This is a genomic window from Curtobacterium phyllosphaerae (assembly GCF_049341865.1).
Classification (GTDB): domain Bacteria; phylum Actinomycetota; class Actinomycetes; order Actinomycetales; family Microbacteriaceae; genus Curtobacterium; species Curtobacterium phyllosphaerae.
Window position 1 is genome coordinate 115,344 of record NZ_JBMPIU010000007.1, and the last position, 57,671, is coordinate 173,014.

At 72.3% G+C, this 57,671-nt stretch carries 50 protein-coding genes (2 of these 50 cut by a window edge); 22 read left to right on the forward strand and 28 right to left on the reverse strand.

The genetic code is table 11. The features are described from left to right. Both ACO0E0_RS13330 and ACO0E0_RS13335 read left to right on the forward strand, forming a co-directional pair. Positions 1–343 carry the 3' portion of a glycosyltransferase family 2 protein gene (locus tag ACO0E0_RS13330; protein WP_422871922.1) on the forward strand. It extends 836 nt beyond the left edge of the window, so only the last 343 of its 1,179 coding nucleotides appear in the window; its start codon lies beyond the left edge, outside the window; the stop codon is at positions 341–343. 10 nt (positions 344–353) lie between these two features. Further along, positions 354–1,298: a hypothetical protein gene (locus tag ACO0E0_RS13335; RefSeq protein ID WP_422871923.1), complete on the forward strand. Its 945-nt coding sequence runs from the start codon at positions 354–356 to the stop codon at positions 1,296–1,298. Between the two features lie 54 nt (positions 1,299–1,352). Here ACO0E0_RS13335 and ACO0E0_RS13340 read toward each other — a convergent pair whose 3' ends face one another. The 7 genes from ACO0E0_RS13340 to ACO0E0_RS13370 all read right to left on the reverse strand — a co-directional run bounded on the left by ACO0E0_RS13340 (position 1,353) and on the right by ACO0E0_RS13370 (position 12,774). Beyond that, positions 1,353–3,395 (reverse strand): cell wall-binding repeat-containing protein, encoded by a 2,043-nt coding sequence (locus ACO0E0_RS13340; RefSeq protein WP_422871924.1) that lies wholly within the window; start codon positions 3,393–3,395, stop codon positions 1,353–1,355. 242 nt (positions 3,396–3,637) lie between these two features. Then, positions 3,638–5,662, reverse strand: coding sequence for a cell wall-binding repeat-containing protein (locus ACO0E0_RS13345; RefSeq protein ID WP_422871925.1), 2,025 nt, complete (start codon positions 5,660–5,662; stop codon positions 3,638–3,640). Between the two features lie 50 nt (positions 5,663–5,712). Continuing rightward, positions 5,713–7,683: a cell wall-binding repeat-containing protein gene (locus ACO0E0_RS13350; RefSeq protein ID WP_422871926.1), complete on the reverse strand. Its 1,971-nt coding sequence runs from the start codon at positions 7,681–7,683 to the stop codon at positions 5,713–5,715. A 309-nt stretch (positions 7,684–7,992) separates the two neighbouring features. Beyond that, complete coding sequence (gene rfbA / locus ACO0E0_RS13355; protein WP_422871927.1) at positions 7,993–8,856, reverse strand: glucose-1-phosphate thymidylyltransferase RfbA; 864 nt, start codon at positions 8,854–8,856, stop codon at positions 7,993–7,995. Continuing rightward, positions 8,853–9,470, reverse strand: a complete 618-nt coding sequence (locus ACO0E0_RS13360; RefSeq protein WP_422871928.1) for a dTDP-4-dehydrorhamnose 3,5-epimerase family protein — start codon at positions 9,468–9,470, stop codon at positions 8,853–8,855. Before ACO0E0_RS13360 ends, rfbA begins: the two co-directional genes overlap by 4 nt. 41 nt (positions 9,471–9,511) lie before the next feature. Then, a complete protein-coding gene (locus ACO0E0_RS13365; RefSeq protein WP_422871929.1) occupies positions 9,512–11,128 on the reverse strand; it encodes a DUF2142 domain-containing protein in 1,617 nt (538 codons plus the stop codon). A gap of 83 nt (positions 11,129–11,211) precedes the next feature. Beyond that, positions 11,212–12,774, reverse strand: coding sequence for a DUF2142 domain-containing protein (locus ACO0E0_RS13370; RefSeq protein WP_422871930.1), 1,563 nt, complete (start codon positions 12,772–12,774; stop codon positions 11,212–11,214). Between the two features lie 130 nt (positions 12,775–12,904). Between ACO0E0_RS13370 and rfbB the strand changes: the two genes are divergently transcribed. The 3 genes from rfbB (at position 12,905) to ACO0E0_RS13385 (ending at position 16,001) form a co-directional block, all read left to right on the forward strand. Then, a complete protein-coding gene (rfbB, locus tag ACO0E0_RS13375) occupies positions 12,905–13,888 on the forward strand; it encodes a dTDP-glucose 4,6-dehydratase (protein WP_422871931.1) in 984 nt (327 codons plus the stop codon). 14 nt (positions 13,889–13,902) lie between these two features. Next, a complete protein-coding gene (rfbD, locus tag ACO0E0_RS13380) occupies positions 13,903–14,760 on the forward strand; it encodes a dTDP-4-dehydrorhamnose reductase (protein ID WP_422871932.1) in 858 nt (285 codons plus the stop codon). 98 nt (positions 14,761–14,858) lie between these two features. Further along, entirely contained in the window at positions 14,859–16,001 is a 1,143-nt protein-coding gene (locus ACO0E0_RS13385) for a glycosyltransferase family 4 protein (protein ID WP_422871933.1), read from the forward strand. Between the two features lie 119 nt (positions 16,002–16,120). Here ACO0E0_RS13385 and purE read toward each other — a convergent pair whose 3' ends face one another. The 3 genes from purE to ACO0E0_RS13400 all read right to left on the reverse strand — a co-directional run bounded on the left by purE (position 16,121) and on the right by ACO0E0_RS13400 (position 20,013). Beyond that, positions 16,121–16,588, reverse strand: a complete 468-nt coding sequence (gene purE / locus ACO0E0_RS13390) for a 5-(carboxyamino)imidazole ribonucleotide mutase (protein WP_422871984.1) — start codon at positions 16,586–16,588, stop codon at positions 16,121–16,123. 80 nt (positions 16,589–16,668) lie between these two features. Next, a complete protein-coding gene (locus ACO0E0_RS13395) occupies positions 16,669–18,687 on the reverse strand; it encodes a glycoside hydrolase family 6 protein (RefSeq protein ID WP_422871934.1) in 2,019 nt (672 codons plus the stop codon). A 192-nt stretch (positions 18,688–18,879) separates the two neighbouring features. Further along, a complete protein-coding gene (locus ACO0E0_RS13400; protein WP_422871935.1) occupies positions 18,880–20,013 on the reverse strand; it encodes a 5-(carboxyamino)imidazole ribonucleotide synthase in 1,134 nt (377 codons plus the stop codon). 82 nt (positions 20,014–20,095) lie between these two features. Between ACO0E0_RS13400 and ACO0E0_RS13405 the strand changes: the two genes are divergently transcribed. Continuing rightward, entirely contained in the window at positions 20,096–20,881 is a 786-nt protein-coding gene (locus ACO0E0_RS13405; protein ID WP_422871936.1) for a PepSY domain-containing protein, read from the forward strand. Between the two features lie 156 nt (positions 20,882–21,037). Here ACO0E0_RS13405 and ACO0E0_RS13410 read toward each other — a convergent pair whose 3' ends face one another. Genes ACO0E0_RS13410 through ACO0E0_RS13420 form a run of 3 tightly spaced genes read right to left on the reverse strand, consistent with a single transcriptional unit; the run spans position 21,038 to position 23,733 of the window. Then, on the reverse strand, positions 21,038–22,345 hold the full coding sequence (locus ACO0E0_RS13410) for a UDP-glucose dehydrogenase family protein (RefSeq protein WP_422871937.1): 1,308 nt from the start codon (positions 22,343–22,345) through the stop codon (positions 21,038–21,040). Positions 22,346–22,358: 13 nt separating this feature from the next. Then, on the reverse strand, positions 22,359–22,934 hold the full coding sequence (locus ACO0E0_RS13415) for a PH domain-containing protein (RefSeq protein WP_422871938.1): 576 nt from the start codon (positions 22,932–22,934) through the stop codon (positions 22,359–22,361). Beyond that, a complete protein-coding gene (locus tag ACO0E0_RS13420) occupies positions 22,927–23,733 on the reverse strand; it encodes a biotin--[acetyl-CoA-carboxylase] ligase (RefSeq protein WP_422871939.1) in 807 nt (268 codons plus the stop codon). The genes ACO0E0_RS13415 and ACO0E0_RS13420 overlap by 8 nt, the downstream gene beginning before the upstream one ends. Positions 23,734–23,806: 73 nt before the next feature. Here ACO0E0_RS13420 and ACO0E0_RS13425 point away from each other — a divergent pair, with 73 nt between their 5' ends. Both ACO0E0_RS13425 and ACO0E0_RS13430 read left to right on the forward strand, forming a co-directional pair. After that, positions 23,807–25,417: an acyl-CoA carboxylase subunit beta gene (locus ACO0E0_RS13425; RefSeq protein WP_422871940.1), complete on the forward strand. Its 1,611-nt coding sequence runs from the start codon at positions 23,807–23,809 to the stop codon at positions 25,415–25,417. Beyond that, positions 25,414–25,689 carry an acyl-CoA carboxylase subunit epsilon gene (locus ACO0E0_RS13430; RefSeq protein WP_422871941.1) on the forward strand — a complete coding sequence of 92 codons (276 nt, stop codon included), beginning with the start codon at positions 25,414–25,416 and terminating at the stop codon, positions 25,687–25,689. The genes ACO0E0_RS13425 and ACO0E0_RS13430 overlap by 4 nt, the downstream gene beginning before the upstream one ends. A gap of 418 nt (positions 25,690–26,107) precedes the next feature. Here the strand turns inward: ACO0E0_RS13430 and ACO0E0_RS13435 are convergent, their stop codons facing one another. The 4 genes from ACO0E0_RS13435 to ACO0E0_RS13450 all read right to left on the reverse strand — a co-directional run bounded on the left by ACO0E0_RS13435 (position 26,108) and on the right by ACO0E0_RS13450 (position 30,651). After that, positions 26,108–27,160, reverse strand: coding sequence for a hypothetical protein (locus ACO0E0_RS13435; RefSeq protein WP_422871942.1), 1,053 nt, complete (start codon positions 27,158–27,160; stop codon positions 26,108–26,110). Beyond that, a complete protein-coding gene (locus tag ACO0E0_RS13440; RefSeq protein WP_422871943.1) occupies positions 27,157–28,488 on the reverse strand; it encodes a sensor histidine kinase in 1,332 nt (443 codons plus the stop codon). The genes ACO0E0_RS13435 and ACO0E0_RS13440 overlap by 4 nt, the downstream gene beginning before the upstream one ends. Beyond that, a complete protein-coding gene (locus tag ACO0E0_RS13445; protein ID WP_422871944.1) occupies positions 28,478–29,182 on the reverse strand; it encodes a response regulator transcription factor in 705 nt (234 codons plus the stop codon). Before ACO0E0_RS13445 ends, ACO0E0_RS13440 begins: the two co-directional genes overlap by 11 nt. A 191-nt stretch (positions 29,183–29,373) precedes the next feature. Continuing rightward, a complete protein-coding gene (locus ACO0E0_RS13450) occupies positions 29,374–30,651 on the reverse strand; it encodes a class I SAM-dependent RNA methyltransferase (protein ID WP_422871945.1) in 1,278 nt (425 codons plus the stop codon). A 14-nt stretch (positions 30,652–30,665) separates the two neighbouring features. Between ACO0E0_RS13450 and ACO0E0_RS13455 the strand changes: the two genes are divergently transcribed. The 7 genes from ACO0E0_RS13455 to ACO0E0_RS13485 all read left to right on the forward strand — a co-directional run bounded on the left by ACO0E0_RS13455 (position 30,666) and on the right by ACO0E0_RS13485 (position 38,040). Next, positions 30,666–31,355 (forward strand): Maf family protein, encoded by a 690-nt coding sequence (locus tag ACO0E0_RS13455; RefSeq protein ID WP_422871946.1) that lies wholly within the window; start codon positions 30,666–30,668, stop codon positions 31,353–31,355. 79 nt (positions 31,356–31,434) lie between these two features. Continuing rightward, complete coding sequence (locus ACO0E0_RS13460; protein ID WP_422871947.1) at positions 31,435–33,189, forward strand: acetyl/propionyl/methylcrotonyl-CoA carboxylase subunit alpha; 1,755 nt, start codon at positions 31,435–31,437, stop codon at positions 33,187–33,189. A 112-nt stretch (positions 33,190–33,301) separates the two neighbouring features. Then, positions 33,302–34,150, forward strand: coding sequence for a purine-nucleoside phosphorylase (locus tag ACO0E0_RS13465; protein ID WP_422871948.1), 849 nt, complete (start codon positions 33,302–33,304; stop codon positions 34,148–34,150). A 50-nt stretch (positions 34,151–34,200) separates the two neighbouring features. Next, positions 34,201–36,000 carry a phospho-sugar mutase gene (locus ACO0E0_RS13470; RefSeq protein WP_422871985.1) on the forward strand — a complete coding sequence of 600 codons (1,800 nt, stop codon included), beginning with the start codon at positions 34,201–34,203 and terminating at the stop codon, positions 35,998–36,000. A 170-nt stretch (positions 36,001–36,170) separates the two neighbouring features. Then, a complete protein-coding gene (locus ACO0E0_RS13475; RefSeq protein ID WP_422871949.1) occupies positions 36,171–37,286 on the forward strand; it encodes an adenosine deaminase in 1,116 nt (371 codons plus the stop codon). A gap of 2 nt (positions 37,287–37,288) precedes the next feature. Next, positions 37,289–37,771 (forward strand): PTS sugar transporter subunit IIA, encoded by a 483-nt coding sequence (locus tag ACO0E0_RS13480; RefSeq protein WP_422871950.1) that lies wholly within the window; start codon positions 37,289–37,291, stop codon positions 37,769–37,771. Then, entirely contained in the window at positions 37,768–38,040 is a 273-nt protein-coding gene (locus ACO0E0_RS13485; protein WP_422871951.1) for a PTS sugar transporter subunit IIB, read from the forward strand. The genes ACO0E0_RS13480 and ACO0E0_RS13485 overlap by 4 nt, the downstream gene beginning before the upstream one ends. 72 nt (positions 38,041–38,112) lie before the next feature. On the opposite strand, the gene ACO0E0_RS13490 is transcribed toward ACO0E0_RS13485, so the two are convergent. The 7 genes from ACO0E0_RS13490 to ACO0E0_RS13520 all read right to left on the reverse strand — a co-directional run bounded on the left by ACO0E0_RS13490 (position 38,113) and on the right by ACO0E0_RS13520 (position 46,631). Continuing rightward, on the reverse strand, positions 38,113–39,408 hold the full coding sequence (locus ACO0E0_RS13490; protein ID WP_422871952.1) for a thymidine phosphorylase: 1,296 nt from the start codon (positions 39,406–39,408) through the stop codon (positions 38,113–38,115). Beyond that, complete coding sequence (locus ACO0E0_RS13495; RefSeq protein WP_422871953.1) at positions 39,405–39,914, reverse strand: cytidine deaminase; 510 nt, start codon at positions 39,912–39,914, stop codon at positions 39,405–39,407. Before ACO0E0_RS13495 ends, ACO0E0_RS13490 begins: the two co-directional genes overlap by 4 nt. A 23-nt stretch (positions 39,915–39,937) precedes the next feature. Continuing rightward, positions 39,938–41,230: an ABC transporter permease gene (locus ACO0E0_RS13500; protein ID WP_422871954.1), complete on the reverse strand. Its 1,293-nt coding sequence runs from the start codon at positions 41,228–41,230 to the stop codon at positions 39,938–39,940. Then, positions 41,227–42,600 (reverse strand): ABC transporter permease, encoded by a 1,374-nt coding sequence (locus ACO0E0_RS13505; RefSeq protein ID WP_422871955.1) that lies wholly within the window; start codon positions 42,598–42,600, stop codon positions 41,227–41,229. The genes ACO0E0_RS13500 and ACO0E0_RS13505 overlap by 4 nt, the downstream gene beginning before the upstream one ends. Next, a complete protein-coding gene (locus ACO0E0_RS13510; protein WP_422871956.1) occupies positions 42,597–44,117 on the reverse strand; it encodes an ABC transporter ATP-binding protein in 1,521 nt (506 codons plus the stop codon). The genes ACO0E0_RS13505 and ACO0E0_RS13510 overlap by 4 nt, the downstream gene beginning before the upstream one ends. Before the next feature lie 131 nt (positions 44,118–44,248). Further along, on the reverse strand, positions 44,249–45,325 hold the full coding sequence (locus ACO0E0_RS13515) for a BMP family lipoprotein (RefSeq protein ID WP_422871957.1): 1,077 nt from the start codon (positions 45,323–45,325) through the stop codon (positions 44,249–44,251). A 193-nt stretch (positions 45,326–45,518) separates the two neighbouring features. Continuing rightward, positions 45,519–46,631 (reverse strand): mannose-1-phosphate guanylyltransferase, encoded by a 1,113-nt coding sequence (locus ACO0E0_RS13520; RefSeq protein ID WP_422871958.1) that lies wholly within the window; start codon positions 46,629–46,631, stop codon positions 45,519–45,521. A gap of 188 nt (positions 46,632–46,819) precedes the next feature. Between ACO0E0_RS13520 and ACO0E0_RS13525 the strand changes: the two genes are divergently transcribed. From ACO0E0_RS13525 to ACO0E0_RS13550, 6 genes are all read left to right on the forward strand, one after another. Next, positions 46,820–48,007 carry a glycosyltransferase family 4 protein gene (locus ACO0E0_RS13525; RefSeq protein WP_422871959.1) on the forward strand — a complete coding sequence of 396 codons (1,188 nt, stop codon included), beginning with the start codon at positions 46,820–46,822 and terminating at the stop codon, positions 48,005–48,007. Between the two features lie 107 nt (positions 48,008–48,114). Beyond that, positions 48,115–48,579, forward strand: a complete 465-nt coding sequence (gene sdhC, locus ACO0E0_RS13530; protein ID WP_422871960.1) for a succinate dehydrogenase, cytochrome b556 subunit — start codon at positions 48,115–48,117, stop codon at positions 48,577–48,579. Between the two features lie 13 nt (positions 48,580–48,592). Continuing rightward, complete coding sequence (sdhD, locus tag ACO0E0_RS13535) at positions 48,593–49,039, forward strand: succinate dehydrogenase, hydrophobic membrane anchor protein (RefSeq protein WP_422871961.1); 447 nt, start codon at positions 48,593–48,595, stop codon at positions 49,037–49,039. A gap of 55 nt (positions 49,040–49,094) precedes the next feature. Beyond that, a complete protein-coding gene (sdhA, locus tag ACO0E0_RS13540) occupies positions 49,095–50,915 on the forward strand; it encodes a succinate dehydrogenase flavoprotein subunit (RefSeq protein WP_422871962.1) in 1,821 nt (606 codons plus the stop codon). Next, a complete protein-coding gene (locus ACO0E0_RS13545; RefSeq protein WP_422871963.1) occupies positions 50,915–51,679 on the forward strand; it encodes a succinate dehydrogenase iron-sulfur subunit in 765 nt (254 codons plus the stop codon). The genes sdhA and ACO0E0_RS13545 overlap by 1 nt, the downstream gene beginning before the upstream one ends. A 22-nt stretch (positions 51,680–51,701) precedes the next feature. Beyond that, positions 51,702–52,382 carry a TNT domain-containing protein gene (locus ACO0E0_RS13550; RefSeq protein ID WP_422871964.1) on the forward strand — a complete coding sequence of 227 codons (681 nt, stop codon included), beginning with the start codon at positions 51,702–51,704 and terminating at the stop codon, positions 52,380–52,382. A gap of 49 nt (positions 52,383–52,431) precedes the next feature. Here ACO0E0_RS13550 and ACO0E0_RS13555 read toward each other — a convergent pair whose 3' ends face one another. Next, a complete protein-coding gene (locus ACO0E0_RS13555; protein WP_422871965.1) occupies positions 52,432–53,049 on the reverse strand; it encodes a DUF805 domain-containing protein in 618 nt (205 codons plus the stop codon). Between the two features lie 78 nt (positions 53,050–53,127). Further along, the gene (locus ACO0E0_RS13560) at positions 53,128–54,405 is read right to left on the reverse strand and encodes a quinone oxidoreductase family protein (protein WP_422871966.1); all 1,278 of its coding nucleotides are present in this window, start codon (positions 54,403–54,405) and stop codon (positions 53,128–53,130) included. A gap of 172 nt (positions 54,406–54,577) precedes the next feature. On the opposite strand from ACO0E0_RS13560, the gene ACO0E0_RS13565 reads away from it, so the two are divergent. After that, entirely contained in the window at positions 54,578–56,146 is a 1,569-nt protein-coding gene (locus ACO0E0_RS13565) for an alpha/beta hydrolase (RefSeq protein ID WP_422871967.1), read from the forward strand. An 18-nt stretch (positions 56,147–56,164) separates the two neighbouring features. Here the strand turns inward: ACO0E0_RS13565 and ACO0E0_RS13570 are convergent, their stop codons facing one another. Then, positions 56,165–56,986 (reverse strand): dienelactone hydrolase family protein, encoded by an 822-nt coding sequence (locus ACO0E0_RS13570; RefSeq protein WP_422871968.1) that lies wholly within the window; start codon positions 56,984–56,986, stop codon positions 56,165–56,167. A gap of 24 nt (positions 56,987–57,010) precedes the next feature. After that, on the reverse strand, positions 57,011–57,671 hold the 3' portion of the coding sequence (locus tag ACO0E0_RS13575) for a mannitol-1-phosphate 5-dehydrogenase (RefSeq protein ID WP_422871969.1). Its footprint extends 509 nt past the window's final position; 661 of the gene's 1,170 nt are visible here — the last part of the coding sequence; the start codon falls outside the window, past its right edge; the stop codon is at positions 57,011–57,013.

The window sequence follows — 57,671 nt, forward strand, 5'->3', positions numbered from 1 at the left end:
CGGGAAGCCGGTCGGCTCCTACGGGGGCGACACCGTGATGCCACGAGCCGAGGCCGCGCGACTCACCGCGATCGGCCGGGCGTTGAGCGCGCGGGACGTCCTCGTCGAGGACACCGCAGCCGAGCTCGCCGCCGCGACCGAGAACGTCCGGCTGATGTCGAACACCGTCCAGCACCTGAACGCCTCCGTCCAGCACCAGCAGGAGCGCATCGCGGCGCTCGAGGCGCTCGCGAACGCCCGGGAGCGCGAGTTGACGCTGATGCGCGCCCGCCGCGTCGTCCGCGTGGCCGACCGCGCAGGCGACCTCGCCCGACGGGTCCGCACGCGCCTCCAGGGCAGCTGAGCGCCGGTCGATGGTCGCACGGAGCCGCCGGGAGCAGGTCCGGACCGTCGTCGCACGCGCTCGACTCGAGCCAGTGTACGACCGCGGGATCGCCGCGGTCCGCGCGGTTCGTGCCCGTCAGCGGGACCGCGCCTGGGTCCGGGTGCTCGACGGCGTCCTGCACGACGGTGTGACGGTGTCCACGCCGGGCACCTGGGCGCGGGACGACCGCGACTCGGTCCCCCTCGTGATGTGCCTCTGGAACCGGCCGGAACGGATCGAGCACGTCCTCGGGATGCTCGCCGACCTCGACCCCGCGCAGCCGGTGCGGCTGCTGCTGTGGAACAACCACGCCGCGGACGCGGCGTTCTACGAGGAGGCGGTGCGGGACGCCGCGCGCGGCTCGCTCGTCGGTGTCGACCTGGTGCAGAGCCCCCGGAACATCGGTGGGCTCGCCCGGTTCGTCGCGATGCGCCTGCTCCGGAACGGCGGGTACCGCGGACCGGTCGCGATGCTCGACGACGACCAGGACGTCACCCCGTCGTTCCTCGTCGACCTGCTCCGCGACTGGCGACCCCGGTCGGTCGTCGCGTGGTGGGGGTTCAGCCTGCACGGCTCGTACTGGCGACGGGCGGAGATCGCACCCGGGACCGAGCCGGACCACGCCGGGACCGGTGGCACGGTCGTCGACGTCGACCTCGTGGCCGACGACCGGTTCTTCGCCCGGCTGCCGTTCCGGTTCGCGTTCCTCGAGGACCAGTGGATGACGTTCTTCGCGAAGCACCTCGGTTGGCGGGTGGTGAAGGGGAACACCCGCATAGACCTCGTCCTCGAGGAGAAGAACCAGTACCACGGGCTCCGTCCGGTGAAGGACGTCTTCCACAGCTGGCAGCAGTCGCCGGACGGGAGGCGCGCCCTCCGCGGGCGCGTCCGTCGCCCCCGGTGGGACGCCGGCCGGATCACCCCGACCCGCTGATCCGGTGCCGCGTGCGGCACACGGACCAGCGGTCGGGGACCGGTGGTCGATCGGTCAGCGGCTGCAGAGCCCGAGCGACCCGACGGTGCTGCTGAGCGCGTTCGGTCCGCCGATCAGCGTGACGCCCGGGTTCCCGAGCGCGTCGAGCTGGGTCGCCGTGCCGCCGGGCACGCACTCCGGCCGGACGGTCAGGAGCGGAGCATGCTGCGCCGCGGCGAGCGCCGACCCGGCGAGCGCGTCGGGGAACGCGGTGCCGGTGGCGACGTAGGCCTTCTTCGCACCCGACGGGAACGCCTGGGCGGCGATGCGTGCGGACGTGTCGAAGCGGTCCGCGCCGGCGATCCTGGTGACGTCGGAACCGACGGCGGAGCGGACGCCGGACTCGATGCCCGCGGAGACCGCGTTGGTGCCGCCGACGATGGTCGCCGAGCGGACGCCGAGGTGGCCGAGGAACGCGGTCGTCGCCGGGTCGAGTGTCGACGACCCACCGTTCACGAGGACCACCGGCTGCGCCTCGGATCCCGCGGCTGCCGAGGCGGAGAGCGCGTCCGGGAAGTTCGTGGCCGTGGCGATCCACGCGCCGGTCGCCGACCCGAAGGCGTAGTCCGCGAGCTTGCGACTCGTGTCGAAGCGGTCGTCGCCGTTGATCCGGGTGACCGTCGCACCCGGCGCGGCAGCCTGGAGCTGACCGGCGACGGCAGCGGACACGGCGTTGAGACCGCCGACGATGACGACCGTCTTCGGCGCGAGTGCGGAGACCTCGGCGGCGATGCTCGCCGGCAGGGTCCCGGGGTCCGTGAGGAGCAACGGCCCGCCGAGCGCCGCGGCTGCCGGTCCGGCGCCGAGCGCGTCGGGGTAGTTGGCCCCGGTGGCGACGAACACGACCGGAGCGGTCGTCGGGTACGCCTGCTGGGCGAGGGCGACGCTCGTGGCGTAGCGGTCGGCGCCGAACACACGGCCGACGTCCGTTGTGCTCGTGGTGCCGACCGAGCCGTCCTGCTCGCCGAACCACATGCCGCCCTTCGTCGCCGCGAAGTCGTAGACGTCGGTGCCGGTGACCCAGGTGCTGGCCGTCCCGTCGAGGGCGACATGGGTCACGAAGTCGTCGGTGTCACCCGTGGACTGGTCGAGCCAGAGGGATCCGTCCTGGGCCGCGGTGAGGACGCTCGGGAAGGTGGTGTCGGAGTTCGGGAGCGGGTAGCGCGTCGCCGTGCCGGACGTGGAGACGGCGATGATGTCGCTCGTCCCGTCCTCGCGCACCTCGGTGAACCAGAGGCGCCCGTCGCCGGCGACCGCGCCGCCCGTGACGGACGTGCCCGCACCGAAGCCCGCGAACGTCGTGCGGGTGCCGTCCGTCGCGACGCGGACGAGACCGCCGTCGGCGAGCGGGACCCAGAGGCCGCCGTCCGGGCCGGCGAGGACCAGGCCCTGCGAGGTCGCTCCAGCACCGAGCGGGTACTCCGACACGGTGCCGTCGAGCGCGAACCGGCCGATGAACCCCTGGTCTGCCGGCACGAACCAGAGTGCGCCGTCGGAGCCGGCGACGAGCCCTTGTTCGCCGAACACACCGGTGTTCGCGTCACCCGTGACCGGGTACTTGAAGGTCGTCACCACCCCCGCGTTCGTCACCCGCGTGATCTGCGGACGGGAGTCGTCCGCGAACCACATCGTCCCGTCACGTCCGGCAGCGATCGACTCCGCCGTGGCACCGGTCGGGAAGCTCGTGGACGTGCCGTCGGCGGCGATCCGGACGGCGGTGGAGTGCCCCCAGTCCGAGGACCAGAGTGCGCCGTCCGACCCGGGGACGAGTCCGACGAGCGTGGTGTCGGACCCGGTGAAGGTCGAGATGGTGCGGTCGGCGTTGACCCGGCCGATCGCACCGCCCCACGTGATGAACCAGGGCAGACCGTCGGAGCCGGTCGCCATGTCGCTGATCCCCTCGTCGTTGTCACCGCCCGCGGCGAACGGCGAGGGGATCTCGTGGACGTGGGTGGTGGGCGCGGGTGCGACCACGTCGGCGTGGGCGGCGGCCGGCAGGGCGAGCCCGGTCGCCACGGTGGCGACCGCGGCGGCGAGGGCGAGGGTTCGAGAGCGCATCAAGGTTTTCCGTGTCGTCTGGTGCGGTGCGGGGACGGCTCCGAGTCCGTCCCGGCGCGCCGGACAGCACCCCGGGGACAACTCTGCCCGCCCCACCCCGGCCGCTGCGTTCCTCCGCCGCGGCTGGGATGATCCTATGTGGACGCTCAGGCCCGTCGGGGAACCTGTTCGTCCTCACAGCACCCCATTCCGGGGGTCGGGGCCCTCGAACCCGGGACGGGACCCGCTGCCCGCGGTGACGATCAGCCGCAGGGCACGAGACGAGCGTCGTCGTCCGAGAGCGCCGCAGGTCCGCCCACGAGCAGGAGGTCCTGCGCGCCGAGCGACGCGGCGCTGAGCAGGGTCGGGCCCGGCATGCACTCTGGTCGCGCGAGCAGCAACGGGACGTGACGGCGGGCCGCGAGGGCGATCGACGAGAGCGCGTCGGGGAACGACGTCCCCGTCGCGACCATGGCGCTCCCGACCCCGTCCGGGTAGGCGGCGGCCGCGACCGCCGACGCGGTCTCGAAGCGGTCCAGACCGCTCGCGTTGCGCACCGTGAACGACGCGGCCAGCGTGTCCTCGGGGACACCGATCACGGCCGAGCCGCCGACGGTGGTCACCGAGCTGATCCCGATCCGCTGCATCGCGCTGATCGTCTCCTGTGGCGCCGGGGTCCCGCCGTCGGCGAGGAAGACCGGCTGGCCCTCCGAGGCGGCAGCGGCACCCGCGGCGAGCGCGTCCGGGAACGTGTTCGACGCCGCGACCCACGCGTGGGTCGCCGAGCCCGCGGGGAACGCGAGCGCGTTCAACCGACGGTTCGTGTCGAACCGGTCAGCACCGGCGAGACGTTCCACGGTGGCGCCTCCCGGTGTCGACGCGGCGACCGTCCGGAGTGCGTCGCGGACGCGATCGGTCACGGCTGCGGTACCGCCGACGACGATGATGCGAGTCGGACGGAGGGACCGGATCTCGTCCGCGACGTCCGGAGGCAGGGTGTCCGTGGCGGTGAGCAGGAGGGGTCCACCGAGTTCCGCCGCGGCCGGTCCGGCCGCGAGTGCGTCCGGGAAGTTCGCTCCGGTGGCGACGAGCACCACGTCGGCGGTCGTCGGGAACGCCGCTCGGGCCAGGGCGACCGAGGTCGCGAACCGATCGGCACCCGCGGTCCGGGAGGTGCTCGCCTGCCCCACCCGTCCGAAGCCGTCCTCGGTCCCGACCCACAACGACCCGGCGGACACCGCGAGCACCCGAGGTCGTTCGCGGAGCGGGAAGGAACGCACCCCGTCCGCTGCGACGCGCTCGACGAGACCGTGGTGTCGAGGATCCTGGTCCGCGACCGCGCCGAACCACACGGCGCCGTCCGGCCCGAGGACCGGCGACGTCGAGGTCTGTCCCGCGGGGACGCCGGTGGCGACGTCGTCCACGACCACGTGCGTCGTCCGATCGACGGTGATGACGTGCACATGTCCGTCGCGCTCCGGCGCGGTGACCGCCACCGTGGCACCGACGATGACCGGCGCGCTCAGGTCGCCGTTCACCGACGACGGGAGGTCGACCCGCTGCACCGTCCCGTCCGCGGTCACGGCGGTGATCGACCGCGTCGACGACGACGTCGCCCACACACCATCCGTCGGATCGGCGACGAGGGCGTCGGGCGCTGTGACCGGGTGCCCGGGCAGGGTCGTCACCGTCATCGGCAGAGAGCCGCTCTCGTACCCGACGACACCGTCGGACCTGCTCGCGAACCACACACGGCCGTCCGCCGCGGCCACGAGCTCGGAGGAGATGCCGGAGACGCCCGGGACGACGGCCTCGGTGCGGGTGTGGTCCATCGCGACGCGCACGATGGTGGAGGTCGCACGACCAGCGACCACGAGCGAGCCGTCCGACGTCGCGACGAGGTGGTCGAGCGGCGCGGAGCCGGTGCGGACGATCGTCGTCCTGGCGTCGGCATCGGTCCGGTCGAGCGCGTGGAGCGGCGGGTCGACCGTCCACACCGCACCGTCTCCGCCCGTCACGAGCTCGCCGTCGACCGGGTCACCCGGGCTCGTGGAGGTTCGGCCGTGCGCGGAGAGCGGCACCACGCCACCCGGGACGAGACCCCACGTCCGTCCGTCCCCGCCGGTCGCGATCGCCGTCGTCGGCTCCGCTGCCCGACCCGTCGCGCTGTCGTCGGCGTCGACGATCTGAGCGACGAACGGCGTGCGCTCCACCGGTGCGCCGCTCGCGACGGACGGCAGGACGAGTGCGGCAGGGGCGAGCGTCAGAGCGACGAGTGCGGAGGTCACGACGCGCGGAGCACGGACCCTCCTGCGGCCGCGCGAGGTCGGCGCCCGCATCAGCTGCACACCGTCAGCGTCGCGACCGACGAGGAGAGCGCGGTCTCACCGCCGATGACCGTGATCGACGCGGGGTCGAGCAGGCCGAGTTCGAGGTCGACTCCCGGTGGGATGCACTCGGGCCGGACGACGAGCATGGCGGCACCCTGGTGCGCGGCGACCGCGGAACCCGCCAACGCGTCGGCGAACCCGAGCGCCGTCGTCAGGTACACGCCGGAGGCGCCGTCCGGATGTGCCGTGGCGGCCAGTGCCACGGACGTCGCGAACCGGTCGTCGCCGGCGGCGCGGACGACGGCCGATGCACCGAGCTGGTGCTGCAGGTCCGCCACGATCGCCGCGTCCACTGCAGCGTCACCGCCCGCGACGACGACGTGTGTCGTCCCGAGGTCGTCGAGCAGCGCTCCGGTGGGGGCGTCCGTCCGCGCGGCGTGCCCGTCCACGAGCACGACAGGCTCCCCGCGGGTGCCGGCGGCGGCCGCTGCGGAGAGCGCGTCGGGGAAGTCGTCGCCGGTCGCCACGTAGAGGCCCGTGACCGGCGTCGCGAACGCGTCCCGGTCGACCCTGCGCGCCGTGTCGAACCGGTCGCTGCCACCGATCCGGTCGACGACGGCCCCGTTCCCGAGCGACTTCGCGATGCTGCGGAGCTCCGATTCGGCACGTGTCGTCACCGCCGCCGTGCCGCCGACGAGCACGATCCTCGTCGGCGCGAGTGCCGCGATCTCGGCGGCGACTGGCCCCGGGACGTCATCCGTCGCGGTGAGGAGCAGTGGACCGCCGGCGTGCGCTGCCGCCGCACCCGCCACGAGGGCGTCGGGGTAGTCGGCCCCGGTCGCGACGTAGACGACCGGCGCATGTCCCGGCCAGGCCCGCTTCGCGAGCGCGACCGTGGTGGCGAAGCGATCATCGCCCGAGGTGCGGTCCACGGCGATGGAGGTCGGACGGACGATCTGCATCGGGCCGCCGTCGCCGCCGTCCGCGAGCAGGAGCCGACCGTGCACGAGGAGTCCACTCGTGTGCCAGTCGCGCGTGGGGATCGACGTCCAGGTCCGGGTCGTCGGGTCGTAGTGGTCGAGCGACGGCGAGGCCGAGGACGCTGTCTCGGTGAGCCCGGATGCCCAGATCTCGCCGTCCGCCTCGGCGAGGACCACCTCGTGCTGGTGCCCGGTCGGGAAGGGGACGTCCGAGACCACGCCGGACGACCCGAGCGTCACGATCCGGCCGCTGACACCGGCGGTCACGCCGACCGCGACGGTGCCGTTCGGCAGCGCCGTGGCCACCTCGTCCTGCCCGGACAGCGGCACCTGCGTGACGGTGCCGTCCTCGGCCACGTGGCTGACGTGGTCGGCGCCGCCGGAGCCGACGGCGAATCCTCGGTGCACGAAGACACCGTCGGCCGCGTCGACGACGACGTCGGACGCCTGTTCGGGCGATGCGATGGCGGTGAACCGTGCCGTCCCGCTCCCGTCGAACCGGACGACACCTGCCTCGAGGCGTCGGAGCGTCTCGTTGCGGTGTGACGACACCGCGGTCCAGAGGTCGCCGTCCCGCCCGGACCGCAACGTCCGCACCCGGTCCGTCGCGACGAGACCGGTGGGATGGAGCACGACCGACCCGTCCGTGCCGATCTCCGTGATCGACTCCGCGGTCCGACCGATCCCCCACATGTGACCGTTCGGTCCCGGAGCGATGGACGTGATCGTCGTGGACGGGATCGAGATGACGTCGGCAGACCCGTCCGACGCGACCCGGACGACACCCAGCCCGTCCTCGACCGCCCAGATCCGACCATCCGCGCCGAGGACGGGGGCGGAGAGGGCATGACCCGGCGTCACCGCGAAGTCGGTCGCCCTGCCCGCGGCGTCGATGCGCTCGGCGAGACCGTCGGTCGTGACGCGCCACGGCGCCCCGTCGGCATCGGCGACCAGGGTGCTCCCGACGGGCAGGACCGGCCCGGTCAGGAGGTGCAGCACGGGTGCCGCTGCTTCCGCCGGACCGGCGGGAGCGCTCAGTGCACTGCAGCAGGCGATGAGGACGGCCGACACGGCCAGGACACGACGACGCACGACACTCCCCCGCCCATCCTCCCTCGGGACCGGCTGGGACGAGCATATGGGCGAGCCGAGCGCGGGACGGCGCACCTGTACGAGTCCACAGCACCCCATGTCGGGTGGTCCCCCGCATCGCCCGGTCCGGGAGACCCGGACGCACGGGAGGCCCGGATCGCGTGACCTCGTCGGGTCACGCGATCCGGGCCTCCCGTCCGGACGCCGTCGAGCGCGTCAGGCCCCGAGGAGGCGCTGCAGGTACACGCCATAGCCGCTCTTGGCGAGCGGGGCCGCCAGCGCGCCCAGTGCGGCGGCGTCGATCCAGCCGTTCCGCCAAGCGATCTCCTCGATGCACCCGATCTTGTGCCCCTGCCGGTCCTCGATGACCCGGACGTACTCGGACGCCTGCATCATCGACTCGAACGTGCCGGTGTCGAGCCAGGCCGTGCCGCGGTCGAGCACCTGGACCTGCAGGTCCCCCCGCTCCAGGTAGCGCTCGTTGACGGTCGAGATCTCGAGCTCGCCGCGCGCGCTCGGCTCGATGGTCTTGGCGATCTCGACGATGTCGTTGTCGTAGAAGTACAGGCCGGGGACGGCGTAGTTCGACTTCGGGTCCTTCGGCTTCTCCTCGATCGAGATGGCCTTGAAGTCATCGTCGAACTCGACGACGCCGTACGCCGTCGGATCGGACACGTGGTACGCGAAGATCGTCGCCCCGTCGACCTCGGCGTTCTTGCGGAGGTTCGAGCCGAGGCCGACGCCGTGGAAGATGTTGTCGCCGAGGACGAGCGCGACGCTGTCGTCGCCGATGAAGTCCTCGCCGATGATGAACGCCTGCGCGAGGCCGTCCGGCGACGGCTGCACGGCGTAGCTGATGTCCATGCCGAGGCTCGAGCCGTCGCCGAGCAGCGCGCGGAACTGGTCGTTGTACTCCGGCGTGGTGATGACGAGGACCTCGCGGATGCCCGCCATCATGAGCGTCGACAGCGGGTAGTAGACCATCGGCTTGTCGTAGATCGGCATCAGCTGCTTCGAGATGCCCTTGGTGATCGGCCAGAGCCGCGTGCCGGAGCCACCGGCGAGGATGATGCCCTTCATCGGGACCCCCCCTTGGTCCGCAGCGACTCGGTGTAGGCGACGGCCTCGTCGTGGGTCGGCAGGAGACCCTGCGCGGCCGCCTGCTCGAGCGTCGGTGCGTCGGTGTCCTTCTGGCTCAGCACGAGCTCGCCGATGTCGTCCGGCAGCTCGAGGCCGACGGACGGGTCGAGGATGCTGATGCCCTTCTCGCGCTCGGGGTCGTAGCCTGCGCTGACGAGGTAGTTGACCGTGCTGGCGTCCTCGAGCGCGACGATCGCGTGGCCGAGCCCTTCGGAGAGGTACACGGCCTTGCGGTCGACGTCGTCGATGCGCACCGAGTCCCACTGTCCGAACGTCGGCGACCCGACGCGGATGTCGACGATGTAGTCGATGAACGCGCCGCGGACGGCGGTGACGTACTTGGCCTGGCTCGGCGCGACGAGGGCGTAGTGGATGCCCCGGGCGACACCGCGCGAGGAGATCGACATGTTCACCTGGCGGAGGTCCAGTGGGTGCCCGACGGTGTCCTCGAGCACGTCGGCTCGGTAGGCCTCGAGGAACGCCCCACGGGCGTCGCCGTGCTGGACGGGCGTGAACTCCCACGCTCCGGGGATCTTCAGTTCGCGGATCTGCACCCCGAGAGCCTAGCGCGCCCCCGTCACGGCGTGCGCGGCGCTCACCCGAGGACGGGGAGGATCGCGTCGTAGTAGCGCAGGTCGATCGTGACGAGCGCCGCGACGACGGACGCCGCCGAGGCCCCGAAGACGTAGATCCAGACGTGCCGCTGCCGGATCACCCGGTTCCCGATGAAGAGCAGCATGAGCGCCAGCAGCACCGGCAGGAAGTACCGCCCCTGCAGGCCCTCGAGGACCGTGCCGTACGTCGGCGTGTAGTAGATGTACAGCGCCGCGGCGACCGCGCCGATGACGAGGACGACCGTGATCGCCGCTCCGACCCGCCAGAGCACGCCGTGCCGCAGTCGCGCCACGGCGGCCCGTTCGCGGGGTTCGATGACGAGCATCGAGAGCACGAGACCGACCGTGAGCAGGAGCACGAAGAGCATCGGCAGCGGCGCCCGGAGCCACGCGAAGTCACCGAAGACGCCCCGCCAGATCTCGCCCTTCTGGTCGGTGAGACCGGTCGGTCCGTCGAGCACCACGCTCTTCACGAACGCCTTGACGAAGGCGAGCGGGTGATGGAGCACGTACGCCTTCTGCAGGGTCGGGTCGTTCGCCGGGTTGACGCCGGCGTTCACCCACGACGTCAGATGCAGCCAGAAGAGCGTGACGCCGGCGGCGACGACCACCACGACGGCGGTGGCGACGAGGGTCCAGAGCCGCCGTGCGTGCACGTTCAGCACCGGGATGAGGACGGCGAGGACAGCCAGCGGAGCGTAGGTCGGCTTGACGAGCGCGACCGCGGCGAAGAGCAGCGCCAGGAGCACCCATCGCGGCCACCCGAGGGGTGCGTCGCGCAAGGCGTAGCGGAGGACGACGACGGTCGCGAGCACCGAGAGCGCGATCGTGACGCCGTCGGCGCTGAACGCGGCGCCCTGCCCGATGGTCGACGGCAGGAGTCCGACGGCGAACACGGCGGTCCGTCCGACGGGCGTCAGCCGGGCGGCCAGGAACAACAGCCCCGCCACGACGAGCAGCCCGAACACCCGGCCGAGCTCGACCATCGCCAGGAACGGCAGGTGGAGCGCGTCGGACACCCAGATCGCCAGGACTTGCGGGACGTACGCCACGGGCGGGTACTGCACCGTGTTGGTGAACGTCGCCCACTGTTGCCGGCCGTCGTCACGGTAGGTGGCGAGGTGGTGGTGGTCGATGTCCCGGAAGAGCGCGCTCTCGTCGAACCCGCGTTCGAAGTCGGTCGCCTTGAGGAACGCCCCGAGCTGCCGCGGGAGGTACCCGCCGGCAGCACCGTCCGGGACCCCGCGCACACCCTCGGCAGCGGACGACACCAGTCCGCCGTGGGCGACCTGCCATGCACGTTGGATGTGCGCGGGCTCGTCGGAGTTCTGTCCGGGCGGGGTGACCGCGATGAACGCGGCACCGCCGAGGAGGAACACCACGAGGAAGGCCACGTACTGCCAGATCGAGCGTCGGCGCCGTGTCCGCGCGCGGTGCGGTGCGCTGTGGTTCGGTGCGCTGTGGTGCGGGGCGGCGTGCTGCGGGGCGGCGTACTGCGGGGCGGCGTGCGCCTCGTCGGTCGCCCGTGCTGCCGTCGGTGTCGTCTCCGGTGACCCGGCGTCTGCCTCGTCGCGGGCGTGGTCGACGTCGGACGGCATGGCGCTCCCCTGGGTGATGATCGAGATCCCGGTGCGGACACCTGCGACACGCTCGGGCGCGGCGGTGGTCCGGCGCAGACACTCTACCGTGCGGCCCGACCTGCCCCGGTGCGCTCGAGTCGTCCGTCGTCCGCCGGGCTGTCCCCCGTGGGTCTGCTCCGCGACAGGACGACCGCGATGACGGCGATGCCGACGACGCCGACGACGAACAGCGTCGTCGAGGGCCAGATCCCGCCCGGAGCCTGCCAGCCTGTCCCGTCGAGGAGCGACCGCCACGGGCTCGACGTCCCGATCGAGAACCGCCTGTACGCGGCGAGGAAGCCCTGGACCTGGGCGATGACCGCGAGGCCCGCGAGCACCGGCACGATCCGTCGCGCCGCGGCGTCGCGGTAGGCGTACCGCGCGGCGACGTACCCGCCCACGACCATCATCGCGACGAACAGCGGGAGCGAGTACCTCCCCTCCCAGATGTACCCGAACTCGTGCGCCGTCGGTGCCTGCAGCGCGACCGGGACGAGCAGCAACGCGGCCATCAGGACGACGGCGCCGAGGCGCAGTCGCCACGGCCCGGCCGTCAGCGCCGCGAGCACGACGACCCCGATCCCGGCGGTCCAGCCGACGGTGACCGCGTCGGAGGGCGGCGCGTCCAGCCACCCGAACACGCCGATGATGACCCTGCCGTAGTCACCGGTCGACTCGATCGTGTGCACCGCCGCGGCGACGACCCCGGGCCGGGCCGGGTCGGACGACGGGATGTACCCGGCCGGGGCCGCGACGAGGACGGTCCAGATCAACGCCGGGACGAGTGCGGTGCCAGCCGCTGCCGCGGACACCCACACCGGTCGGCGCCGAGCGACGTCCGCGAGACGGCGGACCGGCACGGTGAGCGCCACCGCGACGAGGATCACGGCGACGTCGATCTGCGACGTCGCGCGTCCGCTCCCGGCTGCCACGACGGCGATCGCCAACAGGACCGACCTCGTCACCAGGCGGTGTCCGGATCGGTCGTGGAGCAGGAGGAGCGCCAGTGCCGCCACCGCAGCGCACGCCGTCGTCTCCACACCCGACGGGTTGAGCACACCACCCAGGTAGAGGACCATCGGCGTCAGCGTGACCAGCACGAACCCGGACATCGCCCGAGCGCGGGGCATCCACGCGGCGACCAGGAACAGGATCGCGATGAAGAACGAGTTGACGAGCGCCGACACCAGGCGCATCGCGTGGAACGAGGCACTGCCGTCGAGGACGAGCGACGGCCATCCGACGACCGCGTAGTACAGCGGGTAGTACGAGCCGACCCCGGTCAGTGCCGTGACGAGTCCGTGGCCGAGACCGTCCTGGGACGGCGCGCACGCCGCGGTGCGGTCGGTCTTCCCCACGAAGCAGGTCGTCGCCGGTCCGAGCGTCGCGACGTCGGCGGGCAGCCGGAAGCTCGTGTTGCCCGGGTACTGCGTCGGCGCCCCAGTGAGCATCCCTCGGACGGTCGCCACGGCCTTCACGGCGTGGCTGTTCTCGTCCGGTCCCGACGCGATCGGGCTCGCGGACGACCATCCCGCGCACACGAGGAATACCGCGATCCAACTCGCCACGAAGAGCGAGAGCGCCGACGGTCGACGGCCGATGCGAGGGCGGAGGAGCGGGCGCACGAGCGAACTCTAGGGGCTGACCGGCCCGGACCCGCGACGCCACGACGGAGCGGTCGCGTCCGCTCGGGCGTGCGGCTCCGGTAGCATGTCGGCCGACTGTGTCAACGGCCACGCAAAGGAAACGTCAACTGTGAAGATCCTCGTCACCGGAGGAGCCGGCTTCATCGGCTCGAACTTCGTCCGCCGCACGCTCCAGGACGCCTACCCGGGGCTCGAGGGCGCCGACGTCGTCGTGTACGACGCGCTGACCTACTCCGGGAACCTGGCGAACCTCGCGCCGGTGGCGGACTCCCCCCGGTACACGTTCGTGCAGGGCGACATCACCGACGCCGCCGCACTCGACGAGGTCGTCCCCGGCATCGACGCGATCGTGCACTTCGCCGCCGAGTCCCACGTCGACCGCTCGGTCCGCGACTCCGGCGTGTTCGTCGAGACGAACGTCGTCGGCACCCAGCGTCTCCTCGACGCCGCCCTCAAGCACGGCACCCCGCGCTTCGTCCACGTCTCCACCGACGAGGTCTACGGCTCGATCAGCGAGGGCTCGTGGGCCGAGGACCGCCCACTCGAGCCGAACTCCCCGTACTCGGCGTCGAAGGCGGGCAGCGACCTCCTGGCGCGCAGCTACCACCGCACGCACGGCATGGACGTCTCGATCACGCGGTGCTCGAACAACTACGGGCCGTACCACTTCCCGGAGAAGGTCATCCCGCTCTTCGTCACGAACCTCATCGACGACGAGCACGTCCCGCTGTACGGCGAGGGCAACAACATCCGCGACTGGCTCCACGTCGACGACCACACCCGCGGCATCGCGATGGTCCTGACCCGCGGCCGTGCCGGCGAGATCTACAACATCGGTGGCGGCACCGAGCTCACGAACAAGGAGCTGACACAGCTGCTCCTCGACGCGACCGGCAAGGACTGGTCGTACGTCGACCGCGTCCAGGACCGCCTCGGCCACGACCTCCGCTACTCGGTCGACATCGCCAAGATCCAGGCCGAGCTCGGCTACGAGCCGCAGGTGCCGTTCGCCGAGGGCCTCGCGGAGGTCGTGCAGTGGTACCGCGACAACCGCGCGTGGTGGGAGCCCCTCAAGGAGCGTGCGGCGCTCTGAGCGCGGCCGGCACCATGACCCGCTACCTCATCACCGGCGCGACAGGCATGCTCGGCCAGGACCTCCAGCAGGCGCTGGCCGGCCGTGACGTCACCGCGCTGTCCCGCGCGGAGCTCGACATCACGGACACCGCCGCGGTGGAGCGGGCGGTCGTCGGTCACGACGTCGTCATCAACTCCGCGGCGTACACGAAGGTCGACGACGCCGAGTCCGCCGGTGCCGAGGACGCGCACCGCGTGAACGCGGACGGACCTGCCGTCCTCGCACGGGCGAGCGTGCAGGCGGGCGCGAGGCTCGTGACGATCTCCACCGACTACGTGTTCGACGGCCACGGCACCGCGCCGTACGCCGAGGACGCCCCGACCGACCCGGTCAACGCCTACGGCCGGAGCAAGGCTGCCGGCGAGGCGCGCGTCCGCGCGATCGCTCCGGACTCGGCGTACATCGTCCGGACCGCCTGGATCTACGGCGCGCACGGGCCGAACTTCGCGAAGACCATCCTCCGGCTCGCCGGGTCGCACGACACCGTGTCCGTCGTCGCGGACCAGATCGGGCAGCCGACGTGGACCGTCGACCTCGCGGAGCGGATCGTGGGGATGCTCGACGCCGACGCCCCAGCCGGGGTCTACCACGGCACGAACGCCGGACAGGCCTCCTGGTTCGACTTCACCACGGCGATCTTCACCGAGGCCGGTCTCGACCCGGCGCGGGTGCTGCCGACGGACAGCACCGCGTTCGTCCGTCCTGCGCCCCGCCCGGCGTACAGCGTGCTCGGCCACGACGGCTGGTCGCGCGCGGGCCTGCCGCCGATGCGCGACTGGCGCGAGGCCCTGCACACCGCTGCCGAGGCCGGCGTCCTGACCGCTTCCTGAGACACCGCAACACCACCAGCGCGGTCCGGAGAGTTCCCGGGCCGCGCTGCTAGTGTCCAGACGCCCGAGCCCGCGACGACCCTGGAGTGACCTCCCGCATGACAACCCTCCGCGTGATCGTCGACCAGGTGGTCGCCCCCGTCCCGGGTGGCATCGGCCGGTACGCCGAGGAACTCACGCGCGAACTGATCGCGGGCGCGCCGGCGGGCTGCGACGTCGCCGGCATCGTCTCGGCGGTCGCGCCGGGGGACATCGCGCACCTGGAACGGCTGCTGCCGGGACTCAGCGGGCTGGAACGCCTGACGATGCCGCGCCGGGAACTCTCGGTGGCGTGGGAGACCGGGTTCGCCAAGCGTCCGAGCAAGGGCATGGTGCACGCACCGAGCGTCCTCGCGCCGCTCGTCAAGCACGACCGCTTCATGGAACCGGGCCGCCAGACGGTCGTCACGGTGCACGACGTGGTGCCGTGGACGCATCCCGAGACCCTCACGGCACGCGGCGTCCACTTCCACAAGGCCATGGTCAAGCGGGCGTGGAAGTACGCCGACGCGGTCGTCGTCCCCACCCATGCGGTCGCCGGCGAGCTCAACGAGATCCATCGGTTCGACGAGCGGCTCCGCGTGATCGGTGGCGCGCCGAGCGGACGGCTCCGGGTCCCGGTCGACGCCGACCTCCGTGCCCAGCGTCTCGGACTCCCCGATCGCTACGTGCTCGCGATCGGCACGCTCGAGCCCCGCAAGGGCCTCCAGTACCTCATCGAAGCGATGGCGCACCCGGACGCACCCGCTGACATCCCACTCGTCATCGGCGGTCCGGACGGCTGGGGCGACGTCGACGTCGTCGGCACCGCGGAACGGGCCGGGCTCGCGCCCGATCGCGTCAAGGTGCTCGGGCGCATCGACGACGCCGACCTCGCGGTGGCCTACGCCCGGGCGACCGTGTTCGTGTTCCCGAGCCTCGCCGAGGGGTTCGGCCTGCCGGTGATCGAGGCGATGAGCCTCGGCGTCCCGGTGATCCACTCGGACGCGGCCGCCGTGCGCGAGGTCGCCTCGGACGCCGCCGTCATGGTCGAGACCGGTCCGCTCGAGTCCTACCCGGAGCGGCTCGCGCACGCGGTGTTCCAGGTGGTCACCGACGACGCCCTCGCGCGCCAGCTCGCCGTCGCGGGGCCGGACCGGGCGCGGATGTTCGCCTGGAGCGACTCAGCGGCCGAGGTCTGGCAGCTGCACGCCGACCTGTAGGCCGGCGCACGTCGTGCGTCACCCGGCCACCTGACGGTCGGGAGGTGCGGTACGGGCCCGCCCCGTGCCTCCCGTCCGGTGGTCGGTGCGTCCCTCGGATCGGGACCTCGGGGGCTCCGTCAGAGCGCGTCGCGGAACGCGCCGGCCTTCTGCTCGACGAGCGCTTCGAGCGACGCGGCGTACTCCGTCAGCCGTGCCGACACCGCCGGGTCGGTCGTGCCGATGATCCGCGCGGCGAGGAGTCCCGCGTTCGCCGCGCCGTTGATCGCCATCGTCGCGACCGGGATCCCCGCGGGCATCTGCACGATCGACAGGAGTGAGTCGAGGCCGTCGAGTCGTGCCAGCTGCACCGGGACGCCGATGACCGGGAGGGTCGTCACCGCGGCCACCATGCCGGGCAGGTGGGCCGCTCCCCCGGCCCCCGCGATGATCACCCGGACCCCGCGATCGGCTGCCGCGCGTCCGAACCGCATCATCTTGTCGGGCGTGCGGTGCGCGGAGACGACGTCGGCCTCGAACGCGATCCCGAGCTCGGTCAGCATGTCCGCGGCGGCCCGCATCGTCGGCCAGTCCGAGTCGGACCCCATGATGATCGAGACGAGCGGCTGCGGTGCTGTGGAGTCGGTCACGCCTCGATCGTACCGGCCGACCCGGTCCCGGCGAGGCGTCAGAGCCGGGCGGCGACCGCGTCCGACACGGCTGCGCTCCCACCGAGGACGACCACCCGGGTCGGGTCGATGCGGCCGATCGCCGCGACGATCGGGTCCGGGATCGAGTCGCTCGTCACCAGGAGCAGCGGGCTGCCGGTGCGCCCGGCGGCGGGCGCGGCGGCCAGGGCGTCCGGGAACGCGGTGCCGGTCGCGACGTACACGGTCCGCGAGTCGACCCCGGACGGGTAGGCGCGCGCCGCGATGTCCGCGCTCGTGCCGAACCGATCCGGTCCCGACCAGCGGCTGACGGCGGCGGGCACTGCGCTCGCGGTCACACCGGCCAGGGACGCGACGACGCCGTCCGACACCACTCCCGCACCGCCGAGGACGACGATCCGCTCCGGTGCGAGCCGTCGGAGCTCCGCGGCGACCGTCGCCGGGACGCTCGTCGGGGTGACGAGGAGCATCGGCCCGTTCGCCGCCACGGACGCCGCGATCGCCGCACCCGACAGGGCATCGGGGAAGTTCGTGCCGGTCGCGACGTACGCGACCTCGACACCCGGGGCGAAGGCGCCGGCGGAGACCGCCGCGGACGTGGCGAACCGATCGGCGCCCGACACCCGGGCCACGGTCCCGGCGTACCGGCGGAGCTGATCGACGACCGTGTCGCTCACGGCAGCGGGACCACCGACCACCACGACGGTGTCCGGCGACATCGCGGTGAGGGCCGCTGCGGTCGCCGACGGCAGCGCTCCGGGGGCGGTGAGGAGCACGGGTGCGTCGTCGTGACCGGCCGCTGCGCCCGCGCCGAGGGCGTCGGCGAACGTCGCCCGGGACGCGACGTAGACGGTCCGCGGTGTCGGGAACGCCCGGAGTGCGATGCGGGCGGCCGTGTCGTAGGCGTCCGACCCGGCGACCCGGTCCACGGCAGCGCTCGTCAGGGCGTCCTGCAGCACGGCGTTCCGGACCAGGGTCTGCGCGTACGAGGAGTACCACGCGCCCGCGGGTGGTCCGCCGGCGCACGTCCCGTCGCTCGCGCCCGGGGTCTTCACCCAGAGCAGCGCATCGAGGGCCGTCCCGTCCGAGACGGTCCGCGGGACGGCGCCGAGTCCTGCCCCCGGGCCGTTGCACCAGGTGCCGCGCCATCCGGCACCGTTCCGCGACGTGTCGATGACGTAGTGGGCGCCGCCCGTGAGCGCGGACACCTTCTGGTCGTAGGCCTGCTCGTCCACCGTGGGGTGGTAGTTCGCGACGTTGCTCGAGAACCCACGCGCGTTCGCGACGCCGGCGTTCCGGAGCCGGTTCGCCATCTCGGCCGGCGGCACCCAGTTCGAGTTCCCGGCGTCGAGGTAGGACGGCACCCCGGCGGCGGTGAACGCGGCGACCTCGTGCCCGAGCAGGGCGTACCGGGTGCTCGCCTCGCCGGGGCAGTTGCTGAGGGCCGCCAGGGAGTCCGGTTCCACGATCACCGTCGCCCGCTGCCCCCGGAGCGTCGAGGCGATCAGGTCCGTCCAGCGCTGGTACCGGTCCGCCGTCATGCCACCGGCCGAGTAGCCGCCGCAGTCGCGGTTCGGGATCGCGTAGGTGACGTAGACGGGCGTCGTCCCGGCTCGGGCGGCAGCTGCCTGTGTGGTCTGCAGGAGCTTCACGAGCTGGGTGTCGGAGAACCAGTCGCCGAGCCAGATCGCGATCGGCTGCCGGGCGATCGACGACGCCGCTGCCGACCCCGCGGCGTCCCCGGCGGCGGCGAGCGACGCGGCGTACTTCGCGGGCTGGCTGTCCGGCTGGTGGAAGGGGCCGCCGGCGAAGACGGTCGTGGACGGTGCGGAGTGCACGGTGGCGCTCGTCACGACCGGGGTGGTGGTCGCGCTCGCAGCAGGCGTCGCGCTGACGGTGGGCGTCGCACTCGCGGCAGGCGTCGCGCTCGCGGTCAGCGGTGCCGCGACCGGGACGAGCGCCGCCGCGACGAGCGCCAGGGTCGCGACCACGCCGACGGGGCCGGAGCGGACGGCGACACGACGCACGGCTGGTGACATGGGGCGTTCCTGGCGGGAGGAGCGTGCATCGGGTCGCACTGGACGGCGGCGGTGCGTCGGGGAACGCGCCGTGGGACGACCCCAATGACACCAGCCCTGCCGGGTCCGGGCCACTCGCCAGTCCGGGTGCCACCCACCCGGGGGCACCGTCGGTCGAGCGCGCGGGCGAACTCGACCCGCCGCCCCGCCAGCTCAGTCGAAGTGCGCGGCGGCGGCCTTGGCGCGGAACACGACGTCGTCGAGGTCCTCGCCGCTGACGGTGACGTGCCCGACCTTGCGCCCCGGTCGTGGCGCCTTGCCGTAGAAGTGGTACTTGGCCTCGGGGAACTCGGCGAGCGCGGCCGGGTACCGACCGGCGAGGTCGCCGTCCTCCGGACCGCCCAGCACGTTGATCATCACGCTGACGTCGTCGTGCATGCCCGTCGCACCGAGCGGCAGGTCGAGGACGGCACGGAGATGCTGCTCGAACTGGCTCGTCGTCGAACCGTCGATCGTCCAGTGGCCGGTGTTGTGCGGGCGCATCGCGAGCTCGTTGATGAGGATCCGCTCGTCATCGGTCTGGAACAGCTCGACGGCGAGCACCCCGGTGACATCGAGCTCCTCGGCGATGCGGACGGCGATCGACTCGGCCATGTCGGCGATCCGTCCGGCGCTGTCCGGCGCCGGGGCGATGACCTCGGCGCACACGCCGTTCGTCTGCACGGTCTCGACGACCGGCCAGGCGACGATCTCGCCGGACGGACGCCGCGCCACGGACTGCGCGAGCTCCCGGGTGAACGACACGAGTTCCTCGGCGAGCAGCGCGTCGGCCGCGCCGGTCTCGGCGAGGGCTCCGAACCAGTCCTCGACCTGTTCCGGGCGCTCGACGACGCGCACGCCCTTGCCGTCGTAGCCACCGCGCGCGGTCTTGACGACGACACGGCCTCCGTGCGCGTCGATGAACAGCTGGAGTTCGTGGGCGTCCCGGACGGCCGCCCAGTCCGGCACCGGCAGTCCGAGCGCACCGAGGCGTGTCCGCATCACGATCTTGTCCTGGGCGACGGCGAGCGCGTCCGGCCCGGGGTGCACCTGCACGCCCGCGTCGACGAGCGCGCGGAGGACGTCCTGCGGCACGTGCTCGTGGTCGAACGTGACGACGTCGACGTCCGCCGCGAAGGCGAGGACGGTCGTGGCGTCTCGGTGGTCGCCCTCGGCGGTGGCGGCGATCGAGGCGGACATGTCGGGCCCCTCGGCGAGCACCCGGATGTCGAGACCGAGTGCGATCGCCGGGGGCACCATCATCCGAGCGAGCTGTCCGCCACCGATCACTCCGACTCGCAACGCCATGCCCCGAGCCTAGCGACCCCGTCGTGGGAGGATCACCGGGCATCGTCATCCCGGCCCCAGCGCCGCCGCCCCGAGGAGACCCATGGCCCCGACCACGCCCGTCCCGAACGCATCCGGCCGGTTCCGCGTCGCCGCCGTCGCGATCGGTGTCGCTGGAGCCCTCCTGCTCGCGGGGTGCAGCACGGCGGACGTCCCGCGGCCGAGCTCGTCGCCGTCGGGCACCGGGTCCGCCTCCCCGGGACCGACCAGGTCCCCGTCGGCGGACGCCACTGGCGGCAGCGCCACGACGGGCGCCGGCGGCACCTCGGGGCAGGGTGGGACCGGGAGCACGGGCGGGACCTCGGCCGGCGGGGACTCGGGAACGGGCGGGACCGGGAGCGGGAGCAGCGGCAGCGGGAGCGGCGGGAGCGGGAGCTCTGGCGGGACGGTGACCCAGGGGCAGCTCGACACGTCCGTCGCGCAGGCGATGGCCGCCGCGGGGATCGCGGAGTCGGCGAGCGGCTCGGGGACGCTGCTCTCGCTGCACATCGACGGCGACGACTGGACGATCGTGACGGCGGACGAGTCCGGCGCCGAGACGCAGTCGGTGGTGTCCCGGTCCCTCGGCCGCGTGACGTCGGGACCGTTCCCGAAGAGCGTCGACGCAGCCACGACGGCGCAGAACACCGCCATCGCCGCGGCCGCCCGGGTCCCCTACGCCACGGCCGCGTCCACGGCGCAGCGGGCGGTCCCGGGGAGCAGCCTGACCGGGTTGCAGCTCGGCGGCACGTCGTCCGCGCCGCGGTGGACGGCGACGGTGACCGCGAACGGGGTCGTCCACACCGTGGTCGTCGACGCCGCGAGCGGTGCGGTGGTCTCCACGAGCTGACGAGACGGTCCCGACCGGGTCGAGAACGCAGGAACCCGGAGTCGCGCAGCCCGCGGACCCCGGATCCTCGCATCCTCGCGTCGGCACCGACCGGGGCACCGGCACCGACCCGGGCAGCGACACCGGCACCGACCCGGACTGGAGGCCCGACCCGGCTCAGCGACCCATCCCGCGGTACGTGAACCCCGCGTCCCGCCACGCCACCGGGTCGAGACAGTTCCGCCCGTCGACGACGACCCGGCCCGCGACCGCCGCGGCGACCGTGACGGGGTCGAGCTCGCGGAACTCCTGCCACTCCGTCAGCACCAGGACGACGTCCGCCGCGGCGACGGCCTCGGCGGCGCTCGCCACGATCGGGAGGGTCGGCCGGACGCGGTGCGAGGTCTCGGCCGCCTGCGGGTCGTACGCCGTGACCCGGGCACCGGCATCGTGCAGTCGGGTCGCGACGTCGAGCGCCGGGGAGTCCCGGACGTCGTCGGAGTCGGGCTTGAACGCGAGTCCGAGGACGGCCACGCGCTTGCCCGCGACCGAGCCGTCGAGCAGCTCCGTCACGAGGTCGACGACCCGGTCCCGGCGGCGCAGGTTGATCGCGTCGACGTCGTCGAGGAAGTCGAGCGCGTGCGGCAGGCCGAGTTCGATCGACCGGGCACGGAACGCCCGGATGTCCTTCGGCAGGCAACCGCCGCCGAACCCGAGTCCAGCGTTCAGGAACCGCCGGCCGATCCGGGCGTCGAGCCCGATGGCGTCCGCGAGGGCGGTGACGTCGGCGCCGGTGGCCTCCGCGATCTCGGCCATCGCGTTGATGAACGAGATCTTGGTCGCGAGGAACGCGTTCGCGCTCACCTTGACGAGCTCGGCCGTGGCGTGGTCGACGACGAGCCGCGGGGTGCCCGCGGCGATCGCGGTCGCGTAGACCCGGTCGAGGACCGCCACCGCGTGCTCGCCGGACGGTCCGGCCGGGACGCCGTAGACCAGACGGTCCGGGGCGATGGTGTCCTGGACGGCGAAGCCCTCGCGGAGGAACTCCGGGTTCCACACCAGGGCCGCACTCGGGACGGCGTCGGCGAGCCCGGCGGCGAGCCGCGCTGCGGTGCCGACCGGGACGGTGGACTTGCCGACCACGAGCTCGCCCGGACCGACGTGCCGCACCAGCTCCACGAACGCGGCGTCGACGAAGCGCAGGTCGGCGGCGCCGTCCGTGCCCTGGGGGGTGCCGACGGCGACGAAGTGCACCTGCGCACCGGAGATCTCGGACATGTCGGTGGTGAACCGCAGGCGGCCGGAGGCGAGTGCCGCGGTCAGGGTCTCCGGCAGGTGCGGCTCGAAGAACGGCGCCCGGCCCCCGGCCAGGGACGCGATGCGTCCGGCGTCGACGTCGACCGCGACGACGTCGTGTCCGAGCTCGGCCATCGACGCGGCGTGCACGGCACCGAGGTACCCGCAACCGATCACAGAGATGCGCATGACACCCAATATATCAGCCGGTGGTCCATCGCGAGTCCGATCGGTCGGCGGGGCGGGCGGTGCCGTCCACGATCTGCTGCCAGCTCGGCTCCGGACCGCGGCGGCGGAGGTCGTGCACCTCCACGAGGTCGTGCAGCACCGCGACGACGAGGTCGGCGGAGGGGACGTCCGGCAGGACGAGCGGCCGGTCCTCGCCGGGGAACACGAGCACGTCGCCGGTGCGGAACATCCCCTGCAGACCGGTCCGACGCACCGTCACGTCGTACCCCCGCGAGTGCAGGAGCTCATGCCGGGTGCGCACCACGGAACCGGTCGTCTGGACGAGCCGTCGCGTGGTCACCACCGTGCGCGACCCGAGCCACCGGAACAACGGCACCACGGAGCCGAGGACCAGCAGCACGACGACGAGGCCGGCCACGACGAGGTTCAGCCAGGCCCAGTCCGCCCGGAACAACCCGATGCCGAACCCGCCGAGGGCGCAGACGACGAACGCGCGGACGACCGGCCAGAACAGGCGTCGGGCGTGCGGCCGGAAGCGGGCGATGACACGCTCCGGGTCCGGTGCCGGTCCGCTGGACGACTCAGTCATGGCGGAGGTGCGTGACGTCGCCCACCGAGATCGCCGACACCGCGTCGTCGGCACCGCGGACGAGGAGCCGCCCGTCGTCGTCCAGCCCGGTCGCGGTCCCGCGGTACCGGTCGCCGTCCGGGAGCTCGACGCGGACGGCCAGTCCGATCGTCCCGCACGCCGCGCGGACCGCGTCGAACACGCCCGTCGCCGCCCGGCCGCCCCGGGCGAGGGCCTCGACGTGGTCACGGAGCGTCGACCACCACGCCGTCAGCACCAGGTCGGCGAGGTCGGCTGACGAGCCGACGGCACCCTCGACCGTGAGCGAGGTCGCGGTCGGCGTCGGGAGGTCGTCCGCCGGGATCGTGAGGTTCACGCCGGCGCCGACGACGACCGCCCCGTCGGTGGCGACCTGGGCGAGGATCCCGCAGACCTTCCGCCCGCCGACGAGCACGTCGTTCGGCCACTTCACCGTGACGGCACGGTCCGGGAGCACACCTGCGACGGCCGTCCGCATCGCGGTCCCGGCGACGAGCGGCAGCCACCCCCTGACGACCGGTGGGAGTGCGGCACGGACGAGCACGCTCGCCGCGAGGGTCTGCCCTGCGGGCGCGGACCACGTCCGGTCGAGGCGACCCCGGCCGGCCGTCTGCGCGAGCGCGACGAGCACGGCGAGGTGACCCGTGCCTCCCGGCCGGGCCGTCATGTCGGCGTTCGTCGACCCGGTCGACGCGACCACGGTGAGCGGGACGCCCGCCGTGCGGGCGCGCGGGAAGCCCCACTCGGCAGCCGGGGACCCAGCGGGAACGTCGAAGGACATGTCCGTAAATGTACGGCCGGAACCGTGGAGACCCTCCAACGGCTCCCCGGTGACGCCCCGGTATGGTGATCGGGTGACCCCAAGCACCCCCGACGACGCAGCCGTCCCGGACCTCTCGACCACCGCGGGCCGGCTCGCCGATCTCCGCACCCGCTACCACGAAGCCGTGACCGCCGCGGGCGAGACCGCGATCGCCAAGCAGCACGCCAAGGGCAAGATGACGGCGCGCGAACGCATCGCGCAGCTCCTCGACGAGAACTCCTTCGTCGAGCTCGACGAGTTCGTCCGGCACCGCACCACCGCGTTCGGGATGGACGCCAAGCGGCCCTACGGCGACGCCGTCGTGACCGGCATGGGCACGATCCACGGTCGCCAGGTCGCGGTGTACGCGCAGGACTTCACCGTGTTCGGCGGGTCCCTCGGCGAGGTCGCCGGCGAGAAGATCGTGAAGGTCATGGAACTGGCGCTGAAGACCGGCGTGCCGATCCTCGGCATCCTCGACTCCGGCGGTGCCCGCATCCAGGAGGGCGTCGTGGCGCTCGGGAAGTACGGCGAGATCTTCCGCCTCAACACCGCGGCGTCCGGGGTCATCCCGCAGATCTCGATCATCATGGGTCCGGCCGCGGGTGGCGCCGTCTACTCCCCCGCGCTCACCGACTTCGTGATCATGGTCGACAAGACGAGCCACATGTTCGTCACCGGGCCGGACGTCATCAAGACCGTCACCGGCGAGGACGTCGGCTTCGAGGAACTCGGCGGCGCCCACACCCACAACGCCGTGTCGGGTGTCTCCCACTACCTGGCCGACGACGAGACCGACGCACTCGACTACGCGCGGTCGCTCGTCGGGTTCCTGCCGGACAACAACCTCGCCGACCCGCCCGCCTACGAGTCCGCAGCCGAGATGGAGACGACCGACGCGGACCGGGAGCTCGACGTCGTCATCCCGGACTCGACGAACCAGCCGTACGACGTCATGACCGTCATCGAACACGTCGTCGACGACGGTGACTTCCTCGAGGTGCAGCCGCTCTTCGCCCCGAACATCGTCATCGGCTTCGGCCGGGTCGAGGGCCGCACGGTCGGCGTCATCGCGAACCAGCCGTCGGCGATGGCCGGCACCCTGAACATCGATGCGGGCGAGAAGGCATCGCGCTTCGTCCGGTTCTGCGACGCGTTCTCGATCCCGATCCTCACCCTCGTCGACGTCCCGGGGTACCTGCCGGGCACGGACCAGGAGTGGACCGGGGTGATCCGCCGCGGCGCGAAGCTCCTGTACGCGTACGCCGAGGCCACCGTCCCGCTCGTCACCGTCATCACCCGGAAGGCCTACGGCGGCGCGTACATCGTGATGGGGTCGAAGCAACTCGGCGCGGACATCAACCTGGCGTGGCCGACCGCGGAGATCGCCGTGATGGGCGGTCAGGGCGCCGTGAACATCCTCTACCGTGCCGAGATCAAGAAGGCCGAGGAGGACGGCGAGGACGTCGCCGCCGTCCGTGCGCGGCTCGCGAACGAGTACACCTACAACGTCGCGTCGCCGTACCTGGCGGCGGAACGCGGTGAGCTCGACGGCATCATCCAGCCGCACGCGACGCGTGTCGCGGTGATCAAGTCGCTGCGGGCGCTGCGCGGCAAGCGCGCGACGTTGCCGCCGAAGAAGCACGGGAACATCCCGCTGTGAGCAGGCACGCGTCGGACGGTCCGGTGGACGGCGACCGGCCTGGAGGGTCGACCGACTCCGCCAGGACCGCTCCGGGCATGCGCGTGGTCGCCGGGACGCCGACGCCCGAGGAGCTCGCCGCCGTCACCGCGGTCCTCCGGGCCGCCGCGGACGAGGCGGAGCGCGTCGGCCGCACCCGGGTTGACGGGGCACCCCGCTCGGCGTGGGACGCATCCGCACGCGGCCTGCGCACCCCGCTCGAGCGGGGTGCGTGGAGCCGTTCGCTCGGGTGACGAGCGCGGCGGGATGTCCCCCGTCGGGTCCGCATCCGACGCCGGGACCGACCGTTCCGTTCGCCGCTCGGCGCGTCGTTCCGGGGGTCCGGACCCTCGAACGGGGGTCGCAGATCCGCCGTGCGGTCGCGGTTGTCCCCCTAAATGACGACTTCTGTCCGCCGCCGAACAGGGCATGATTACTTGTGTTCGGTGTCTCTCATACGAGTTGCATCGCCGAACGGTGGCTGACCAGGGTACGACGCCATCGTTCGGATGACGAGTCAGGGCGATATTCGGGTTGTCGCTCTGACTCGGATTCTCGGGCAGGGTCGGATGCGCAGGCGTCCGGCCCTGTTTCCGTCTCCGGAGTGCACGGTTTCCGTCTCCGGTGTGCCGCTGCCGGTGTTTCGGGATGTGCCCGACTCCGTCTCCGGCGTCAGCTGGCCGGGGTCGCGTGCCGCGGGATCTCCAGCCAGAGCGCGACCGAGTCGTCCTCGTCCTCGTCCTCGCCGACGTCCACCCCGAGCGCGGTCGACTCGCTCGCCGCGGTGTCGAGCCGCAGCCCGACGACGGTGACCGCCGTGTCCGAGCCCTCCGCCACGGTCCGGATGATCACCGAGTCCGCGCCGTTCGCCCGCCGCAGTGCGTCGGCGAGCTCGGCGTGCACGCGGTCCCGTTCCGTCGGCTCGAGGTCGTCGAGGCCGCCCTCGTCGAGGAGCTGCACGGTCGCCCCCTCGCGGCGCAGGGCCATCACCTCGGCGCGGACGTCGTCGGACAGGAGGCTGCGACCGCGGATCTCGTCACGGATCGCGCCCTCGAGGTGCAGGCACTCGGCCCGTTCCCGATCGCTGAGGTCCCCGCGCACCGCGATGATCCGCTCGAGCATCGGCAACGCCATCCGGGTGGTCTGCCGCAGGCGGAACTGCCGTTCGTGCACGTGGGCGTCCTGCGCCGCCTGCCAGTCGGCGGTCTCCTGTTCGGCGCGCACGAAGTCCCGGGTGGCCCGGATCGACCGGTTCACCGCGTTCGAGAACATCGTCGAGATGAGCACCCAGGTGAGGCTGCCGATCACGCCGAGCGACGCGAGCGCACCCGGGCCGATGACGACGACGGTGTGCACGGCGAGGAACCCCACGCCGGTCCAGGCGAACGCGATCCGACCGCGGACGGTCAGGATCACCATGAGCGTCCCCACCGCCGCGACGTACCAGGTGGTGTACCCGAAGGTCCCGGAGGTCGGGAGCTGCGGCGCGATCACCAGCGGCATGACGCACGCGGTCGCGAGCGCGAAGCACGACGCCCAGATCGGCAGCACGGCACCGCGGGGAACGAGGGCGACGGCGGTCGCGGCGGCGTACAGCACCATGCACGCGACGACCGGGGGCGTCGACCGCACGGCGTCGAGACTCGTGGCCGCGAGGAGCAGGTGGTAGAGCGAGAAGATCGCCGCGAGGCCGTTCGCGACGCCCGCGGGCACCGAGACCCTCATGCGCGGTCCTCGCCGTCCGGCCGGTCGGCCCCGGTCCCGGCCCCGGCCCCGGCCCCGGCCCACTGCAGCACGATGCGCGTGCCGGAGCCAGGAGCGCTGACCAACTGGACGTCGCCGCCGGCCACCGTGACGCGTTCCAGGATCGACCGGCGGACGCCGAGGCGTTCGGCCGGCACGTCGGCCATGTCGAACCCGGCACCGTCGTCCCGGATCACGACCTCGACCCCGTCCGTGCCGAGCGGCACGATGCGCACCGTCCGGCGCACCTCGACGCCGCCGGCGTGCTGCACGCTGTTCACGGCGGCCTGCAGCGCCGCCGAGGCCAGTGCCTCCGCGACGACGGCCGGAACCGCGCGGTCGTCGAGTGCCGTGTCGGTGACCTCGACCGGCGCCGCGAGGTCGCCGACGGCGTCCGCGATGCGGTCCCGGAGCGCGTCGACCCGGACCGGTGCGGCATCGAGGTCGAGCCGCCCCGACGCGCGTGCGAGGTGGGCGATCGCGTTCGTCGCCATGCTCGCCGCCAGCCGCTCGGCGTCGTCGGTCTCGGCACGGGCCGCGGAGAGGAGCGTCGTCAGCACGCTGTCGTGCACGATGGCGTCGACCTGGACGCGCTCGAGCTCGGTGGCGTGCTCGTGGATCGCGGAGGCGTACCGGGAGACGGCGGTGGCCTGTGCCACGTCGACGCCGGCGGCTGCACGCCGGAGCACGGTCACGAGCGCGAGGCCGGCGCCTCCGAGGATGAGGATGTACACGCCGTCGAGCGCCGCCCGTTCGATCGAGACACCGCCGCCCTGGGGGGTGAGCCGGATCACGGCGTAGACGAGCGGGACGAGGACGGTGTACACGACGGCACGCCAGGTCGCGAACCCGAGCGCGGCAGCCTGCGTCGCGACGTTGCAGAGCCAGTACGGCCACGGCGACTCCCCGACCGGCAGCACCCCGTGCACGGTCATCGGCCAGGTGACCAGCGCGACGAGGAACATCAGCGCGACGGCGACCTGTGCCGACCGGGCGAGCCGGTAGACGATCCCGGAGAGTCCCACGTAGAGGATCGACACCCCGACCGCGGCGGCGACGACGTTGCCCCACACGTCGAGGCGCGGCAACTGCGCGAGGATCGAGCCGATGTTCGTCGCGGCGAAGCCGATCCCGCCGACCGCCATGATGATCGAGAACGCTCGTTCGACGGTCGACGCGTTGATGGTCGCCCGCACACCGCGCGACGGGTCCGGTCCGACCGGCGGGAGGCCACCCGGCTGGAGGCCGACCGGGGTCGGCCCGATCAGGTCCGGTCCGACCGCGGTCGGCGACGGGATCTCAGCGACCATCGCCGTCCGCGTCGAGCCCCGGCAGGATGCCGTCCTCGACCGCACGGCGCAGCAGGTCCACCTTGGTCGGCGCGGGACGGCCCACCTCGACGTACTTCACGCGGATGCGATCGAGGTACTCGCGCGCCGTCGAGTACCCGATGCCGAGTTGCTGGGCGGCGAGCTTCAGCGGGAGTCCGGAGGCGTACAGGTGCAGGATCTCGCGCTCGCGACGGCCGAGTTGCGCCTTCGCGAAGTCGCGGTCGGCGTCGATCGCGCTCGCCCACTCGAGGTTGTTGAGGACGTCCCCGCGCGCCACGGTCGCGACGGCGGCCATGACGGTCTTCGTGGCGGACGACTTCGGGATGACGCCGGCGGCCCCGGCGGCGAGGGCCTCGCGGACGGAGGCGACGCGGTCGGCGATGCTGTGCACGAGCACGGCCGAACCGGTGCCCTGCACGTTCTTGACGTTCTCGGTCACGGTCGTGCCGTCGCCCAGCGAGAGGTCGAGCACGACGACGTCGACCTCCCGGTGGTCGAGCCGACCGACGTACTCGGGGACGCTCGCGGCGGTGAGCACCACCTCGAAGCCCTCGTTCTGGCAGGCCGCCTGGATGCCGAGCCGCACGGACTCGTGGTCGTCGACGATGGCGACCCGGACGGGCCGGTCTGCCAGTCCCCTCGCTGCGGTGGTGGTGGTCGTGTCTGCTCCCACGGTGCCCTCTCAAGGTCCGGTCGGGACACGGGCCCTGATTCCCGTGTCGCCAGTGTCATGGTACCCAGGTTCTGTACAGCATCACGGAGCGGTCTTGTCCGCGATTCGGCGGACTCCACGATGAGTGCGGTTCGGAACCGTGCCCGGATCGGATTGGTCCTCTCGGCGGATCGGGAGCCGCCCGTGCCGGGTCAGACCGTGGGGACGAGTCGCGCGACGGCCTCGACGTGGTGGGTGTGCGGGAACAGGTCGAACGCCGCGAGCGCATCGAGTCGGTAGCCGAGGTCGGCGAACGTCCGGACGTCCCGCGCGAGTGCCACCGGATCGCACGCCACGTAGACCACCTGCGCCGGTGCGAGGGCCGCGAGGGACTCGACGACCTCCCGACCGGCACCGCTCCGCGGCGGGTCGAGGACGACGGTGCCGGCGGCGAGCCGGCCTCGCTCCTGCGCCGATGCCTGGTCGATCGTGCGACGGAGCCAGCGGTCGACCCGGCCGGTCTCGGCGCGAGCTCCGAGCCACTCGGCGAGGTTCTCCTGCGCGTGCTCGGTGGCGGCACCGGAGCTCTCGACGCTCGTGACGCGGAACCCGGACCCGCCCCCGACCGAGGACACGGCGTCGCCGAGGGCGGCCGCCAGGAGGCCGACACCGCCGTACAGGTCGAGGTGCTGCGCGGCCGGGTCGAGCCTCGCGGGGTCGACGGCGGCCTGCACCGCGGCGGTGAGGACGTCCGGGGCGGCGCGGTGCACCTGCCAGAACCCGCTGTCGTCGAGCCGGAACTCCCGCTCGCCGACGCGCTCCACGATCACGGTGGGCTTCTGCGCGTCGATCACGAGCCGAGCGCCCGTGCCCGTTCCGCCGGTCGGGGCGATGACGTCGACGACCGCGGACCCCGGCATCGCGCCACGGCCGAGCGGCGCCGCGTCCGAGACCACGGCGGTCGCGAGCGGCAGGTCGTCGACCGCGACGACGTGGTGCGACCGGCTCGCGTACGGCCCGGCGGTCCCGGAGTCGTCGACGTGGAGCCGGACACGGGTGCGCCAGCCGAGCCCGTCGGCGTCGTCGTCGCCCGGGGCGGCCCGGACCACGAGCTCGTCGAGGAGCGGCGAGTCGGCCACCCCGGCGAACCGGCCGAAGGCGTCGACGAGCACGTCGCGCTTGAGCGTCCGCTGGTGCGCGAGGGCGATGTGGCCGAACTCCGCCCCGCCGGCGCGCTCGTCGGGGTCGCGGTCGATGCCGGCGGCCGCCCAGACGTGGTCGCGGCGATGCTCCGAGGGGGTCACGACCGACACCGTGTCGGCGCGCCAGAACGACTTCTTGCGGTCCTCGCTCACGCGCGCGACGACCCGCTCGCCGGGGACGGCGTCGGTGACGAAGACCACCCGGCCGTCGTGCCTGGCGACGGAGATGCCGCCGTGGGCGATGCCCGTCACGTCGAGTTCGAGCAGCGTTCCGAGAGACTCACCCATGGAACGATGGTCCCATGCCGACCCGCCTCTACCTCGCGAGCACCTCCCCCGCCCGTCGATCGCTCCTCGCGCAGTCCGGCATCGAGCCGGTGCTCGTCGCGCCAGGGGTCGACGAGGAGGCCGCCGCCGCCGCGGAGGCGACGCGCCTCGGTCGACCGCTCACCGGTCCGGAACTCGTCGCGCTCCTCGCCGTCGCCAAGGCACGTGCGGTCGCGGGTCCGGCCGATGCGCCGTCCTCCGTCGCCGGCGAGCGCATCGACGGCGTCGTGTTCGGCGGGGACTCCGCGTTCGAGGTGGACGGCACCCTGTACGGCAAGCCGCACGACCCCGCGGTGGCGCGGGCGCGGTGGCGGCAGATGCTCGCCGCCGGCGGCGGCACGCTGTGGTCCGGCCACGCGGTCATCGACCGTCGCGCAGGGACCACGCGACCCGTTCCCGACACGGTGGTCGCGGTCGACTCCGCGGTCCTTGAGTTCGCGAGCGACATGACGACGGACGAGGTCGACGCCTACGTGGCGACCGGCGAGCCGCTCGAGGTCGCCGGTGCGTTCACCATCGACGGGCGTGCCGCGGCGTACATCACGCGGATCGACGGGTCGCCGAGCGCCGTCGTCGGACTGTCGTTGCCGATGCTCCGGACGATGCTCCTCGAGGGGTTCGGGATCTCCTGGCACGACCTCTGGTCCGGGCCCGGCGTCTTGTAGACATGGACCAGCCCCCCGGGGGCTTTCTTGTGGGTGGCAGTCAAATCACCGGGTCGGCACGCGAATACGCTTGTCTGTCATGCCCCGTATCAGCAAGGTCCTCATCGCCAACCGTGGCGAGATCGCGGTCCGGATCATCCGAGCCGCACGAGACGCGGGCAAGGCCTCGGTCGCGGTCTACGCGGACCAGGACCGCGACGCGCTGCACGCCCGCCTCGCCGACGAGGCCTATGCGCTGCACGGCACCACGAGTGCCGAGACCTACCTGGTCATCGACAAGATCATCTCGGTCGCCCGTCGTTCCGGCGCCGACGCCGTGCACCCCGGCTACGGGTTCCTCGCCGAGAACGCCGCGTTCGCCCGTGCGGTCATCGACGCCGGCCTGACCTGGATCGGCCCGTCGCCGGACTCGATCGACCTGCTCGGCGACAAGGTGTCCGCGCGGCACGTGGCCGAGAAGGTCGGCGCGCCGCTCGCCCCCGGCACGATCGAGCCCGTCGAGGACGTGTCCGAGGTCATCGACTTCGCGGACGAGGTCGGCCTCCCGGTCGCGATCAAGGCCGCGTTCGGCGGTGGCGGCCGCGGCCTCAAGGTCGCCCGCACCCGCGAGGAGATCCCTGAGCTGTTCGAGTCCGCCACGCGTGAGGCCGTCGCCGCCTTCGGTCGCGGCGAGTGCTTCGTCGAGAAGTTCCTCGACCGCCCCCGACACGTCGAGACGCAGTGCCTCGCCGACGCCGAGGGGAACGTCGTCGTCGTGTCGACCCGTGACTGCTCGCTGCAGCGCCGCCACCAGAAGCTCGTCGAGGAGGCCCCGGCCCCGTACCTGACGTCCGCGCAGCGCGACCTGTTGTACTCCGCGTCGAAGGCGATCCTCCGCGAAGTCGGGTACCTCGGTGCCGGCACCTGCGAGTTCCTGATCGGCGCCGACGGGACCGTGTCGTTCCTCGAGGTGAACACCCGCCTGCAGGTCGAGCACTGCGTCTCGGAGGAGGTGACCGGGATCGACCTCGTGCGCGAGCAGTTCCGGATCGCCGAGGGCGGCACGCTCGACTACCCGGACCCGGAGCCGCGCGGGCACTCCTTCGAGTTCCGGATCAACGGCGAGGACCCCGGCCGCAACTTCTTCCCCGCGCCGGGTCCGGTGCACGCCTTCCACGCACCGTCGGGTCCCGGCGTCCGTGTCGACTCGGGTGTCGTCTCCGGGGACGTCGTGTCCGGGTCGTTCGACTCGTTGCTCGCGAAGCTCGTCGTGACCGGCGCCACCCGACAGGAGGCGCTCGAGCGGTCTCGACGTGCACTCGCCGAGTTCGAGGTCACCGGTCTCCCCACCGTGCTCCCGTTCCACCGCGCCGTGGTGAGCGACCCCGCGTTCGCGACCCCCGACGACGAGCCGTTCTCCGTCTACACGCAGTGGATCGAGACGGAGTTCGACAACGACATCCCCGCCTGGTCCGGGTCGCCGGAGGAGCTGCCGGAGCCCGCAGCCCGTTCGAGCGTCGTCGTCGAGGTCGAGGGGAAGCGCATCGAAGTGACCATGCCGAGCATCGTCGGTGCCTCGACGCGGCACGTCGCACCCCCGAAACGACGGAGCGGCGTGGTCCGTGGTGCGGCGGCGTCGTCCGGTGCGAGCGTGACCTCCCCGATGCAGGCCACGGTCGTCAAGCTCGCGGTCGAGGACGGCCAGTCGGTCGTCAAGGGCGACCTGCTCGTCGTGCTCGAGGCGATGAAGATGGAGCAGCCGGTCGCCGCGCACAAGGACGGCACGGTGCGGGCGCTCAACGCGCCGGTCGGGCAGACCGTCTCGTCGGGGCACGTGCTGCTCGAGCTCGCGTAGCGCTCGCGCCACCGCGCAGCTCGTCCTGCACAGTCCGGGAGGCGCGGGTCGTTCCCCACAGGCACGGCGCGCGCCGTGCCTCCCCCTGCGTGACCCTGCATAGGCTGTCCGCATGACCGATGCACCTGTTTCCTCCTGTACGGCGAACCCGCTCTCCGACCCCACGGTCGACCCGTTCGACGTCGCCCGTGACGCCGCCGCCGTCATCGCCGAACGATCGGGCATCGATCGCCACGACATCGCGCTGACCCTCGGCAGCGGGTGGGCGAAGGCCGCGGACCTCATCGGCGAGACCGTGTCCGAGATCCCCGCGACGGACGTCCCCGGGTTCAGCGCCTCGGCGGTCGTCGGACACACCGGCACGCTCCGCTCCGTGCGGATGTCCGACGGCCGGCACGCGCTCGTCATCGGGGCGCGCACGCACTACTACGAAGGCCACGGGGTCCGCCGTGTCGTGCACAGCGTCCGGACCGCCGCGGCCACCGGGGCGTCGATCATGGTGCTCACGAACGGTGCCGGCGGCATCAAGGAGTCCTGGACGCCCGGCACGCCGGTGCTCATCAGCGACCACATCAACCTCACCGCCGACAGCCCGCTCGAGGGTGCGACGTTCATCGACCTGACGGACCTGTACTCGTCGCGACTCCGAACGATCGCGCGCGGGGTCGACCCGTCGCTGGACGAAGGCGTCTACACGCAGTTCCGTGGCCCGCACTACGAGACCTGGGCAGAAGTGCAGATGGCGAAGACGATCGGCGGGGACATCGTCGGCATGTCCACGGCGCTCGAGGCGATCGCCGCACGCCAGGCCGGCATGGAGATCCTCGGGTTCTCGCTCATCACCAACCTGGCCGCCGGCATCCAGGAGGAGCCGCTGTCGCACGCGGAGGTCCTGCAGGCCGGCAAGGACGCCGAGCCGGTCATCGCGGACCTGCTCGCCCGGGTGGTGACAGCACTGTGAGCGGCCTCGGGACGGCCCTGCAGGACGCGGTCGCGGCTGCTCGCGCGTGGATGGAGCAGGACCCGGACGAGGACACCAGGGCCGAGCTGTCCGTGCTGCTCGGCGCGGCGACCGGCGGGGACACCGACGCGCTCGCGGAGCTGACGTCCCTGTTCTCCGGACGGCTCGAGTTCGGCACCGCCGGACTCCGCGGCGAACTCGGGCCGGGACCCCTGCGGATGAACCGGGTGCTCGTCACGCAGGCAGCGGCCGGCCTCGCCCGGTTCCTGCTCGACGATGGTCGGTCGCGGAGCGTCGTCATCGGGTACGACGGCCGGGTGAACTCCGACGTGTTCGCCCGTGACTCGGCCGCGGTCATGGCGGGCCTGGGGCTCGACGTCATCCTGCTGCCGTCGGCACTCCCGACACCCGTGCTCGCGTTCGCCGTGCGACACCTCGACGTCGGTGCCGGTGTCATGGTCACGGCGTCGCACAACCCGCCGCGGGACAACGGGTACAAGGTCTACCTCGGCGACGACGACGACGGTTCGCAGATCGTGCCCCCGGCGGACGGTGCGATCGCCGCGGCGATCGAGCGCGTCGCGTCGGGGTCCATCGCGGATCTCCCTCGGTCGACGTCGTACCGCGTGGCGGACGACACGCTCCTGCGGGCGTACGTCGAGGCGACGGCCGGGTTCGTCGACTTCCCGGAGATCACCCCGGACGCGCAGCCCAGGGCGGTCTACACGGCGATGCACGGCGTGGGGTGGTCGACCGCCCGGGCCGTGTTCGAGCATGCCGGGTTCGCGGTCCCCGACGTCGTCCCCGAGCAGATCGAGCCGGACGGCTCGTTCCCGACGGTCGCGTTCCCGAACCCGGAAGAGCCCGGCGCGATGGACCTCGCGATCGCACGGGGCGTCGAGCTCGGGGCGGACCTCGTCATCGCGAACGACCCGGACGCCGACCGGCTCGCCCTGGCGATCCCGGACGGACAGGGATCGTTCCGACGTCTCTCCGGGAACGAGGTCGGCTGGCTGCTCGGCTGGCGCGCGGCCGAACGTGCGGCAGTGGACGGTCCGCCGTCGGACCTCGATCCGGCCGAGGACCTCGACGACCTCGCGGCCCTCGCGGACCTCGACGACCCCACCGACCCGGGAGCCCCGACGGGTGCTCCGGACGGATCCCCGGCCGGCGGTCGCTCGACCGCAGCCGGCGGACCGGACCCTGCCCCGACCCTGCCGTCCGGGCTCGGTGACCCCGTCGCCACGCTCGCCGCCAGCATCGTCAGCTCCCCAGCGCTCCGCCGCGTCGCCGAGCGGTACGGACTCGCGTACCGGGACACCCTGACCGGGTTCAAGTGGGTGTCCCGCGTGCCGGGCCTGGTGTTCGGGTACGAAGAAGCGCTCGGCTACCTGGTCGACCCGGACGTCGTCCGCGACAAGGACGGCATCTCGGCCGCCCTCGAGCTCCTGTCCCTCGCCACCGAGCTGCACGCCCGCGGTCGGACGATCGCCGACCGCCTCGACGAGTTCGCGCGGGTGTTCGGGGCGTTCGCGTCCGGGCAGGTCTCGACGCGGGTGGACGACCTCGCGCGCATCGGCTCGATCATGGCGGCGCTGCGCTCCTCGCCCCCGGAGTCGTTGGCCGGTGTGTCGGTCGCCCGGGTGACGGACTTCGCCGACGGGGCCGAAGGCTTCCCGCCGTCGGACATCCTGCGATGGGACCTGGCCGACGGCTGCCGGGTCATCGTCCGGCCGAGCGGCACCGAGCCCAAGGTGAAGGTGTACGTCGACACCGTGGCGGAGACCCCCGCCGAGGCCGATGCGCTCGTCCGTGCACTCTCCGACGCCGTGCGCCCCCTCGTGTCGTAGCCCGGCGCGCCGACGAGCCCTCACGAGTCCGGGCGGGTGCTCTGCGCGCGCTCCGAGCCGCGGACCTCCCGACCGGACCGTCGTCGTCCGCGCGCCGACGGTCGCGCTGGCGACGGGTCTTCGTGGCGAGAGCGCAGCCTCGGGTCGTCCCGCGGCGATAGCCTGTCCGCATGAGCGCCCCCGATCAGACCTACCGACTCCCCGACGGCGGGGCAGTGGTCAACGACCTCCCCAAGGTGTCGTTGCACGACCACCTCGACGGTGGACTGCGACCCGCCACGATCATCGAGCTGGCCGACGCCGACAGCGTGACCCTGCCCACCACGGACTCCGCCGAGCTCGGCGCGTGGTTCGCCGACCAGTCGAACTCGGGATCGCTCGTCGAGTACCTGAAGACGTTCGACGTCACGACCGCCGTCATGCAGACGGCGTCGTCGCTGACGCGGGTGGCGCGGGACTTCGTCGAGGACCTGGTCGCCGACGGCGTCGTCTACGGCGAAGTCCGGTGGGCCCCCGAACAGCACCTGCAGCGGGGACTGACGCTCGACGAAGCCGTCGACGCGGTCCAGCAGGGCATCGAGCAGGGCGTCGACGCAGCCGGCGGATCGATCCGGATCGGCCAGCTCGTCACCGCCATGCGCCACGCCGACCGCGGCCTCGAGATCGCCGAACTGGCCCTCCGGCACCGCGACCACGGCGTCGTCGGGTTCGACATCGCCGGCGCCGAGGCCGGGTTCCCCGCGTCGAACCACCGCGCGGCGTTCGACCACCTCGCGCAGCACTTCATGCCCGTCACGGTCCATGCCGGCGAGGCCGACGGACTCGACTCGATCCGCTCGGCCCTGTTCGACGGCCGTGCGCTCCGGCTCGGGCACGGCGTCCGGCTCTTCGAGGACGTCACCATCACCCACACCGCCGACGACGGCTCCGCACTCGCCTCCCTCGGCGAGGTCGCGTCCTGGGTCCGCGACCGGGAGATCCCGCTCGAGCTCGCCCCGCAGTCGAACCTGCAGACCGGGGCGATCGCGGCGTGGGGCGACGACCTCGCCGACCACCCGTTCGACACGCTGTACCAGCTCGGGTTCCGCGTCACCGTGAACACCGACAACCGACTGATGAGCAACACGTCGTTGTCGAAGGAGCTCGCCCTGCTGGCCGCGACGTTCGGCTACGACCTCGACGACCTCGCCGCGTTCCAGATCAACGCCGCCCTCGGCGCGTTCCTGCCGCTCGAGGACCGCGAGGAGATCATCGCCACGATCACCGACGGGTACGCCGAGGCCTGACCATGTCGCTCCCTCCGCTCCCGGACACCGCGGTCGTCATCGGCGCCGTCGCGGACGACTGGCGTGCCGCCATCCGGCTCGCGGGTGACGCACTCGTGGCGTCCGGTCTCGCCGCGCCGCCGTACGTCGACGCGATGCTCGCGATGGTCGAGGAACACGGTCCGTACATCGTCATCTCGCCCGGTCTCGCCCTCGCGCACGCCAGGCCGGACGCTTCCGTCCTCGGCGACGGGCTCGCCGTCGTGACGCTCGCCACGCCGGTGGTGTTCGGGAGCGCGTACAACGACCCGGTCCGGGTCGTGCTCGGGCTCGCCGTGCTCGACGTCGGGACCCATCTCGAGTCGATCGGGGCCCTGGCGAACGTGTTCAACGACCCGTCGGTGACCTCGCGACTCGCCGCAGCGACGAGTGCGGAGGAGATCCGGGCCATCATGGGCATCCCGGCGGACGGTTCCGTGTCCCCGGTGGACGGGAGTGTGTCGTGAAGATCGTCACGATCTGCGGTGCCGGCATCGGCGCGAGCGGGATCCTCAAGGTGAACGCGGAGCGGGCGTTGACGAAGCTCGGGCTCGAGGCCGAGGTCGTCGCGGCGGACGTCGCATCGGTGCGTGCCGTGGCGGACGACGCGCAGGTCATCCTGACGAGCGCGGAGTTCGTCGCGGCGATCGGGACGACCTACGCCGACGTCATCGTGATCCGCAACCACTTCGACCAGCAGGAGATCACCGACGCGGTGGAGCGGGCTCTCGGCTGACCCGGCTCGCGGGACCGTCGACGTCGGGCTGACGCCATTCCCACGGGCACACCCGGCCCGCGGCCGGCGTCGTCAGGCGATGCGCTCGGTGACGACCGGGCCCCGCGCCGGGACGGTCCCCGGCTCGGCGATCGACCACGCGCCCTCGACGGCCTCGAGCGCACGGGCGAACCGGGCGGGCTCGTCGGTGTGCAGCGTGAACAACGGCTGCCCCACGACGACGGTGTCGCCCGGCTTCGCGTGCAGCTCGATGCCGGCGCCGGCCTGCACCGGGTCGGACGCACGCGCTCGACCGGCACCGAGCCTCCAGGCCGCGACGCCGAACGGGAGGGCCGCCTGCGACGCGAGCACCCCGGACCGCGGTGCCGCGACGACGTGCGTCTCGCGCGCGGTCGGCAGCGGTGCTGCCGGGTCGCCGCCCTGCGCGGCGATCATCCGGTTCCACGTGTCCATCGCGCGACCGCCGGCGAGCGCGGCGGCGGGATCGGCGTCCGGGAGCCCGGCGGCGTCGAGCATCTCCCGCGCGAGCGCGAGCGTCAGCTCCACCACGTCGGACGGACCGCCGCCGGCGAGGACCTCGACGGACTCGCGGACCTCGAGCGCGTTGCCGATGGTCAGCCCGAGCGGGACGTCCATGTCGGTGAGGAGCGCCGCCGTCCGCACCCCGGCGTCGTTGCCGAGGTCGACCATCGTCCGGGCGAGGAGCCGCGACTGCTCGATGTCCTGCATGAAGGCACCGGACCCGAACTTGACGTCCAGCACGAGCGCGCCGGTGCCCTCGGCGATCTTCTTGCTCATGATGCTCGACGCGATGAGCGGGATGCTCTCCACGGTCCCGGTGATGTCGCGGAGCGCGTAGAGCTTCTTGTCCGCGGGGGCCAGGCCCGTCCCGGCGGCGCAGATCACCGCGCCGACGTCGCGGAGCACCTCGACGAGACGCTCGTTCGACAACGACGCCTGCCAGCCCGGGATCGACTCGAGCTTGTCGAGCGTGCCGCCGGTGTGGCCGAGCCCACGGCCGGAGAGCTGCGGGACGGCGACGCCGAACGACGCGACGAGCGGGGCGAGCGGCAGGGTGATCTTGTCGCCGACGCCGCCGGTGGAGTGCTTGTCGACGGTGGTCTTCCCGAGACCCTGGAACGACATCGTCTCGCCCGAGGCGATCATCGCGAGCGTCAGGTCACGCACCTCGCGGCGGTCCATCCCGTTCAGGAAGATCGCCATCGCGAGCGCCGCCATCTGCGGCTCCTCGACGTAGCCGCGCGTGTAGGCGTCCACCAGCCAGTCGATCTCGGCGGTCGCGAGGGTCTCCGACCGACGCTTCGCCCGGATGAGGTCGACCGTGTCGAACGGCTCGACGGCGGTCACGAGCGGTCCCCAGCCGGCGCGGACGACGGTCCCCGACGAGCGTCCGCGTAGGCGTCGAGGGTCCGCGGTCCGAACGCGTCGGGGAGGACCTCGTCGATCGACCGGAACCCGGACACCGTCTCGAGCACCATCCCCGGCGCGGAGTGCTCGAACAGCAGCTGCCGGCACCGCCCGCACGGCATGAGCACGGCACCGGTCCCGTCGACGCACGTGAACGCCACGAGCCGTCCGCCGCCCGTCATGTGCAGCTGCGACACGAGCGAGCACTCGGCGCAGAGCGTCACGCCGTAGGAGGCGTTCTCGACGTTGCACCCGGACACCAGCCGGCCGTCGTCGGTGATCGCCGCCGCCCCGACCGGGAACGAGGAGTACGGCGCGTAGGCGTGCCGCATCGCGTCGGTCGCGGCCGCGCGGAGCGCCGGCCAGTCCACGACGCCCGTGTCGGACGGGAGGCCCGTGGCCGCGCCCACCCCGCTGCCAGCGTGGTCCTGCGTGTCGGACGTCATCCGTTCCTCCTGTGCGTTCGCGGCTAGCTCTTGATGTACGGCTTGCCGGAGGCCGCCGGCCCGCGCGACCGCCCGACGAGGCCCGCCACCGCGAACACCGTGACGATGTACGGCAGCATGAGCAGGAACTCGCTCGGGACGGGCGAGTTGATCGCGCCGAGGACGTTCTGCAGGTTCGAGGCGAAGCCGAACAGCAGCGCGGCGAGCGTGGCCCTGATCGGGTCCCACCGGCCGAAGATGACCGCCGCGAGCGCGATGTACCCGGCGCCGGCGGTCATGTCCTTCGCGAACGGACCCACGGACCCGAGGGTGAAGAAGGCCCCGCCGAGCCCGGCGATCGCCCCGGCCAGCGACACGTTCCAGAACCGGGTGCTCGTGACGTTGATCCCGACGGTGTCCGCGGCCTGCGGATGCTCGCCGACCGCGCGGAGCCGCAGCCCCCAGCGCGTCGTGAACAGGCCGATCGTCACCGCGGCGACCGCGACGTACATCAGGTAGACGATCACCGACTGGTCGAAGAACACCGGCCCGATGATCGGGATCTTCGACAGACCGGGGATCGCGAGGTTGTCGAACCGGATGCCCTTGTTGAGCGTCGACTCGTTCGGCGAGAGCACCTGCGAGTACAGGAACCCGGTGAGGCCCGACACGAAGGCGTTGATGACGACGCCGACGATCACCTGGTCGACGAGGTACTTGATGCTGAACGCCGCGAGGACGAACGACACGAGCACGCCCGCGACCACGGCCGCGACGAGTCCCACCCAGGCGGAGCCCGTCAACGAGGCGAGCATGGCCGAGGCGAAGGCCCCCGCGAGGAACTGCCCCTCGATCGCGACGTTGACGACGCCGACGCGCTCCGAGATCACGCCGCCGAGCGACCCGAAGATGAGCGGCGCGCTGAGCCCGAGCGCCCCGACGAGGAGTCCGGGGACGGGGATCGTCGCGCCGGCGCTCGACCAGGCGAGGAACCCGACGATCGCGACGACCGCGAACACCGCGGTGACCCACGTGGGGACCCGACGTCGGGCCGACGCGAGCCAGGCGACGTACGCGGTGGCGACGGCCATGAGCACGATGACGACGATCCCGGTCGCGGCGACCGGCAGCGGGACCGCCGGGAGCTGCACGAAGTCGGACGCCGAGGCGAGCCGGAACGTCGCGGTCCCGGTGTGGTGGAAGACCCCGAGCAGCAGGATCGCGAGCACGGTGAACACCGCGAACCCGATCGTCGCCTTCCAGCTCCGGACCTGCTCGACGGGACGGTCGCCGACCGGCGAGGCCGGGGCGGTGGCGTTGGGGGCGAGGACGCTCACGCTGCGACCGCCTTCCGGGTGCGGGACTTGGCGGTCCGGCGGCGCCGGCCCGGCTGCGGGATGCCGAAGATCGCGCGGACGAGCGGCGGCGCGGCGATGAACAGGACGATGAGGGCCTGGATGACACTGACGATGTCGATCGGGACGCCGTTCGCGGCCTGCATCGCGTACCCGCCGGACTTCAGCGCGCCGAACAGCAGCGCCGCCCAGAACACGCCCCACGGTCGCGACCGGCCGAGGAGCGCCACCGTGATCGCGTCGAAGCCGATGCCGGCGTCGATGTTCGAGGTGAACCCCGTGGTGAGCGCGCCCTGCACCTGGTAGGAGCCGGCGATGCCGACGAGCGCACCGGAGATGACGAGCGACCAGATCGTGAGGTTCGGCACGCTCATGCCCGCGACACGCGCGGCGCGGGGGTTCTCGCCGACCGTGCGGAACTGGAACCCGAGCGTCGACTTGTTCATCAGCCACCAGACGACGACCACCGCGATGATCGCGACGACGAACCCGAGGTTGATGCCGTACCGGGGACCGAACAGGTTCGGCAGGATCGCGGTGCTCCGCGTCGGCCCGGATTCCGGGTTCGCGCTCCCCGGCGCCTGCAGCAGTCCCTGCGTGCGGAGCATGTAGCTCAGGAGGTAGAACGCGACGTAGTTGAGCATGATCGTCACGATGACCTCGTGCGCACCCGTCCGCGCCTTCAGGACGCCGACGATGCCGGCCCAGACCGCGCCGCCGGCGATGCCGGCCAGGATCGCGAGCGGGATGTGGACGACGGCCGGGGCGTGCACGTTGATGCCCACCCAGCCCGCTGCGGCCGCACCCATCAGGAGCTGCCCCTGGCCGCCGATGTTGAACAGCCCGGCGCGGAACGCCACCGCGACGCCGAGACCGGCCGCGACGAGCGGGACCGCGTAGGTGATCGTCTGCGTCAGCGGCACGATGCCGTTCGCGAACCCCGGGCGGAGGAAGTTGTAGACCGAGCCCTGGAAGAGGCTCGCGTACGCGCCGCCGACGCTCTGGCCGACGGCCTGGAACGTGTCGCTCGGCCGCGCGAAGAAGTACCCCGAGGCCTTCTGCACGGTCGGGTCGGTGACGGCGATGAGGACCCCGCAGACCACGAGGGCGAGCACGATCGCGAGCACCGTGACGAGCACGGAGCCGTTCAGCATGCTCTGCAGTGCCGCGTGCCAGCGGTCGTTCCGACCACCGCGGTCCGCGCTGTCCGCGCTCTCGGTCATGAGGCTCGCGCCCGCCGCCGGGCCCACGTCCTGCAGGCGGTCGTCGGTCGGGAGGGCCGGGGTCCGGTCCGTCGCGACCGCCGCGTCCGGTTCGGTGCGGGTCTGGTCGGGTGTCTCGTCCGCGGTCATGCCGCCAGTTCCGTTCCTGCGGGGAGCTCCCCCGCCATCATGAGCCCGAGCACGTCCCGCGGGGTGTCCGCGGGGACGATGCCGATGATCGTGCCGCGGTACATCACGGCGATGCGGTCCGCCAGGGCGACGACCTCGTCGAGCTCCGTCGACACGACGATCACGGGCACGCCGGTGTCCCGGGTGTCGACGATGCGCTTGTGGATGAACTCGATCGAGCCGACGTCGACGCCGCGGGTGGGCTGCGCCGCGACGAACAGGCGCAGGTCGCGGCTGAGCTCGCGTGCCAGGACGACCTTCTGCTGGTTGCCGCCAGAGAGCCGGCCGACCGCGGTGGCCCGCGACGGCGTGCGTATGTCGAACTCCCTGATCTTGTCGTCCGCGAACGCGTCGCGAGCCGCGCCGAGGACCGTGCCGCCCCGGGCGAACTCGCCGGTACCGGAGCGGTCGAGCATGAGGTTCTCGGCGATCGAGAACTCGCCGACCAGGCCGTCCTCCTGCCGGTCCTCGGGGACGAACCCGACGCCGGCGTCGAGGACGCGCTTGACGCTCGCGTCGGTGATGTCGGCGCCGTCGAGGGTGATCGACCCGGAGCGGACGGACTCGAGCCCGAGGATCGCCTCGGTCAGCTCCGTCTGGCCGTTGCCCTGGACGCCGGCGATCGCGACGATCTCGCCGCGTCGGACGGTGAACGAGACGTCGTCGACGAGCACGTGCCCGGCGGCGTCGGTGACGGTGAGGTCCCGGACGACGAGGGCCTCCTCGCCGGGCGTCGCGGTGTCCTTCGCGACCGTCAGCTCGACCGCGCGGCCGACCATGAGCGCGGCGAGCTCGGCGTTCGACGCGGTCGGCGACGCCTCGCCGACGACCTTGCCGAGGCGGATGACGGTGATCCGGTCCGCGACCTCGCGGACCTCGCGGAGCTTGTGGGTGATGAAGACGATCGCGGTCCCGGCGTCGCGGAGCTGCCGCATGATCGTCATCAGCTCGTCGGTCTCCTGCGGGGTGAGCACCGCGGTCGGCTCGTCGAACACCAGGACCGAGGCGTCGTGGGAGAGCGCCTTGATGATCTCGACGCGCTGCTGCACGCCGACCGGCAGGTCCTCGACCTTCGCGTCCGGATCGACGGCGAACCCGAACCGGTCGGAGATCTCGCGGACCCGGGCGCGGGCACCGGCGAGGTCGAGCCGACCGCCGAACGTCGTCGGTTCGTGGCCGAGCATGACGTTCTCGGCGACGGTGAACACCGGGACGAGCATGAAGTGCTGGTGAACCATCCCGATGCCGGCGCGCATCGCGTCGCCGGGGCCGGCGAACTGCTGCTCGACGTCGTCGAGGAGGATCTCACCCTCCTCCGCCTGGTACAGGCCGTACAGGACGTTCATGAGCGTCGACTTGCCCGCACCGTTCTCGCCGAGGAGCGCGTGCACCTCGCCGGGTTCGACGGTGAGGGAGATGTGGTCGTTCGCGACCAACGGACCGAACCGCTTCGTGATCCCACGGAGTTCGAGCTTCATGACAGGGATTCTATTTCTCTCGGGAGGTGGTGCTCTGTGCTGCCCGGCCGCGACGCTGCGGCCTCGTCACGCCGCGATGCTCCGGCGCGCGAACGCGGGCGGGAGCGTCGCCCCCGCCCGCGTGCACGGTGCTACTTGACGGTCGCCTTGGTGTCGACCGTGATCGAGCCGTCGATGATGCCGGCCTTGATCGTGTCGAGCTCGCCCTGGAGGCCCGAGTCGACCTTCGACGCGTAGTCGTGGAACGGAGCGATGCTGACGCCCTCGTTCTTCAGGGTGCCGACGTACGGGGTCTTCGAGAAGTTGCCCTTCGACGCCTGCTCGACGACGTCCTTGGTCGCCGGGCGCATGCCCTTCTCGACCGAGGTGAGCGCGAGGTCCTTGTAGCGGGGGTCGGCCTCGTACAGGTCGCTGTCCGCCCCGATCATGACCGAACCGTTGTTCGCGTCCTTGATCGCCTCGGCGGCCGACTGGTAGATCGGCCCGCCGACCGGGAAGATGACGTCCGCGTTCTGCTGGATGAGCGTCTGGGCGCTCGCCTTGGCCTGGGTGCCGGCCTCGAAGGCGCCGACGAACGTGCCCTTCTGGGCCTTCTCGTCCCAGCCGACGACCTTGACGTCCTTCGACTTCTTCTCGTTGTAGTACGCGACGCCGTCCGCGAACCCGTCCATGAAGATCGTCACGGTCGGGATCTGCATGCCGCCGAAGGTCCCGACGACGCCGGTCTTGCTGTACGACGCGGCCGCGTAACCGGCGAGGAACGCCGCCTGCGAGGTGTCGAACGTGATCGGCTTGACGTTCTTGGCGTTGATCGAGTTGTCGTCGATGATCGCGAAGTCGGTGTCGGGGTTGGCCGCGGCCTGCTTCTTCGTGGCGGCGGCGAGGTTGAACCCGACCGTGACGATGAGGTTGCAGTTCTGGTTCACGAGCTGCGAGATGTTCGAGTCGTAGACGGTGGAGTCCTTCGACTCGACGGCCTTGTACTTCGAGCCGATGTCGGACGCGGCGTCCTTCAGGCCCTCGTAGCCGAGCTGGTTGAACGACTTGTCGTCGAACCCGCCGGAGTCGGAGACCATGCACGGCAGGAACTTCGAGCCGGAGCCGGAGCTGGCGTTCGACGACGGCGCCGACGAGCAGCCGGCGAGCATCGCCACGGTGCCGAGCAGGGCGAGACCACCGACGGCGGCCTTTCGGGTACTGAATGTCACGGGGGTGTCCTCCACGGGGTGCGAGCCCGGCTGCTGCACCGGGCGATCGGAAGGAACTTACACGACAGTCCGGGCGGTGCAGTACCCCGTGCCGGCACCCCGGTGATCGGTTACCAAGTCGCGACGCATCCGTAACCGGACCGTAACGTTGGTACCCCGGACCCGCGCGTCGGGGTACTCGATGGGCGTACCGCTACAGGACGTCGTCGCGACCGCTGATCTTGAGCGCGTCGACCACGCCCTTGACCCGCTGCGCGTTCGCGCTCGTGGTGACGAGGAGCGCGTCGGGCGTGTCCACCACGACGATGTCCTCCACCCCGATGAGCGAGATGAGTCGATTGCTGTGACTCACGACGATGCCGCTCGACGAGTCCGCGAGGATCCGGGCGTTGTCGCCGAGCACGGCGAGGTTGTGGGGTCGTCCGCCGGACTGCAGCTTGGCGAGCGAGGCGAAGTCGCCGACGTCGTCCCAGTCGAAGTCCCCCGGGACGACGGCCATCCGCCCGCCGGCCGCGGCGGGCTCGGCGACGGTGTAGTCGATCGCGATCTTCTTGAGGTCGGGCCACACCTGGTCGACCACCGACCCGCGCGCGGACGTGTCCCAGGCCTCGGCGAGCTGCTCGAGGCCGGCGAGGAGCTCCGGCTCGCTCCGGCCGATCTCCTCGAGCAGCCGGTCCGCGCGCGCGATGAACATCCCCGCGTTCCACATGTAGGAGGGGTCCGCGACGTACCCGCGCGCCGTGTCGAGGTCGGGTTTCTCGACGAACTCCTGGACGGCGTGCACGTTCGCCGCGCCGTCCACGGTGATCCGGTCGCCGCCGTGGATGTACCCGAACCCGATCGCCGGCTCTGTGGGCGTGATGCCGATGGTGGTGATGTACCCGGCCTGTGCGGCGATGACGGCCTCGCGCACCGAGCGCTGGAAGCCGCGGACGTCGCCGATCACGTGGTCGGCGGCGAACGACCCGATCACGACGTCCGGCTCGCGGCGGTGGAGGATCGCGGCGGCGAGCCCGATCGCCGCCGTCGAGTCCTTCGGCTGGCTCTCGAGGACGACGTTGTGGTCGGCGAGCCCCGGGAGCTGCGACTCGACGGCCGCGCGGTGCGCCCGTCCGGTGACGACCATGATCCGTTGGTCGCCGGCGATCGGCGCGAGCCGGTCCCAGGTCGACCGGAGCAGCGAGGTGCCGGAACCGGTGAGGTCGTGGAGGAACTTCGGGGCGTCGGCGCGGGAGAGCGGCCAGAGGCGCGACCCGATCCCGCCGGCCGGGATGATCGCGTAGAAGTGCTCGAGGTGGTCGCTCATGCGGCCACCATATCGACGGCAGCTGGCCGACCCGGCCGGGAGGCCCGACCGACGTCGCGCAGGCATCATCCGTCGTTCACGTGCTCGCCCCCGGTTCGTCACGTCCGGCGCGCAGCATCGGGAGCGAGATGGATGGTCACGGTGCACGCGACGCGCGGGGCGGCGGAGGTCCTCGGACCGTCGCCGTCGTGACGGAGAGCTTCCTCCCGACGGTGAACGGCGTCACCACGAGCGTCTTGGCGATCCTCGACCACCTCGAGCGCCGCGGGCACCGCGCGGTCGTCATCGCGCCGGCCACGCCGTGGACGTCCGAACGCCGCAGCAGCACCCGGCTCGAGCAGTACCGCGGATTCGACGTGCACCGGGTCCCGGCGGTCGCGTACCGGCAGTTCCCGGTGGCGCTCCCCCACCCGGTGCTCGACACGATCCTCGCCCGGAGCGGCGCGGACGTCCTGCACGCCGCGAGCCCGCTGCTCCTCGGCGGCCGGGCCGTGACGGCGGCGGCGCGACTCGGCATCCCGTCGGTCGCGGTGTTCCAGACCGACGTCGCCGGGTTCGTCCGCCGGAACGGGTTCCCCGGAGCCTCGCCGCTCGTCTGGAAGGTGCTCTCCCGCATCCACGCCGGGGCGTCCCTCACGCTCGCACCCTCCTCCGCGACGGTGGCGATGCTCGCGGAGGCGGGTGTGGAGCGCGTGCACCGATGGGGACGCGGCGTCGACGCGCGCCTCTTCGACCCCGCGCGACGCGCCTCCGCTCCGGTCCGTGCGCTCCGGCGCCGGATCGCTCCCGCCGGCGAGACGGTCGTCGGCTACGTGGGTCGGCTCGCACCGGAGAAGGAGGTCGAACGCCTCGCCGAGCTCGGCGGGATCCCCGGGCTGCGGGTGGTGGTCGCCGGCGGCGGGCCGTCCCGGGCCGCGCTCGAACGGCGGCTCCGGCACCTCGACGTCACGTTCACCGGGCCCCTCCGCGGCGACGACCTCGCGGACGTCTACGCCGCGCTCGACGTGTTCGTGCACACGGGGCCCGCCGAGACGTTCGGGCAGACGCTGCAGGAGGCGCACGCGTCCGGGGTGCCGGTGGTCGCGCCGGCCCGTGGCGGTCCGCTCGACCTCGTGACGCCCGGCGTGGACGGGGACCTCTTCGACCCGGACGAGCCGGGCGCGCTCCGCAGGGCGGTCCTCGCCCTGCACGCCGACCGGACGACGGCCGTGCGGTGGGGGCGTGCCGGCCGCACCCGCGTCGAGCACACGACGTGGGAAGCGGTCGGCGACGAGCTCCTCGCCCACCACGACACCGCCCGTCGCATCGGGGTCCGACCGGCGGCGCTCCGGGGCGTGCTCGCCGGGTGGAACGAGAAGGTCGGTAGCGACGCATAGGATGGACGTGTTCCTGATCGGCTGCCCTCCGCGGCCGCCGATCGAGCACGAACGGCAACGGTCCGCCGATCGGCGACCGTCTCCAGAGTCCATAGGAGAACGAGCTCATGGCCGAGCAGACCGCAGAACCGTCGGGCGCGGTGCAGCCGCGTGGCGCGACGAGCGTCGCCAGCCCGCCGACCCCGTCCGAGACCCGCGTGCACACCGGCACGCTCTACCGGGGTGGCACCGGCATGTGGTCCTGGGTCCTGCACCGGATCACCGGCGTCGCGATCTACTTCTTCCTGCTCGTGCACATCCTCGACACGGCGCTCGTCCGGGTCTCCCCGGCCGCCTACAACGCCGTGATCGGGACGTACAAGACCCCGATCATGAACCTCGGCGAGATCGCCCTCGTGATCGCGATCGTGTTCCACGCGTTCAACGGCATCCGGATCATCCTCGTCGACTTCTGGAGCAAGGGGCCGAAGTACCAGCGGCTCATGTCCTGGATCGTCGTCGCGCTCTGGATCATCACCATCGCGGGCTTCCTCCCGCGGCAGCTGATGAACCTCGTCGCGGACTTCCACTGAAAGGCGCAGCGCAATGACCACGCAACTCGTCGAGCCCCCGCGCTCCGCAACGCTCGCCCGCCGCACCACGAACTGGGAGAAGTGGGGGTGGATCTACATGCGCGCGTCCGGCGTCGTCCTGCTCGTGCTCATCTTCGGGCACCTCTTCATCAACATGGTGGCGGGGGAAGGCGTCAAGCAGGTCGACTTCGCGTTCGTCGCGGGCAAGTGGTCGACCCCGTTCTGGCAGGTCTGGGACACGCTCATGCTCTGGCTGGCGCTCATCCACGGCTCGAACGGCATGCGCACGATCATCAACGACTACGTCGCTCGACGGGGCGTCCGGGCGACGCTCCTCGTCGCGGTCCTCGTCGCGTGCGTCGCACTCATCGTCCTCGGCACGCTGGTGTGCTGGACGTTCGACCCGTGCCCCGCCGGTGCCGCCGCGGCCGACCTGCCGTCGTTCTGCCCGGCACGCTGACCCGACCGCGGGCGACCGCGAGCCCCGACTCCCCACCGCTGAGCGAGAGACATCTGTGACCGACACCGCTGCATCCGAGAGCACCGTCATCGACGGCGTTCACCACCACCAGTTCGACATCGTGATCATCGGCGCAGGCGGCGCAGGCATGCGCGCGGCCATCGAGGCCGGGCCGAAGGCGAACACCGCCGTGATCTCGAAGCTCTACCCGACGCGCTCCCACACGGGCGCCGCGCAGGGCGGCATGGCCGCGGCCCTCGCGAACGTCGAGGAGGACTCGTGGGAGTGGCACACCTTCGACACGATCAAGGGCGGTGACTACCTGGTCGACCAGGACGCCGCCGAGATCCTGGCGAAGGAGGCGATCGACGCGGTCATCGACCTCGAGAACATGGGGCTGCCGTTCAACCGGACGCCCGAGGGCAAGATCGACCAGCGGCGGTTCGGCGGGCACACGCGCGACCACGGCAAGTCCCCCGTCCGCCGGGCGTGCTACGCGGCGGACCGGACCGGTCACATGATCCTGCAGACGCTGTTCCAGAACTGCGTGAAGCTCGGCGTCAACTTCTTCAACGAGTTCTACGCGCTCGACCTCGTGATGGCGGACGTCGTCGGGGACGACGGCGTGAGCCGCCCCCAGCCGGTCGGCGTCGTCGCCTTCGAGCTCGCCACGGGCGAACTGCACGTCTTCCACGCCAAGGCGATGATCTTCGCCACCGGCGGGTTCGGCAAGATCTACAAGACGACCTCGAACGCGCACACCCTGACCGGCGACGGCGTCGGCATCGTCTGGCGCGCGAAGCTCCCGCTCGAGGACATGGAGTTCTTCCAGTTCCACCCGACCGGTCTCGCGGGGCTCGGCATCCTGCTCACCGAGGGCGCGCGCGGCGAGGGAGCGATCCTCCGGAACGCCTCCGGCGAGCGGTTCATGGAGCGCTACGCCCCGACCATCAAGGACCTCGCGCCGCGCGACATCGTCGCTCGCTGCATGGTCCAGGAGGTCGCCGAAGGCCGCGGCGCCGGGCCGAACAAGGACTACGTGCTGCTCGACTGCACCCATCTGGGTGCGGAGGTCCTCGAGACCAAACTCCCGGACATCACCGAGTTCGCCCGCACCTACCTCGGCGTGGACCCGGTGACCGAGCCGGTCCCCGTCATGCCGACGGCGCACTACGCGATGGGCGGCATCCCGACGAACGTCAAGGGCGAGGTGCTCCGCGACAACACCACCGTCGTCCCGGGGATGTACGCGGCCGGGGAGTGCGCCTGCGTCTCGGTCCACGGCTCGAACCGTCTCGGCACGAACTCCCTGCTCGACATCAACGTCTTCGGCAAGCGGAGTGGCAACAACGCGGCGGAGTACGTGCAGACGGCGGAGTTCGTGCCGCTGCCCGACGACCCAGCGAAGGGCGTCCGGACCATGCTCGACCAGCTGCGTGCCTCCACCGGTACCGAGCGCGTCGCTGCGCTGCGCCGTGAGCTGCAGGAGCAGATGGACATGAACGCGCAGGTGTTCCGCACCGACGAGTCGCTCGCCAAGGTCACCAAGACGATCCACGAGCTCCGCGACCGCTACCTGAAGATCTCGGTGCAGGACAAGGGCAAGCGGTTCAACACCGACCTGCTCGAGGCCGTGGAGCTCGGGTTCCTCCTCGACCTCGCCGAGGTCGTCGTGTTCTCCGCGCGGAACCGCAAGGAGTCCCGCGGCGGACACATGCGGGACGACTACCCGAAGCGCGACGACGAGAACTACATGCAGCACACGATGGCGTACCTGACCGGCGACCCCCACTCGTCGCTCGCCGACGACCACATCTCGCTCGACTGGAAACCGGTCGTCGTGACGAGGTACCAGCCGATGGAGAGGAAGTACTGATGACCGACACCCTGGTCAGCGACACCGACACCGAGCGCACCGCGCCTCCCGGGTCCTTCCCCGTCAGCCTCATGGTCCGCCGCTTCGACCCGGACGTCGACGCCGAGCCGCACTGGGAGCCGTTCGACGTCATGATGCTGTCGACCGACCGCATCCTCGACGCCCTGCACCAGATCAAGTGGGAGCAGGACGGATCCCTCACGTTCCGTCGGTCCTGTGCCCACGGCGTCTGCGGTTCCGACGCCATGCGCATCAACGGCCGCAACCGGCTCGCGTGCAAGACCCTGATCAAGGACCTCGACGTCACGAAGCCGATCTACGTCGAGGCCATCAAGGGCCTGCCCCTCGAGAAGGACCTCGTCGTCGACATGGAGCCGTTCTTCGCCTCCTACCGCGAAGTCCAGCCGTTCCTGCAGCCGAAGTCGGCCCCGGAGAAGGGCAAGGAGCGCATCCAGTCCGTGGCGGACCGCGCCCGCTTCGACGACACCACCAAGTGCATCCTCTGCGCCGCCTGCACGTCCTCATGCCCGGTCTTCTGGACCGACGGCCAGTACTTCGGCCCGGCGGCGATCGTGAACGCGCACCGGTTCATCTTCGACTCCCGCGACGACGAGGCCAAGGTCCGTCTCGACATCCTGAACGACAAGGAGGGCGTGTGGCGCTGCCGCACGACCTTCAACTGCACGGACGCCTGCCCCCGGGGCATCCAGGTGACCCAGGCGATCGCCGAGGTCAAGCAGGCGGTCATGCGGGGCCGTGCGTAGGTCCGATCGGGAGAGTCGCGACATGACCATCGCCGCCGTCCGGCCGACGCTCGACCAGCTCGGGTACACGAACCGCTACGTCCAGCTCCCCGGCGAGCAGCCGACGCAGCCGCCGGTCGAGGGCGCGCTGCGCATCGTGCCGGTGGACGCGCAGGACCAGCACGGTCAGGGCGGACCGTCCCAGGGCCGCCAGGACTGGGCGCTCGAGGTCGTCGACTACGGCGCTCCTCGGCGGCTCGCGACCGCCCGGAGCGAGGACGAGGCCGTCGAGATGCTCCGGCGGTTCCTGAACCGGCCGTTCCCCGCCGCGCGTGACGTCAGTCGGGCCGAGCTCGACGGCCTGCGCGACCGGGCCGCGTCGTCGTACCCGCAGCTCGCCCAGCAGGTGCATGCCGCCGGGCCCGCAGGGCTCACGATCCAGATCCCGGCCGAGGTCCCGGTGGACCGCCTCGGTGGGCCGGACGGCTACCTGCTGCACCCGCTCGACACCCCGGTGCCGACGCGGTCGTTGCCACCGACGTCCGTCACCGACGCGGACGTGCACCGGTTCGTCGTGACACGGCCGTTCCTCGTGGCGGTGCGGTTCGTCCAGCCGTGGTTCGGGCAGCCAGGTGGTGCCCTGCGCTTCACGATCGCGGATCCGGCACTGACCGTCCGCGATCTGGTGGTCGACGGCTCGCTCACACGACTCCGTCTGCGCTGACGCGCTGCCCGGGCGGGGTCCGAGGCCACCGCCGGGCCCCCGGGGAGCCTCAGGTGCTCGGACGGTCGAACCGTGCACCCTCGGGCTTGGACTCGAGGATCGTCATCACGAGCACCGCGATCGAGCCGAACGGCAGGAACGCGACGAACACGAACCAGCCGACGAGACCGCCGTCGTGGAGCCTCCGGACGAGCAGTGCGAGACCGGGGACGATCGTCGCCAGCCACCAGCCGACGAACAGGATGCCCGGGACCGCGAGCCAGACCGAGCCCGGCGTCGTGACGCCGTACGCGTCGGTGGTGCGGGTGGTCGCGGTGATCACGACACCCAGCGCGACGATGAGAACGTACGCGACGGCGTTCCCCAGCGCCCACCACCAGTACTCACTGCGGCTGGCACGGCCGTCGAACCGGGCGTACTTCCGCCAGGCCCTGGCGACGGCGTCGAGTGGGCCGGCCCCGTACCAGGGCGCCCAGAGTGGTGGCGTGCCGTCCTCGGCGAACGGGATCGGGGTGGGCCGGACCGCGGCGTACGGGCCGGAGCCGGACCGCCCTCCCGGGGCCGGCGGGGCGATCTGATCACGGTACGGCTGCCGGTCGACCGGCTCACGACCGGACGGCTGCTGGTCGTCCGGGCCCTGGTCGAGGCCGTCCCGCTGGTCGCTCATGGCTGCTGCTCTCGTGGTCGGTGTCCGTGCACGCCGACGCGTGCCCCCGAGCACCAGTCTGCCAGCCTGCCGGGGCCCCTACGGGACGAGCGCGACCTTCCCGCCCGGGTGACCGGTCGCGAGCAGTCCGAGCGCGGCGACCGCCTCCGTGAGCGGGAAGGTCCGCGCGAGCGGCACGACGAGCTCCCCTGCCCCGGCGACGTCCACCAGCCGCTGGCGCACCGAGTCGCGGAAGGCCGCGCTGTCCGGCAACGACCCGGCGATCGCTCGGAACCCCTCGTCGTGCGCCCGGCCCGGAGCCGCGATCGTGACGATGCGGCTCCGATCGGCGACCAGTTCGAGCGACACGTCGACCGCCTCGTCCGTCCCGACGCAGTCGAGGGCCGCGTCGATGCCGTCCGGGACGATGGCCCGGACCCGGTCGGCGAGCCCCGGACCGTACACGACGGCATCGCCGCCGAACTGTCGGACCACGTGGCCGCTGTCCTCGGACGAGGTCCCGACGACACGGGCGCCGAGCATCGCGGCCTGCTGGAGGACGCTCACACCCACCGCGCCCGAGGCGCCGTGCACGAGGACGGCGTCCCCGGGTCCGACCCCGGCGACGTGCAGCATCTCCGCGGCGGTGCTGCCGGCGAGCAGCAGGTTGGCAGCCTCGGCGAACCCGAGGGACTCCGGCTTGGCGAACACGTCGGCGGCGGGGACGGTGACCGCGGTGGCGTACCCGCCGGTGATCCGGAAGGCCAGGACGTCGTCCCCGACTGCGCCGCCCCCGGAAGCGATGACGGTGTCCGGCCCGATCGCGGCGATGGTGCCGGCGACCTCGTAGCCGATCCGGATCGGGAGACGCCCCGGGTCGTCGCCAGCGGACGCCTCGGTGTGCTTCTGGTCGGCCGGGTTGACACCCGCCGCGCGGACCCGGATCGTGACCTCGCCCGCCTCCGGCGGTGCCACGTCGGTCTCGACGAACTCGAAGACCTCGCGGCCGCCGAACCGCGGCGCGACCCAGGCCATCGCCGTGCCGGACGACTGCAGTCCGCCGGGGCCGAAGGCCGGGTCGACCGCGGCGTGCACCGGGCCGACCGTCCCGAACGACCGCGCGGCGGCCTGGAGCCGCCCGACGAACTCCGGTGACTCGATCTCGAGGTCGTCGTCGTCGGCGTCCTCGACGATGAGCTCGCTCGACGGCCCGATGAGGATCTTGATCGTGGTCGACGAGCCGTCCGGCGCGGACGTCGGCACCGGGATCGTGTCGGCACGACCGGTGGCCGCGAGCGCCGCGGCGTACTCGATCACGGCATCGGCGACGTCGTCACTGGCGAGGATGTCGACGCCGTCGTAGTGGATGTGCTTCATGTGGGAACCTCCTGCACGCGCCCCATTGAACACATCGGACACCGGTGGACCCCGAGAAACCGACGATCGGTGGTCGTGATCGCCACGACGCGCACCGACCACCCGGACGGGGACGTGCTCAGAGTCCCGTCGGTTGGTAACGTCGCCTCGTCCGACGACGGGGGGACCACGAGTGACGTACTGGCAGGACGAGACCGCGCCCGCGGGGCGCCCCGTGGCCCGGGCGGTGCGCCTGCGCGTCTGGATCGCGCTCGCGGTGACGCTCGGCATCGTGCTGGGGCTCGTCGCCGGGGCTTCGAGCGTCGGACGACTGGTCCCGCACGCGCTCCTCCAGGCGTACACCGCGCCGATCGACTGGCAACGCTGCGGGGACTTCCGTTGTGCCAGCGTCGAGGCACCGCTCGACTGGTCGGACGCCGGCACGGCGTCGATCCACCTCGCACTCATCGAGCACCGCGCGACCGAACGCCGCGAGGGGGCTCTCCTCGTCAACCCGGGCGGCCCCGGCGGCTCCGGGGTCGACATGGTCGGGTCCGGTGTCGAGAACGCGGTCACCCCGGACGTCGCGAAGCACTTCGACGTCGTCGGGTTCGACCCGCGCGGCGTCGGCTACTCGAGTCGCGTGCGCTGCGGTGGTGCCGCGGAGCTCGACCGGTTCCTGTACCCCGATCTGCCGGGGAGGATCGGGTCGGCCGCCTGGCTCGCGGCCGACCGGAAGGTCGCCGACCGGTTCGCCGCCGCGTGCGCGGAACACACCGGTGCACTCCTCGGGCACGTCGACACCACCAGCGCGGCACGGGACCTCGAACTCCTCCGCGCGGACCTCGGGGAGTCGAAGCTGAACTACCTCGGCTACTCGTACGGGACCGCGCTCGGGTCGGTGTACGCCGGGCTCTACCCGGGGCACGTCGGGCGGTTCGTGCTCGACGGCGCCGAGGATCTCTGGTCGGAGAGCAGCGAGGCCGCGTCGGACTCGCAGGCCGGGGCGTTCGAGGGTGACCTGCGCGCGTGGATGCGAGCCTGTCTCGCGGGCGAGGACCGGGCCGTCGGCAGCGGCACCTGTCCGTTCTCCGGGTCGATGGACGGCGCGATGGACCGTCTCCGGACCCTGCTCGCCGACACCGAGGCGCACCCGCTCGTCACGGCCGGCGGGCGGGAGCTCACCGGCGCCGTCCTGGCGACCGCGATAGCGACGCCGCTCTACCGCACATCGGAGTGGCCGTCCCTCACGACGATGCTCGCCGCGACCCTGCACGGCGACCCGACCAAGGCGTTCCGGCTCGCGGACCAGTACAACGGACGGCGGTCGAACGGCACCTACATGGACAACCAGAACGAGGCGTTCACCGCCATCGGCTGCCTGGACTACGGGTCCGACGACGACCTCGCCGACATGCGCGCCGACGCCAGGGCCCTCGCGAAGGCGGCGCCGGTGCTCGGGCCGTACCAGGCGTACAGCGGGGTCACGTGCGGAGCCTGGAAGTACGGCCCCGTCGACTACCCGGAGCCGGTCACGGCGCCCGGAGCCGACCCGATCATCGTCGTCGGCACCACCGGCGACCCCGCGACGCCCTACGCCGACGCGAAGTCGCTCGCCGCCCGGCTCGACTCCGGCCACCTCATCACCAAGGTCGGCCAGGGGCACACGGCGTACGACCTCGGGGACGAGTGCGTCGACGACAGCGTCGACGCGTACCTGCTGCACGGCACCGTCCCGGCGGACCACCTGCGCTGCCGCTGACCTGCCGTCGCCCCGACCTCACACTGGCGGTGCGAGCCGCTCCCGGAGGAACGCGACGACGCGGTCCCGCGCTCCGAGTGCCGGATGGCCGGGGACCTCGCGGACCTCGTTCGTCAGCACGGAGTGCGCAGACGCCGGGAACCCGGTCGGGTTGCCCGGCGAGGAGTCGAGCTCGATGACCTCGAACGCGTCACCGAGCCGGTCGCGGATCGCCGCGAAGCGCTCCGGCGGCACGAGACCGTCCTGGCTGAACCGCAGTCCGATCGCGCAGACGTCCCCGGCGCCGGCACGTGCGGCGACGCGGTCGAGCTCCTCCGCCGACATCGTCGGATCGGCGCGTCGCGTGGCGCCGAGCGGCATCGGCACGCCCGGCTGGCTGACCACCGACGCGCGCACCGAGTCGTCGACCGCGGCGGCGAGGGCGAACCCGCCCGTGAAGCACATCCCGATCACGCCGACGCCGGTGCCCGGGGTCCGTCCTGCGAGGTCGGCGGCGACGGCGCGGAGATACGCCGTGACCGGACGACGAGCACCCACGGCGAACGCCCGGAACTCGGCCTGGACGCAGAGCCTCGCGACCACCCGCAGGGCGTAGCCGGCACTCATCGGGCGTCCTGGGTCACCGAACGGCGACGGGACGACCACGGTGAAGCCGGACGCGACGAGGTGGTCGGCGAGCCCGAGGACCTCCGGTGTGATCCCGGGCACCTCCGGGATGAGCACGACGCCCGGCCCGGAGCCCTTCTCGTAGCAGTCGTGCGTCAGTCCGCCGCCGCTGAACGGTGCGACCGACCAGCCGTCGAGCGTCGATGCGGGTGCGGCTCCGGGCTGTCCGGCCATGTGGTCTCCGATCGTCTGCGCGCGTCAGGCGGCGCGCGCCGCGCCGATCCGCACCGTGAACGGCGCGAGCAGCGGGTGTCCGGCGTCGAGGCCGGTGATCTGCGTGGCGACCTCGTCGTCGGTCGCGTCGGAGGCGAGGAGCGCCTGCAGCTCGACACTCTGCTCGTCGTCCGCGACGTCGAACCGCAATGCGGCCCCCATCGCGTCGAGGAGGGCGGTCGGCTCGGTGCCGGACTCGGCGATCGCGGCGGCCGGTGACACGAACCGCTCGTCGCGGGACAGCTTGCGGAGCGGCTGGCGCCCGACGCGGGTCACGGTGTCCGGCAGGTGCGGGTTCTCGAACCGGGCGACGATCGCTCGGACGTAGGCACGGTGCACGTCGGCGTCCAGTGCGTGGCGCTCGACGAGCAGGTCGCTCGTCTCGTCGAGCACGGCGAGGAGTGCCGACCGCACGGCCGGCATCGCCACGGCGTCGGAGATCCTGTCCGCCCCGGCGAGGAAGCCGTGGTACGCGACGGTCGCGTGACCGGTGTTCACGGTGAAGAGCTTCCGCTCGATCGACGCGGCGAGCCCGTCGACGTAGTGCGCACCGGGCAACGTCGGCTCGGCGCCGGCGAACGGCGTCCGGTCGATGGCCCACTCGTAGTAGGTCTCCACGGTGACGTCGAGGCCCTGGCCGGGTGCC

Bases quoted from the DNA above. Each gene is read 5' to 3' on its own strand.
- ACO0E0_RS13335 (WP_422871923.1), top strand. From the start codon at position 354: ATGGTCGCACGGAGCCGCCGGGAGCAGGTCCGGACCGTCGTCGCACGC.
- ACO0E0_RS13340 (WP_422871924.1), bottom strand. From the start codon at position 3,395: ATGCGCTCTCGAACCCTCGCCCTCGCCGCCGCGGTCGCCACCGTGGCG.
- rfbA (WP_422871927.1), bottom strand. From the start codon at position 8,856: ATGAAGGGCATCATCCTCGCCGGTGGCTCCGGCACGCGGCTCTGGCCG.
- ACO0E0_RS13365 (WP_422871929.1), bottom strand. From the start codon at position 11,128: ATGCCGTCCGACGTCGACCACGCCCGCGACGAGGCAGACGCCGGGTCA.
- rfbD (WP_422871932.1), top strand. From the start codon at position 13,903: ATGACCCGCTACCTCATCACCGGCGCGACAGGCATGCTCGGCCAGGAC.
- ACO0E0_RS13385 (WP_422871933.1), top strand. From the start codon at position 14,859: ATGACAACCCTCCGCGTGATCGTCGACCAGGTGGTCGCCCCCGTCCCG.
- purE (WP_422871984.1), bottom strand. From the start codon at position 16,588: ATGGGGTCCGACTCGGACTGGCCGACGATGCGGGCCGCCGCGGACATG.
- ACO0E0_RS13395 (WP_422871934.1), bottom strand. From the start codon at position 18,687: ATGTCACCAGCCGTGCGTCGTGTCGCCGTCCGCTCCGGCCCCGTCGGC.
- ACO0E0_RS13400 (WP_422871935.1), bottom strand. From the start codon at position 20,013: ATGGCGTTGCGAGTCGGAGTGATCGGTGGCGGACAGCTCGCTCGGATG.
- ACO0E0_RS13405 (WP_422871936.1), top strand. From the start codon at position 20,096: ATGGCCCCGACCACGCCCGTCCCGAACGCATCCGGCCGGTTCCGCGTC.
- ACO0E0_RS13410 (WP_422871937.1), bottom strand. From the start codon at position 22,345: ATGCGCATCTCTGTGATCGGTTGCGGGTACCTCGGTGCCGTGCACGCC.
- ACO0E0_RS13415 (WP_422871938.1), bottom strand. From the start codon at position 22,934: ATGACTGAGTCGTCCAGCGGACCGGCACCGGACCCGGAGCGTGTCATC.
- ACO0E0_RS13420 (WP_422871939.1), bottom strand. From the start codon at position 23,733: ATGTCCTTCGACGTTCCCGCTGGGTCCCCGGCTGCCGAGTGGGGCTTC.
- ACO0E0_RS13435 (WP_422871942.1), bottom strand. From the start codon at position 27,160: ATGAGGGTCTCGGTGCCCGCGGGCGTCGCGAACGGCCTCGCGGCGATC.
- ACO0E0_RS13440 (WP_422871943.1), bottom strand. From the start codon at position 28,488: ATGGTCGCTGAGATCCCGTCGCCGACCGCGGTCGGACCGGACCTGATC.
- ACO0E0_RS13450 (WP_422871945.1), bottom strand. From the start codon at position 30,651: ATGGGTGAGTCTCTCGGAACGCTGCTCGAACTCGACGTGACGGGCATC.
- ACO0E0_RS13455 (WP_422871946.1), top strand. From the start codon at position 30,666: ATGCCGACCCGCCTCTACCTCGCGAGCACCTCCCCCGCCCGTCGATCG.
- ACO0E0_RS13460 (WP_422871947.1), top strand. From the start codon at position 31,435: ATGCCCCGTATCAGCAAGGTCCTCATCGCCAACCGTGGCGAGATCGCG.
- ACO0E0_RS13465 (WP_422871948.1), top strand. From the start codon at position 33,302: ATGACCGATGCACCTGTTTCCTCCTGTACGGCGAACCCGCTCTCCGAC.
- ACO0E0_RS13470 (WP_422871985.1), top strand. From the start codon at position 34,201: ATGGAGCAGGACCCGGACGAGGACACCAGGGCCGAGCTGTCCGTGCTG.
- ACO0E0_RS13475 (WP_422871949.1), top strand. From the start codon at position 36,171: ATGAGCGCCCCCGATCAGACCTACCGACTCCCCGACGGCGGGGCAGTG.
- ACO0E0_RS13480 (WP_422871950.1), top strand. From the start codon at position 37,289: ATGTCGCTCCCTCCGCTCCCGGACACCGCGGTCGTCATCGGCGCCGTC.
- ACO0E0_RS13495 (WP_422871953.1), bottom strand. From the start codon at position 39,914: ATGACGTCCGACACGCAGGACCACGCTGGCAGCGGGGTGGGCGCGGCC.
- ACO0E0_RS13505 (WP_422871955.1), bottom strand. From the start codon at position 42,600: ATGACCGCGGACGAGACACCCGACCAGACCCGCACCGAACCGGACGCG.
- ACO0E0_RS13510 (WP_422871956.1), bottom strand. From the start codon at position 44,117: ATGAAGCTCGAACTCCGTGGGATCACGAAGCGGTTCGGTCCGTTGGTC.
- ACO0E0_RS13520 (WP_422871958.1), bottom strand. From the start codon at position 46,631: ATGAGCGACCACCTCGAGCACTTCTACGCGATCATCCCGGCCGGCGGG.
- sdhC (WP_422871960.1), top strand. From the start codon at position 48,115: ATGGCCGAGCAGACCGCAGAACCGTCGGGCGCGGTGCAGCCGCGTGGC.
- sdhD (WP_422871961.1), top strand. From the start codon at position 48,593: ATGACCACGCAACTCGTCGAGCCCCCGCGCTCCGCAACGCTCGCCCGC.
- ACO0E0_RS13545 (WP_422871963.1), top strand. From the start codon at position 50,915: ATGACCGACACCCTGGTCAGCGACACCGACACCGAGCGCACCGCGCCT.
- ACO0E0_RS13550 (WP_422871964.1), top strand. From the start codon at position 51,702: ATGACCATCGCCGCCGTCCGGCCGACGCTCGACCAGCTCGGGTACACG.
- ACO0E0_RS13555 (WP_422871965.1), bottom strand. From the start codon at position 53,049: ATGAGCGACCAGCGGGACGGCCTCGACCAGGGCCCGGACGACCAGCAG.
- ACO0E0_RS13560 (WP_422871966.1), bottom strand. From the start codon at position 54,405: ATGAAGCACATCCACTACGACGGCGTCGACATCCTCGCCAGTGACGAC.
- ACO0E0_RS13570 (WP_422871968.1), bottom strand. From the start codon at position 56,986: ATGGCCGGACAGCCCGGAGCCGCACCCGCATCGACGCTCGACGGCTGG.